The organism is Streptomyces sp. NPDC052109, assembly GCF_040680195.1.
Classification (GTDB): Bacteria; Actinomycetota; Actinomycetes; order Streptomycetales; family Streptomycetaceae; genus Streptomyces.
On record NZ_JBFAWF010000036.1, the window covers coordinates 1 to 56,070 of the forward strand.

The following is a 56,070-nucleotide window of genomic DNA, read 5'->3' on the forward strand; positions in this document are numbered from 1 at the left end:
GTCCACTGCTGGGCGTTCGTGCCGTTGCAGTCGTAGAGCTGGACGGGCGTGCCGTCGGCGGAGTTGGCCCCGGCGACGTCGAGGCACTTGCCGGCAAGTCCGGTGATCGCGCCGGTGTCCGCCTGGGCGGGGGAGGCGGTGAGCAGTCCGGCGGAGAGCGCCAGTACGGACAGGGAGACTGCCGCGGGGAGAGGTCTGGCCATTGCGGGGGCGGCCTTTCGGGTGGGGGGTCGGCCAACACCGGTGAACACAGTGGGTGTTGGCTCATTGCAGGCTTTGTTTAAGGCGTGAAAATAAAGGTCCGGACCAGTGGAGTCAAGAGGCACGGCAGCAACTCGCGACGCATGCGCGGGCATCCGGTCATGATGGCCGGATGACCGACTACGACGACGAGGCCCGGGAGTACGACGCGTCCCGAGGCGGGGAACCGCGGGCCCGGGCGGCGGCGAAGGCCCTGCAGGAGCTGCTGCCACAGGCTCCCGGGACCGTGCTGGACCTGGCGCGCGGGACCGGCGTCGTGGCCAGGAGGCTGCGGCGGCCCGGGCGGACGGTGCTCGGCGTAGACCGCTCGGACGGCATGCTGGAGCTCGCGGCCCGGCGCGTGCCGCGCGGTGTGATCCGCGGGGATGCGACCCGGCTGCCCCTGAAGCCGGGCAGCGTGGACGCGATGGTGATCGTCTGGCTGCTCCGTCTGCTGCCCGATCCGACCGCCGTGCTCGCAGAGGCGGCCCGGGTGCTCAGGCCCGGCGCGGTCCTCGTCACCACCGTCGACAAGGACGACGCCTACTTCGTGCCGGACAGTGACATGGCCCGTATCACGGCCCACCTGCGGGAGCGGTACCGGTCCCGGGCTGCGGACGGCCGGACCCGGGTGCGCGACCGGGCGGACGCACACGGGCCGCGGCCGGCCGGCGAGACGGTGTTCCCCGGCGCCGGCCAGGGCCGCAGCCCGCGCCGCCGGCGCGAGGTCGTCGACTCGGGCCGGATACCGTGGTGCGCGCACGCCGAACCGGCACAGGTGGCGGAGCTGTGCCGCCGCCTCGCCGCCCCGCCGGAGCAGGACAGGGCCCGCCCGGACCCCCTCTACCGGCTCCTCGCGCTGGAGAAGACGCCGTGACGCTCAGGCCGACGGCACCTCGGCCGGCCGGACGCCCACCGCTTGCGGTGCCTCGGCGGCCCGCTCCGCGAACTGGGTGCGGTACAGCTCCGCGTACCGCCCCTCCGCAGCCAGGAGCGACGCGTGCGTGCCGCGTTCCACGATCCGGCCGGACTCCACGACCAGAATCTGGTCGGCGGCCCTGACCGTGGAGAGACGGTGGGCGATGACCACGGCCGTGCGCCCCTCCAGGGCCTCGGTGAGGGCTTCCTGGACGGCTGCTTCGGAGGTGTTGTCCAGGTGGGCGGTGGCCTCGTCCAGGATGACCACGCGCTGCCGGGCGAGCAGCAGCCGGGCGATGGTCATCCGCTGGCGTTCGCCCCCGGAGAGCCGGTAGCCGCGCTCACCGACGACCGTGTCCAGGCCGTCGGGCAGGGACCGCACGACCTCGGCGAGCCGGGCCCGGCCGAGGGCGTCCCAGAGGTCGTCGTCCGTGGCCCCGGGGCGGGCCAGCAGCAGGTTGGCCCGGACGGTGTCGTGGAAGAGGTGGCCGTCCTGGGTGACCATGCCGAGGGTGCCGCGCAGGGAGGCGGCCGTCAGGTCGCGCACGTCGACCCCGCCGATGCGGACGGCGCCCGCGTCGACGTCGTACAGGCGCGGCAGCAGCTGGGCGATGGTGGACTTGCCGGCGCCGGAGGAACCGACGAGGGCGACGGTCTCGCCGGGTGCGGCGCGGAAGGAGATGCCGTGCAGCACCTCGGAACCGCCGCGGGTGTCGAGCGCGGCGACCTCCTCCAGGGAGGCGAGGGAGACCTGGTCCGCGGACGGGTACGAGAAGCGGACGTCGTCGAACTCGACGGCGACCGGTCCTTCGGGGACCTCCCGGGCGTCCGGCTTCTCCTCGATGAGCGGCTCGAGATCCAGCACCTCGAAGACCCGCTCGAAGCTGACGAGGGCGCTCATCACCTCGACCCGGGCGCCGGCGAGCGCGGTGAGCGGGGCGTACAGGCGGGTCAGCAGCAGGGCGAGGGAGACGACCGCGCCGGCCTGCAGGGTGCCGTGCAGGGCGAACCAGCCGCCGAGGCCGTAGACGAGGGCCAGCGCGAGGGCGGAGACCAGGGTGAGGGAGGTGATGAAGACCGACTGGGCCGTGGCGGTACGGACGCCGATGTCCCGGACCCGGGCGGCACGGGCCGCGAACTCCGCCGACTCCTCCTCGGGGCGGCCGAACAGCTTCACGAGGGTGGCGCCGGGCGCCGAGAACCGCTCGGTCATCCGGGTGCCCATGGCCGCGTTCAGCGCCGCCGCCTCCCGCTGCATCCGGGCCATCCGGGTGCCCATGCGGCGGGCCGGCAGCACGAACACCGGCAGCAGCGCCAGCGCGAGCACGGTGATCTGCCAGGACAGGGTGAGCATCACCGCGAGGGTGAGCAGCAGCGTGACCAGGTTGCTGACCACACCGGACAGGGTGTTGGCGAACGCCCGCTGGGCACCGATCACGTCGTTGTTGAGACGGCTGACCAGCGCTCCCGTACGAGTCCGTGTGAAGAACGCGACGGGCATGCGCTGCACATGATCGAACACAGCCGTTCTGAGGTCGAGGATGAGTCCCTCCCCGAGCGTCGCCGACAGGCGCCGGCCGAGGATGCCGAGCCCCGCCTCCGCGAGCGCGACCAACGCGATGAGCAGGGAGAGCCGGACCACCGTGCCGGAGTCGTGCCCCGCCACGATCGCGTCGACGACGCGGCCGGCGAGCACGGGGGTGGCCACGGCGAGCAGTGCCGTCCCCACCCCGAGCAGTACGAAACGGACGATGCCCGCGCGGTGCGGGCGGGCGAAGGCGGCGATACGGCGCAGCGTGGCGCGGGCGAACGGGCGGCGCTCGGCCTGTGCGTTCATGACGCTGTGCAACTGCGTCCAGGCTGTGGTCTCCATGCTCATGGGGAGAAACGTAGAACCTCAAGCTTCGTTGAGGTCAAGGTCCGTCTCTTTTCACCCCCACCGGCGTCCCCCTCCCCCGAAGGCCCGCAGACCCCGATGACCACAGCCTGTAAACCGCCGTCCCCGTATCCGCCATCCGCCGTTGGGGCGGCACGGAAAACCTCTGCGGGTGTGACTGCCGTCCCGCTTCCCCCGCCGCCCCGGGGACGACTACCCCGTCGCGTCCCCGGCCGCCAGGTGCTGTGCCTGGTGCCGCTCGTGCTCGTCGCAGTGGTCGCCGTACGCAACCGCTCCCTGCTGGCCGAGGGCTTCGGGCAGTTGCGCACCGCCTCCTGGCCGTGGCTGCTCGCGGCCGTCGGCGCGACCTGTCTGACCTGGGTGGCCGCCGCGGTCACCCGGCAGGGCGCGGTGGTGCAGCCGTTGCCGAAGGGCCGGCTGCTTGCCACCCAGTTCGCGGCCGCCTCGGCCAACCACCTGTTGCCCACCGGCCTCGGCGCGGGCGCGGTGAACCTGCGCTTCATGACCGTGTGCGGGGTGCCCCTGGCCCGCTCCTCCGCCGCGCTCGCCCTGTATCTGCTGGCCGAGTCCGTGGGCCGGGTCGGTCTGCTGACGGCACTGCTGTTCGCGTTCCCCGACGCGCTGCGGCTCGGCCCCCTGCTGCCGGACGGCTCCGCGCTCCCGCTGCTGCTGGGGGCGGCCGGCCTGCTGGCGGTGGCGGCGGCGGTCACGGCGCTGGTACGACCGCTGCGCAGGCGCGTGTACGGGTTCGTGCGGGACGCCCTGGGCGAGGCGCGGTCGGTGCACACCCGGCCGGCCCGTGCCCTGGCCCTGTGGGGCGGCTCGCTGGCCTTCCCCGCGCTGCAGGCGGCCGGGCTCGCCGCCGTCGGCCAGGCGCTGCGGCTTCCGGTGCCGCCCGCGCACATGGCGCTCGCCTACCTCGCGGCGACGGTCGCGGTGGCGCTGGTGCCCACACCGGGCGGCCTGGGTTCGGTCGAGGCCGCGCTGATCGTTGCCCTGGTCGCGGTGGGCGGCCCGGCCGCGGTGGCCACGGCCGTGGTCCTGGCCTACCGGATCATCACCGTGTGGGTGCCGCTGCTGCCGGGGGCGCTGACGCTGGGGGCGCTGGTACGGCTCAAGGTCATCTGAGGCACAGTGGCCTTCCGCACCAGAAGAAGGAGGGTCTCCCATGCCGGTTCGCGTGGAGCGCGAGGGGTACGTCACCACGGTCGTCCTGTCCCGGCCGGAGGCCCGCAACGCGGTGGACGGGCCGACCGCCGCGGAACTCGCCGCCGCCTTCCGTGAGTTCGAGGCGGACGACGGTGCCCGGGTGGCGGTGCTGTGGGGTGAGGGCGGCACGTTCTGCGCGGGGGCGGACCTCAAGGCGATCGGCACGGAACGCGGCAACCGGGTGGCCGAGGACGGTGACGGGCCGATGGGACCGACCCGGATGCGGCTGTCGAAGCCGGTGATCGCCGCCGTCGCCGGGCACGCGGTGGCCGGCGGTCTGGAGCTGGCCCTGTGGTGCGATCTGCGGGTGGCGGAGGAGGACGCCGTCTTCGGGGTGTTCTGCCGCCGCTGGGGTGTGCCGCTGATCGACGGCGGCACGGTACGACTACCCCGGCTGATCGGCACCAGCCGGGCCATGGACATGATCCTCACCGGCCGCCCGGTGCCGGCCCGCGAGGCCCACGCGATGGGGCTCGCCAACCGCGTGGTGCCCGCCGGCCGGGCTCGCGCCGAGGCCGAGGCGCTGGCCGCGGGCATCGCCCGCTTCCCGCAGGCCTGCCTGCGCAGCGACCGCGCGTCGGTTCTCGACCAGGAGGGGCTGGACGAGGAGACGGCACTGCGCGGCGAGCTCGGGCACGGTGTGGTCGTGCTGGCGCGGAGCGCGGAGGGCGCCGCCCGGTTCGCCTCCGGTGCCGGGCGGCACGGGTCGTTCACGGATCTGTGAGCCGCGCCGGCAGGCCCTGCTCCTCCGGCAGCCCGGCGTAGGCGCGCAGGGGGTTGCGCAGGGTGGGCAGGCCCCAGGCGCGCACGGTGGTCCAGAGGTTCACCCACTGCCCGGTCTCGGTGTCGAGTCCGGCGAGCACCCGCACCAGGCGCCGCCGCCGTTCGCCCGGCTCCCCGAACGCCCCGCACCCGGCCGGTACCGGTCCGCCGAACGCCGGCCGCAGCGCGGCCTCGGCGACCGGGAAGGACGCCGGGCCCGAGGTGGTCACGTTCGGCACGGTGGCACATGGCACGGACAGCCGGTCCACTCAGCCCACGCTCACCCGCACCTCGCCGCCCCGCGGATCGGGCCGTCCCGTCCAGCGCCCGGTGAGGGTCAGGGTGCGGTTCGGCAGCGCGGTCCCGAGCTGCGGCCGTTCGCGGTGCAGGAGCCGGCCGTCCTGGTGGACCCGGAGGACCGGCCGGGCGAGCGGGGCGCCGGTGCGCAGGACGTAACGGGCGGGTGGGCCGGCCGGGGTGAGACGGTTCGGGGCGATCCAGCGCAGCGGCGCCTCGACGACGAGCGGCACTCCGGGGTCCGGCCAGGGGGTGCCCGTCAGGAAGGCCAGGACGGCACCGGCCGCACTGGCTCCCTCGGCGGCCGCCGTGCGGGCGCGCTCGGCGGCGTGCAGGACGTTGCCGGCGGCGAAGACTCCCCGGCGCGTGGTGTGCAGGGCACCGTCGACGGAGGGGCCGCGCGTGCCGGGGTCCAGGGCGAGGGCGCCGCGGCGGGCGAGTTCGTGGTCGGGGACGAAGTCGCCGGTGAACACGACGGTGTCGCAGCCGAGGACGGCCGTGCGGCCGTCCCGGTGCCGGACGCGGACACCGGACAGGCGGCCATGGCCGAGGAGTTCGGTGACCGTGGTGTGCGTCAGCAGCGGAATGCGGTCGTACAGCCGGGCCGACCGCGCGCGGGACCGGCCGGTCTGGGCCCGCGGGTGTTCCGTGAGCAGGGCGACGACCTCGGCGCCGGCGGCGCGCACGGTGGCGGCCGCCGCGTACGAGACGTCCTCGGCGCCGACGACGACGGCCCGGGTGCCGATGTGCTGCCCGAACAGATGGACCGCCTGCTGGAGTTCGCCGGTGGTGTAGACGCCCGCGGGCCGGGTGCCGGGCACCAGCCGTGCGGTGCGCGGGCGTTCGCGGGCACCTGTGGCCAGCACGACGGCCCGTGCCTCGATGGTCTCGGGCCCGTCCCGGCCGACGGTGCACAGCACCGGACCGCCGCCGGGGCCGACGGCAACGGACACCGGCCCCCCACCGGAGCCGGCGGAGGCCGCGTTCCCCGCCCCGCCCGGGCCGGTCCCGGCAGCGCCCGCCCCCGCGGGCCGACCGTTTCCCGCAGCACCCGCCCACGCGGTCCCGCCGGTTCCCGCGGGCGCAGCCGGGAAAGCTCCGGCCCCGCCCCGCTCCGCGGAGCCCGGCCCCGCAGCGGACGCGCCTTCCGCCGGGTCCGCACCTCCCGGCCCCGCCCCGAAGACCCCGGTCACCGACGGATCCCGGTCCTCGCCCGCCACCGGCGGCGCGGCCTGCGCCCAGTCCAGGACCGTCACCCCGGTGCGGATCACCGCGCCCGCCCGCTCGGCGGCCCCGGTCAGCAGGCGGCCGTACTCCGTGCCGGTCAGCGGACGCGCCCATGTGCCGAATCCGCCGTGCGCGCAGTGCCGGGGGACGCCGCCCGCCTCGGCCTCCCGCTCCAGCACCTCCACGCGCCCCGCACCGGCGGCGGCCAGCCGGGCGGCGGCCGCGAGTCCGGCGGGGCCGGCACCGACGACGAGGACGTCGACACGGCGTACGTCTGTCAAGGCCGCCCCCTTCCGAACGGCTTCCGGCGAAGCGCCGGTTCCTCCGCGGACGGTTCCCGTCGCGCCCGCCCTCCGCCGGACGGGTCGCCGGCGGCCGGGTCCGGTGCCGCCGGGCCGGCCTTCGGAAGACCACGCTCGAACAGCTCCCGTACCGCCGCGCCGCAGGAGAACCCCTGGCACCGGCCCGCGCGAGCCCGGGTGCGGCGGCGCAGGCCCTCCAGGGTGCGGGGCGGGATCGTGGCGGCCAGGGCGTCGCGGATCTCTCCTCTGGAGACGCGTTCGCAGTGGCAGACGAGGGTGCCGTACTCGGGGTCCGCGGCGATGAGTTCGGCCCGCTGGTAGGGGCGTGGGAAGGCCTCGCCGAGGTTGGGCATGGTCACCGGCTCGGGCTCGCGCACCGGGCCGAGGTCGAGTCCGGCGCCGGCCAGCAGGCCCGTGACATGGGCGGCGATGGCCATCGAGGCGGTCAGGCCGGTGGAGCGGATGCCGCCGACGGTGACGTACGCCTGCTCGGGGTGGGCGGCGATGCGGTAGTCCTCCTGTCCGGTGGCCGCGCGCAGCCCGGCGTAGACGGCGGTGACCTCCTCGTCGAGCAGCGCGGGGAGGATACGGCGGCCCTTGTCCCTGAGGCCGGCGAGGCCCTCCGCGGTGGAGCCGGTGGCGCGCTTGTCGTCCAGGTTCTCGGCGGTGGGACCGAGCAGGACGTTGCCATAGACGGTGGGCGCGACCAGGACTCCCTTGCCGAGCGCGGTCGGGACGGGCAGGAGGATGTGCCGGACGAGCGGGCGGGCCGCTTTGTCGTGCACGATGAGCTGGCCGCGGCGCGGGGTGACGGTGAAGTCCTCGTGACCGAGCAGCCGGTCGACGGAGTCGGCGTGCAGTCCGGCCGCGTTGACCAGGTGGCGGGCGCGCAGGGGGCCGCGGGAGGTGCGCAGCAGATGGCCCTCGCCCCACCTCACCTGCTCCACCGCGGTGTTCAGGTGCAGGTCCACTCCGGAGCGGACCGCCTGGGTGGCGTAGGCCAGGGTCGTCGTCCAGGGGCAGATGATGCTCTCGCCCGGCACGTGCAGCGCGCCGAGCGCTCCGGGACCGAGGTGCGGTTCGCGGGCGTACAGCTCCTCGGGACCCACCAGGCCGGTCTCGTGGTAGCCGTTGCGCTCGGCCTTCTCGGCCAGCCGGGGCAGCGCGGCCAGCTGCTCCTCGTCCCAGGCGACCAGCAGGGCGCCGACGCGTTCGACGGGGATGCCGGACGCGGCCGCGTAGGCGCCGAGCAGGGCGTGGCCCTCGCGCACCAACCGGGCCTCCAGGGTCCCGGGGACGGCGTCGAAACCGGTGTGCAGGATCGCGGTGTTGGCCTTGGAGGTGCCCTGTCCCACGTCGTCCTGGGCCTCGGCCAGGGCGACGCTCAGACGCGGGTGGCGGGCGAGTTCGCGGGCGACGGCGCAGCCGACGACGCCGGCACCGACGATCACCACGTCGTACGTCCGGGTGGGCAGCGGGCCTTCCGCGGTGACGGTCATGAGTCGAGCAGGGCCTCGACGGCGGTACGGAAGCGGGCGCGGCGCTCGGCGGCCTGGTCGGCGGTGATGCGGGGCGTGAACACGGCGGCGGGCTTCCAGTCGGGCAGGGCCTGTTCGAGGCCCAGGGTACGGTCCGCGCCGAGTCGGGCGAGGGCGGCCGCGCCGAGTGCGGTCGCGTCGGGCAGCGCGGAGACCTCGACCGGGCGTTGCAGCAAATCGGCCTGTGTCTGCAGGAGCAGGGCGGAGCGGGTCAGGCCGCCGTCGACGCGGAGCGTGTCCAGCGGGGAGCCGAGGTCGGCGGCGGCCGCGTCGGCGAGTTCGGCGACCTGGGCGGCGATGCCCTCGCACAGGGCCCGCACGAGGTGGCCTGCGGTGGTGTCGAGGCCGAGTCCGGTGAGCGAGCCGCGCAGGTCGCCGCGCCACCAGGGGGCGGCGAGTCCTGCGAGGGCGGGGACGAAGGTGACGCCGCCGCTGTCGGGGACGGCCCCACCGACGCGGTCGAGGTCGGCGGCGCGGGAGATGACCCCGAGGTCGGTGAGCCAGCGGACGGCGGAGGCGGCGGTGTAGACCTGGCCGTCCAGGCAGTAGGCGGTGGCCGCGCCGAACCGCCAGGCCACGCAGGCGACCAGGCCGCGGTCGCCGCGCCGCGGACGGTCGCCGGTGTGCGCGAGCAGGAACGCTCCCGTGCCGTAGGTGCACTTGGCGGCGCCGGGCGCCGTGACGCGCTGGGCGAGCAGGGCGGCCTGCTGGTCGACGATCAGTCCGGTGAGCGGGATCTCGCGGCCGAACGCCGTGGTCGTGCCCACAAGTTGGGCGTTGTCGGCCGTCTCCGGGAGCCGTTCGTCCGCCAGGCCGTACAGCTCCAGCGCCCTCGGCGACCACTGCGCGCGGTCCAGGTCGAGGAGCTGGGTGCGGCCGGCGGTGGCGGCGTCGGTGGCGAAGGCGCCGGTGAGGCGGTGGACCAGCCAGGCGTCGGAGGTGGTGACGACGCCGTCGCGGGTGAGGTGGCGGCGGATCCAGGCCATCTTGGGCGCGGCGAAGTACGGGTCGAGGGGCAGTCCGGTCAGCTGCCGCAACTCCTCGGCGTGCCCGGCGAGTTCGGCGCACACGGTCTCGGCGCGCCGGTCCTGCCACACCAGGGCGTCGGTGAGCGGGCGGCCGGTTGCGGGGTCCCAGGCGAGGACGGTCTCGCCCTGGTTGGCCAGGCCCAGCGCCACGACGTCCTCGCCGGCCTCGGCGAGCGCCTGCCGACCGGCGCCGACGACGGAGTCGTACAGCTCGGCGGGGTCCACCTCGACCAGGCCGCCGGGCCGGTACCGGGGGCGGACCTCCGCGAAGCCGGTGCCCAGGACGCCGCGCTCCGGGCAGACCACGAGGGCCTTGGTGCCGGACGTGCCCTGGTCGACGGCGAGCACCGCAGCCGTCATCGCGCCGTCCCCCGCTCCGCACCGAAGATCACCGCGTCAGCCTGCCGCCGTGGCGTACCCGGCGTCAAGCTTCCGCGGATATCCAACTTGCCTGAATAAACGGTTGAGTTGGCAACAATGGCACGCCGCAATCCGCACCTCTATAGTGACCGCCGACCAGCGCGCCACACCTCGATCGCCGCCCACAGGAGGGCTGTTGCCACGCCACCCCGCCAGCTCGCCCGCGTGCCAGTGGCCCGGGGCCGACGGCTGATGGCCGGAGAAGGACCCCGTCCCTCCTACGACCCCGCCGGCCCGGACAACTCCCTGCGGGCCGCGCTCCAGGATCTGCGCACCGGCCGCTGGATGGCCATGCGCGCGCTGCTCGCGGACACCGCGCCCGGGTGGCAGTGGACCCAGCGCACCCAGGTCCTCGCGGCGGCGGCCGCCGGCACCGACGTGGTGCGCGCCTGGCTCGTGGAGGAGCCGGGCAGCGTGCACGCCGCGGTGATGCACGCGCGGGTCGGCGTGGAGCGGGCGCTGCGGGCCCAGCGGGAGAAGCACCTGCGCACCCACGAGTTGTGGATCGAGGCCTGGGACGCCGCCCAGTCCGCCACCCGGATCGCGCCACGCGACCCGGTGCCCTGGGTGTGTCTGCTGGCACTGGCCCAGCTCGACCCGGAGCAGCGCTGGGAGGAGCACCGGGCGCCCGCGCCCGAGCCGATGCTCCCACCGGGTCCGTGGGGGCTCCTGGCCGAGGCCGGCCGCCGCGACCCGCACAACCGTGAGGCCCACCACCGGATGCTCCAGTTCCTGTACGTGCGCGGCGGTTCGGGCCGGCTCGCGGAGGCGGCCGGCTATGCGCAGTGGGCCGCCGGGCGGGCCCCGGCCGGTTCCGCGCTGCATGTGCTGCCGCTGTACGTGCGGGTCGAGCGCTACCGGCGTGACAGCGGGCACGACGCGGCGCTCGACCTGCACTGGGTGGCGGAGGACGCGGCCCGCGAGGCGCGGCGCGCCCTGCGCTCCTGGTTCGAGCACACCCAGGGTGCCGAGCGATCGCTGCTGGACCTCAACCACCTGGCCCACGCCCTGTGGGGTTCACTGCAGTTCCCCGACGCCTCGCGGGTGTTCGACGCCATCGGCCCGTACTTCACGCCCCCGCCCTGGATGTACCGCACGTCCGACCGCGCCCGCGCCGTGGAGGTCTTCAGCCAGGCCCGGGACCGCTGCCGGGCGGCCGCGGACGGCCCCTGAACGCGCCCTGTCCCTCAGCCCCTCGACCCGGAGGTTTCCCCCGCATGTCCCCCACCCCCGATCCCTCGCCCGCCGCGGGCCTGCCCCAGCAGGACGAGGAGCGGCGTCTGCGCGAACTCGGCTACCGGCCGGTGCTGGCCCGCCGCATGGGCGGCTTCGGCAACTTCGCGATCAGCTTCTCGGTGATCTCCATCCTGTCCGGCTGCATGACCCTGTACGGCTTCGGCCTGAACACCGGCGGCCCCGCCGTGATGCTGTGGGGCTGGGCGGGCGTCGGCCTGTTCGTGCTGTGCGTGGGCCTCGCGCTCGCCGAGGTCACCAGCGCCTATCCGACCTCCGGCGCGCTGTACTACATGGCGGACCGGCTCGGCGGCCGGCGCTGGGGCTGGTACACCGGCTGGCTGAATCTGCTCGGTCTGCTCGGCGCGATCGCCGGCATCGACTACGGCGCCGCGCTGTTCACCGGTGCGTTCGCGAACCTCCAGTGGGGCTTCGAACCGACGCCCGGCAGGACCATGCTGATCTTCTGCGCCATCCTGCTGCTGCACGCGGTGCTGAACCTGTTCGGCGTCCGCCTGGTGAGCCTGCTCAACTCGGTCAGCGTGTGGTGGCATCTGGCGGGTGTCGCGGTCATCGTCGGCGCGCTCGCGATCGTCCCCGACCACCACCAGTCGGCGTCCTTCGTGTTCACCAAGTTCGTCAACGAGACGGGCTGGCACAACCCCGTCTACGTGGCGGCGATCGGCCTGCTGCTCGCGCAGTACACCTTCTCCGGCTACGACGCCTCCGCGCACCTGTCGGAGGAGACCTCGCAGGCCTCGGTGTCCGCGGCGCGCGGCATCGTGCGGTCCATCTGGGTCTCCTGGATCGCCGGCTTCGTGCTGCTGGCCGGCCTGACCTTCGCCATCCAGGACTACGACGCCACACGCACCACCGCCACCGGTGTGCCGCCCGCGCAGATCCTGCTCGACGGCCTCGGCACCGGCGGCGCCAGCGCGCTGCTCCTGGTGGTGATCATCGCGCAGCTGTTCTGCGGCAACGCCGAGGTCGCCGCGGCCAGCCGGATGGTGTTCGCGTTCAGCCGCGACGGCGCGCTGCCCGGCTCGCACCTGTGGCGCACGGTGAGCAGCCGCACCCAGACCCCGGTCGCCGCCGTGTGGCTGGCCGTCGTCGTCGCCGGTGTCCTCGCCCTGCCGTCGCTGTACTCGGCGACCGCGTACAACGCCGTGACCGCCATCAACGTCATCGGCATCACCCCCGCCTACGCGATCCCCGTGCTGCTGCGGCTGCGCGCGGGGGACCGCTTCCGGCCGGGGCCATGGCATCTGGGCCGCTGGAGCAGGCCGATCGGCTGGATCGCGGTGGTCTGGGTGGCCTGTGTGACCGTGCTGTTCTGCCTGCCCCAGGCCTCGCCGGTCACCGTGGACACCATGAACTACGCGTCGGTGGCGCTCGCCGTCGTCCTGGTCCTCGCGAGCGTCTGGTGGTACGTCGCCCGCCGCTCGTACGGCACCCCGACCGCCGCCGCGTACGGCAGCGACCGCGACCAGGCCGAACTCGCGGAGGGCATCGTCTGAACGACCTGCCCGAGGCGCCGGTCCGGGTGCGAACAGGCGTTCCGGATACGGCAGGATGAACGATCGCGCCGTCACCGGAGTTCCTCCGGCCGGCGCGATCGCCATTCCGCACATCGAGCAGGTGACAACGTGACGACACTCCACGACTCCGCAGCAGGCGCGCGCTTGGGAGGTGACCGGTGAACCGCGCGATGACCCTCGACGACCTCGTCCTCGCCGGCATCTCCCTCGCGGCGGGCCTGCTGCTCGCCTTCCTGTCCCGCACGCTGCTGCGCTGGCTCGCGAAGCACGCCAAGCGGACCCGCTGGAGCGGGGACGACGTCATCGTGGACGCGCTGCGCTCGGTCGTGCCGTGGGCGGCGATAGCGGGCGGCGCGGCGGCGGCCGCCGCGGTGCTGCCGCTCACGCGGACCGTGCAGCACCACACCGACCAGATCCTCGAGGTGTGGCTGATCTTCGTGGTGACGCTGTCCGCGGCCCGGGTGATCGCCGGTCTGGTACGTACGGTCACCCAGTCCCGCTCGGGCGTGGCGGGCTCGGCGACCATCTTCGTCAACATCACCCGGGTGCTGGTCCTGGCGATCGGCTTCCTGGTCGTCCTGCAGACGCTCGGCATCTCCATCGCGCCGCTGCTGACCGCCCTGGGCGTCGGCGGTCTGGCGGTCGCCCTCGCCCTGCAGGACACGCTCGCCAACCTCTTCGCGGGCATCCACATCCTGGCCTCGAAGACCGTCCAGCCGGGCGACTACATCCGTCTCGGCAGCGGCGAGGAGGGGTACGTCGTCGACATCAACTGGCGCCAGACGACGGTCCGCCAGCTCTCCAACAACCTGGTGGTCATCCCCAACAGCCAGCTCGCCAAGGCCAACATGACCAACTACACCCACCCCGAGCAGCGGTTGACGGTCCTGGTGCAGGTCGGGGTGGGCTACGACGCCGACCTGGAGCACGTGGAGCGGGTGACGGCGGAGGTCGTCGCGCAGACCATGCGGGAGGTCGAGGGCGCCGTCCCGGACCACGAGCCCGCCGTCCGCTTCCACACCTTCGGCGACTCCCGCATCGGCTTCACGGTGATCCTCGGCGTCGGCGAGTTCAGCGACCAGTACCGCATCAAGCACGAGTTCATCAAGCGCCTCCACCGCCGCTACCGCGAGGAGGGCATCCGCATCCCGGCCCCGGCCCGCACGGTGGCGCTCCAGCAGGGGGCGGTGGTGATTCCGCAGCAGCGCAGCGGGGAGGACGTCGTCCCGGGGGGCGCCGGGTAGCCCGTATGCTCGAAGCGGCATGACCTCCTCGCCCGACCCCCGTTCCCTGGACCAGCGGCTGGCCGCGATCGCCCGCCAGCCGTTCCGGGCGAAGTTCCGTCTGCGCGGGCGGGACCGGGCGACCGCCGAGCTGAAGGGGCCGGCGACGATCCGGTGGCACGCCTACGACCTGATCGCCCGGCGACTCGTGCCGGCGGAGCCCCACAAGGACGGCAGGCAGACGCCGTACCGCGGCCATCCGGTCTTCGTCGCCCAGCATGCGACCGCCACCTGCTGCCGGGGCTGCCTGGAGCGCTGGCACGGTATCCCCAAGGGGCGGGAGCTGACCCGTGCCGAGCACGTCTACGTGGTGGAGGCGGTCTGCCGCTGGATCGAGCGGGAGATGACGGGTGGGGCCGCTCCCGGCCCCACCCGCAACCGCTGATCAGAGCGTCGCGGAGTTCTCGTGCCAGTGGCCGCCGCGCCGGCTGTGCGGGGCCACGAGGGAGGAGGTGACCGGGGTCACCGTCCAGTCGGGGTGGCCCGGCATGCGCGGGGTCTTGGTGCCGTACAGCCAGTCGCGCAGGAAGCCCGACCGGTCCTGGCCGGAGACCTCCGAGGCGACCGCGATGTAGTCCTCGGTGGTCGCCGAGCAGCCGCGGAAGCGGTCCAGGAAGGCGCGCTCGACGGCGTGGAAGACGTCCTCGCCGACCAGCTGCCGGAAGGCGTAGAGAACGAGGACGCCGCCGAGGTAGCGCTGGCTGTCGAAGAGGTTCGTGGCGTTGGGCGCGGCCACCGGCCCGGAGTCGTGACGCCACTGGTCGCCGCGGGCGTAGGTGTCCTGCATCCGGGCCTCCATCGTGGTGAGGCCGAGGGAGTCGGCCCAGCCGCGCTCGTAGCGGTAGAGCAGCCCGTAGAAGTCCGCGTGGCCCTCGTTCAGCCACAGGTCCGCCCAGGTGGCGGGGCTGACCAGGTTGCCGAACCAGGAGTGCACCAGCTCGTGCATCATGTGCGAGCCGATCGCCCGCTCCGGCTGGAGCAGGAAGTTCGGCTTGTACAGGGTGAGGGTCTGGGTCTCCAGACCGGTGAAGTCGAAGGCGTTCGGGTCGTCGGAGTTGCACGGCAGCAGGCCGTACGTCTCGAACGGGAAGGATCCGAGCCGCTGCTCCAGCCAGGTCACCAGGCCCGGCGTCAGGGCGAGGGCCGGTTCCAGGGCCGCGGCGCGGGCCGACGGAACCACGTCGCGCAGCGGCAGCCCGTGCGGGCCCTGCCGGTCCTTGATCACGTAGTCGCCGACGGCGATCTGGACGAGTTCGGTGGCCATCGGGGAGACCGAGCGGTACGAGTACGCCGTGCTGCCGCCGCTCAGCGTCTCGACGCCGGTGAGCAGGCCGTTCGCCACCGCGCGCAGCCCGCTGGGGACCGTGACGCGGAAGGTGAAGCCGGCCTTGTCCGAGGGGTGGTCGTTGCACGGGAAGACGGTGTGCGCGGAGTTCGGCTGCGGACAGATCGCGAAGCCGTCCGGGGTGGGCACCCAAGCCGTGTGCGAGAGGGCGGCGCGCGGGTCGGCCGCGTAGTCGACCCGGACGGTCACCACCGCGTCGGCCGCGAGCGGCCGGGCGGGGGTGATCCGCAGTTTCTCCTGCGCCTGCTCCCACACGGCCGTCGCGCCATCCACGGACACGGTCCGTATGTCCAGGCCGAGGGCGTCGAGCGAGAACCTGCTCAGCGCCAGGTTCGTGCGGATCGTCAGGGTGGCGGTGCCCTCCACCCGCTTGGTCGTGGGGTCGTAGGCGAGGTCGAGGTGGTACGACGACACGCGGTAGCCGTCGTTGCCGAGCGCCGGGAAGACCGGGTCGCCGAGGGTCTCCGGGCCCGGCTCCCCCGTCCGCTGGCCGGCGCCGGCCGCGCGGGCCGGGGAGCCGACGGCGAGCGCCGTGGCCGTACCGATGAGGGCGGCCGCCGGGGCCGTCACTCTGCTGCGATATCTCATGGTCCGCCTTCGGTCAGGCGGCCGGGTGGTCGGTCCGGCCGCCGGTCGGTGACGATCACCCGTGGTCTGCGGGTGATCTCTTGTCATGACCACCAAAGGCGGGTACCGGTTGCGCCGACGCGCGGCTTTTCCGGCCGGGACCCCTGTCGAGCGGACCCCGATCACGAGATATCTTGATGTCGAGCAATGTTGCAGACGTGGAGCGGAGCACCCGGTGACTGACTCGACCATCATCTACACCTACACAGACGAGGCCCCGGCCCTGGCGACGCATTCGTTCCTGCCGGTGATCCAGGCGTACGCCTCGCAGGCCGGTGTGCCCGTGACCACCCGGGACATCTCGCTGGCCGGGCGCATCATCGCCGTCTTCCCGGAGTACCTGAACGAGGACCAGCGCATCCCCGACGCGCTGTCCGAGCTGGGCGAGCTGGCCAAGACCCCCGCCGCCAACATCATCAAGCTGCCGAACATCTCGGCGTCCATCCCGCAGCTGAAGGCCGCGGTCGCCGAGCTCCAGGGCAAGGGCTACGCGCTGCCGGACTACCCGGACGACCCGAAGACCGACGAGGAGCGCGAGATCCGCGCCCGCTACGACAAGGTCAAGGGCTCCGCCGTCAACCCGGTGCTGCGTGAGGGCAACTCCGACCGCCGTGCCCCGGCCTCGGTGAAGAACTACGCCAAGACCCACCCGCACCGCATGGGCGCCTGGACCCCCGAGTCCAAGACCCAGGTGGCCACCATGGGCGAGAACGACTTCCGCTCCACCGAGAAGTCCGTCGTCATCGCCGAGGACGGCGCGCTGCGGATCGAGCTGGTCGGCGAGGACGGCACCACCACCGTCCTGAAGGAGTCCGTACCGGTCCGCAAGGACGAGGTCGTGGACGCCTCCGTCATGCACGTCGCCGAGCTGGAGCAGTTCCTCGCCGCGCAGGTCGCCCGCGCCAAGCAGGAGGGCGTTCTGTTCTCCGTACACCTGAAGGCGACGATGATGAAGGTCTCCGACCCGATCATCTTCGGTCACGTGGTCCGCGCCTTCTTCCCGAAGACCTTCGCGAAGTACGGCCAGACCCTCAAGGCGGCCGGCCTCACCCCGAACGACGGCCTCGGCGGCATCCTGAAGGGCCTGGAGAACCTGCCCGAGGGCGCCGAGATCAAGGCCTCCTTCGACGCCGAGATCGCCGAGGGCCCGGCCCTCGCCATGGTCGACTCCGACAAGGGCATCACCAACCTGCACGTCCCGTCGGACGTCATCGTGGACGCCTCCATGCCGGCCATGATCCGCACCTCCGGTCACATGTGGGGCCCCGACGGCCAGGAGCACGACACCCTCGCCGTCATCCCGGACTCCTCATACGCCGGTGTCTACCAGGCGGTCATCGAGGACTGCCGGGCCAACGGCGCCTACGACCCGTCGACCATGGGCTCCGTCCCGAACGTCGGCCTGATGGCGCAGAAGGCCGAGGAGTACGGCTCCCACGACAAGACCTTCGAGGTCCCGGCCGCCGGCACGGTCCGCCTGGTCGACGGGGCCGGCAACGTCCTGATCGAGCAGCCGGTCGCGCAGGGCGACATCTTCCGCGCCTGCCAGACCAAGGACGACCCGATCCGCGACTGGGTCAAGCTGGCCGTCACCCGCGCCCGCGCCACCGGCGACCCGGCCGTCTTCTGGCTGGACGAGAACCGCGCCCATGACGCCAACCTGATCGCCAAGGTCGGGCAGTACCTGCCGGAGCACGACACCGAGGGCCTGGACATCAAGATCCTGTCCCCGGTCGAGGCCGCCAAGCTGTCGGTGGAGCGGATCCGCCGCGGCGAGAACACCATCTCGGTGACCGGCAACGTGCTGCGCGACTACCTGACCGACCTCTTCCCGATCCTGGAGCTGGGCACCAGCGCCAAGATGCTGTCGGTCGTCCCGCTGATGGCGGGCGGCGGCCTGTTCGAGACGGGCGCCGGCGGCTCCGCGCCGAAGCACGTCCAGCAGCTGGTCAAGGAGGACTACCTGCGCTGGGACTCCCTCGGTGAGTTCTTCGCGCTCGTCCCCTCCTTCGAGCAGTACGCGACGGCCACCGGCAACGCCCGTGCCAAGGTCCTCGCCGACACCCTCGACCGCGCCACGGCGACCTTCCTCAACGAGGACAAGTCCCCGACCCGGCGCGTCGGCGGCATCGACAACCGCGGCAGCCACTTCTACCTGTCCCTGTACTGGGCGCAGGAGCTGGCCGGGCAGACCGACGACGCCGACCTGGCCAAGGCCTTCGCGCCGCTCGCCGAGACCCTCGCCGCGAACGAGCAGAAGATCGTGGACGAGCTGATCGCGGTCCAGGGCAAGCCGGCCGACATCGGCGGCTACTACCAGGTCGACAAGGCCAAGGCGGACGCCGTCATGCGCCCGTCGGCCACCTGGAACGAGGCGCTGGCGTCCCTGAGCTGACGCCCGCGGCGCCCGAGCCGTTTCCCCTGACCGTGCCCCGGCCGGAGTCTCCGGCCGGGGCACGTTCTCGTCCAGCGGCCCTCCCTGATCCCGCATCACGCCACCGACGACGCCCCTGGAGCAGCCCATGACCCGGTCCGGTCCCCCGTACGAACTCCTCCCCGGCGCGCCCGACTCGCCCGTGCTGCTGCATGTGCCGCACTCGGCGCGGGCGATCCCGGAGGACGTGCGCCGCGGGATCGTGCTCGACGACCGGGCGCTGGAGCGGGAGCTGGACCACATCACGGACGCGCACACCGCCGAGCTGGCCGAGCGGGCCGCCGGCCTGGCCGCCGTCCCGCCGTGGCGGTTCGTGAACCGGCTGTCGCGGCTGGTCGTGGATCCCGAGCGGTTCCCGGACGAGCGGGAGGAGATGACGGCCGTCGGCATGGGCGCCGTGTACACGCGGACCACGCACCGGGGCGAGCTGCGACCCGCGGACACCGACGCCGAGCCGCTGCTGGCGCGCTACTTCCGGCCGTACGCGCGGGCCATGACCGAGGCGGTCACCGGGCGGCTGGCCGCGACCGGGCGGGCCGTGCTGATCGACGTGCACTCGTATCCGACCGAACCGCTCCCCTACGAACTGCACGGCGACGGGCCGCGTCCGCCGGTGTGCCTGGGCACGGACCCCCTCCACACCCCGCCGGAGCTGACCGAGACGGCCCGGAAGGCGTTCGCGGTCTGCGGGGAGACCGGCCTGGACAGCCCGTTCGCCGGGACCTACGTACCGCTGGAGTTCTACGGGACCCTCGCCCGCGTCACCGCCCTGATGGTGGAGATCCGGCGGGACACCTACATGGCCGAGCCGGGCGGACCGGCCGGGCCCGGGCTGGACCGCCTGGCCGCGGCGCTGGCCGCGCTCGTCGACGCCCTGTGAACCCTCCGGCTGGAGCATTCCGGCAGGACAGCGGGCGGGGTCCGTACCAGGGTGGAGGGCATGACCGAGGAGAGCACGCTCACCGGCCAGGCCCCGCCGCCCGTACGGGACTGGCCCACGCCCGACCTGGACGGGACGGAGTTCGACCCGGTCCTCGCCGGCCTGATGCGCGAGGGTCCGCTGACCCGGATCCGGCTGCCGTTCGGCGAGGGCTGGGCGTGGCTGGCGACCCGCTACGACGACGTGAAGCTGATCACCAATGACCCGCGGTTCAGCCGCAGCGAGGTGACGCACCGTCAAGTGACACGCATGGCACCGAACTTCGCGCCACGGCCGGGTTCGCTCGCCTGGGCCGACCAGCCCGACCACAACCGGCTGCGCAAGCCGGTCGCCGGCGCCTTCACGGTGAGCGCCATGAAGCGGCTGCGCCCCCGCGCGCAGGCGATCCTGGACGAGCTGGTGGAGGGCGTCGTACGGGACGGGCCGCCGGCCGATCTGATCGAGCGGGTGCTGGAGCCGTTCCCGATCAGCGTCGTCAGCGAGGTGATGGGCGTGCCCGCCGCCGACCGCGAGCGGGTGCACGCCTGGACCCGGGAGATCATCTCGACCAACGGCGTCGAGGCCGCCGGCCGGGCCAAGGAGGGCCTGTACGGGTGGATCACCGCGACCATCCGGTCCCGTGCCGACAGCCCGGGCGAGGACGTGTACTCGATGCTCGGCGGGGCCGTGGCACGCGGGGACATCAGCGAGGAGGAGGCCGTCGGGCTGGCCGGCCCGCTGCAGATCGGCGGCGAGGCCGTCACCCACAACTGCGGGCAGATGCTCTACCTGGTGCTGACCCGGCCCGAGCTGACGGAGCGGATGCGCGCGCGTCCCGAGGCCCGCGGTCCGGTCCTGGACGAGCTGTTCCGGTACATCCCCCACCGCGCCTCGGTCGGGCTCGCCCGGATCGCGCGGGAAGACGTGGACATCGCCGGCCACCGTATCGCGGCGGGCGAGCCGGTCTACGTCTCCTACCTCGCCGCCAACCGCGACCCGGCCGTCTTCCCCGACCCGGACCGCATCGACCCCGACCGCGATCCGAATCCGCACGTGGCGTTCGGCAACGGTCCGCACTTCTGCACCGGCACGCTGCTGGCCCGGCTGCAGACCGAGCTGCTGGTGGACACCCTGCTGGACCGGTTGCCCGGGCTGCGGCTCGCGGTGCCGGCCGAGGAGGTGCGATGGCGGCACCGGACGATGATCCGCGGTCCGCGGACGCTGCCCGTGACCTGGTCCGCCTGACTTCGTGAGCAGCGGGCTCAGGCCCGCAGCCACTCCGTGACGATCACCTCCGCGCCGGTCCGCAGCCTGAGGGCGAACGGGCCGGCCGGTGGTGCGTCGCTGGTGAAGCGGCCGAGGGTGTCGACCGTGACGGGGCGGGCGGTCTGCGGGCCGCCGAGCACCTCGATGCGCGCGGACCGCGGCGGCAGCACCTGGCCGATCAGCCCGTCGTCGGTGACCTCGACGTCGACGGTGACCTCGCCCGCGCGGAACGTCAGCATCCGCGGCGCGTCCGTGCCGCCTCTGACCGGCAGCGCGTCCACGAGCGAGTCGAAGGTCAGCTCGGCGATCCGCGCGTCCAGGTCGTGCAGGGCGTAGGCCTCCAGGGCGAGTTGGCGCAGGGCCTCCGGTACCGGGTCGAGGACCGCCGCGGCCTGGCGCAGCTCCTCCTCCAGCAGGGCGTCCGCCCACTCCTCCTCGGCGGCGCCCCCGCGCGTGCTCTGGTTCTCTTCCTCGTTCACGCCGCACCCCGTGCGTCCATCCGGGCCCGCAGCCGGCGCAGACAGCGCTGGCGCAGGGGACCGATACTGCCGACCGCGATACCGAGGGCGGCCGAGATCTCCCCGTAGCTGGGCGGCGGGGAGGCCACCAGCACGCGCAGCAACTGCCGGCAGCGCTCCCCCAGTCCGTCCAGCTCCTGCCACAGTCGGCGGACCCGCTCGGCCCGGTCCGCCGCCTCCTCCGAAGCGATCAGCGACTCCTCCGGGGTCCGCTCCTCGCTGGCCCGGTCCAGCACCCGCGGGTCGTCGGTCAGCGTCAGCCGGGCCAGGCTCTTGAGCACCTTCAGGCATTCGTGGCGGGCCGTACTGGCCAGCCACGAGGCGGTCTTGTCGGGTTCGCGGATGCGGCCCAGGTGCTGGGCGAAGCGGAACCACACGGTCTGGTAGACCTCGTGCCCGTCGGCGTCGGAGAGCCGGTGTGCGCGCACCACCGACCACACCAGCGGACTCATCCCTTCCACCAGCGCCTTCCAGGCCGCGGCGTCCCCGTCGACGGCGGACCGGACGAGCGCGCCGACCTCTGTTCGGTCCACGGCTCCACCCCTCGTGTACGGCTCGTCATCGTACGCCGTGGAGCGGAGGGTTCCGGCACTCATGCCGGCACGGCCGGGGCGACGGCCGGGACCGGGCGCCAGGTGGGTGGCCGCAGCGCCGGGACGTGCGCCCCGCGCACGTCGGCGGTGTCGGTGGTGACCGCGAGCAACCCGGTGCGGGCGGCGCGCGGGTCACGCTCCCCGTGCGCCGTCATGTGCGCGGCGACGAGACCGGCGGCGACCGGGGTGGCGAAGGAGGTCCCGCTCCACTGCGCGAGGCCGTCGAACATCACCTGGTCCGGCTTGGCCCCGGTGCTCTCCCGACCCTCGCTCAGCACACCGGTGTGACGCGGGTACTGGCAGGTGCACGGGTAGTCGAAGCCGAACCGGCAGGCGTCGTAGGTCGAGTGCTGGTAGACGTAGGGCACGGGCGTGTCGAAGCCGGTGAGGGCGCTGGTCAGGCGCTCGCCCGGGGCGTAGACCCGCACCCAGGGGCCGTGGTTGCTGAAGCAGGCCTCGCCGTCGCCGTCCGCGCGCAGCGCGCCGACCGACAGCACGCTGTCCGCGTACTCGGGCAGCGCGGCGCAGGCGGCGGGCCAGAACGGCGTGTCGGAGGCGTTGTTGCCGGCGGCGGCCACCAGCAGGGTGCGCTGCTCGCGCAGTTCGCGCAGGAAGGCGTCCAGGCCGAGCAGGCCGGCGCCGTCCTCGGTGGTGGTGCCGGCGGAGAGGCTGATGATGTCGGGCCAGCCGCCTTCGTCCACCGCCTCGAAGAGCCGGGCGCCGAACTCGGACTCCAGGATCGCCCCGGCGTCGTTCAGGGTGCCCCGGACGGTCACTTCGGTGTCGGGTGCGACGGCCGCGAGGATCCCGGCGATGAAGGTGCCGTGACCGACGTACTGGCGGAGCACCCCGTCGCCGTCGGTCTCGGCCGCCTGGACGTCACCGGTGGTGTGGGCGAGCAGCGGGTAGCGGACGTAATCGTGCACGAGCCCGGTGTCGATCACCAGGACGCGCACGGCGCTGTCCGCGTCGTAACCGCCCGCGGCAACGGCCGGGTTGGCCGTGCCGCCGCGCGGGACGGGCACCGGCTCGTCGCCGGGGCAGGCGTTGACCGCGATGTGCACCACGTGGTTACGGCCCACCAGCCGGCGGCCCCGGCGGTCCTCCGCCTCCCGCAGGGCGCGCAGCGCGTGCGGGACGGTGTCGTCGCCGGCGCCCGGATCGCCCGTGCGGATGCGGGTGACGCCCGTGCGGTTGGTCTCCGGGCTCTCCCGGCGGACGTGGTCGGGGACCAGGCCCTCGGTCGCGGTGAAGTGGGCCCGCACGGTGTCCTCGACGAGACGGGCCTCCTCGCCGTCCCGCGCGAGGACGACGCCCTTCTCGTAGAGGAAGTGGGCGTCGTCCTCGCGCGGCCCCATGGCCAGGGCCACGCCTGGCATGGAGCGCTGGATGTGCTCGAACTGCTCGTGGAACCGCTGTGGTGCCATGACCTGTCCTCCCCCTGCAGACGGTGTTCGACAGTGAGAGCCGCGGGGCCACCGTCTGATACAGCAGGCCACTACCATGCGAGACGTGACAGCGGGAAGAGAGTCGGTTCTCGAGCTGCTGCCCCTGGTCTTCGCCGACCCGGGCGAGGCCCGGGCACGCGCGGAACAGGTGCTGCGGGCCGGTCCGCCGCCGCTGCACGCCAGCGTCGCCCACCAGGTGCTCGGCATCTGGCAGCGGGACTTCGGCGATCTGCGCATCGCGCTCAGGCATCTGCGCCGGGCCCGGGACCTGGCCGCGCGCGCCGAGTCGGCCGACCGTGAGGCGGATGTGCTCGCGACGCTGGGGGTCGCACTGGTGCACGCGGGGCGCACGCGACAGGGGCTCACCTCCTTCGAGCGGGGGGTGGCGCGCGGCAGCGCGCACACCCGGGCCCGGGTGCTGTACCGGCGGGCGTACGTGTGGTGGGTGCTGGGGCGGCACCGGGAGGCGCTGGAGGACGTGCGGCGGGCGCTGCCGGTGCTGCGGCAGCTCGGCGACGACATCTGGACCGCGCGGGCGCTGACCCTGCGGGCCACCGTCCATCTGGCGCTCGGCGCGGTGGACCGGGCGGTCGCGGACTTCACGGCGGCGGAACGGCTGTGGGAGACCACCGGCCAGGAGCACGACAAGGCCGACGCGGTGGAGAGCCGGGGCCTCGCCGCGTTCCGGTCCGGGGACATCCCGGCGGCACTGCGGCTGCTGGACGAGGCCGAGGAGCGGTACGCGAAACTCGGCACGCCCACCTACATGCTGTCCATTCGGCGCTGCGAGGTGCTGATGGCGGCCGGCCTCGCCCCGGAGGCGCTCGCCGAGGCGGACGCGACGATCGCGCTGCTGGACCGGATCGGCGGACAGTCCACCCGCAAGGCCGAGCTGCTGCTGGCCGCCGCGCGGGCCGCCCGCTCGGCCGGGGACCCGCACACCGCCGTGGCCCGCGCCGCCGTCGCCGTACGGCTGTTCGCGGCGCAGCGCCGCATGTGGTGGGAGACGCACGCCCGGCTGGTGCTGATCGAGGCGCGGGTGGCGGGCGGGCGCCGCTCCGGGCGGCTGGTCGCGGACGCGGCGGCGGTCGCCGGAAAGCTGGCCTCCTTCGGCTCGCCCGCCGCCCCGGAGGCGTCGCTGCTCGCGGGCCGGATCGCCCTCGCGCTGGGCTGGACGGCCGACGCGGAACGGCACCTGTCGGTGGCCGCGCGCAGCCGGTACGGCGGACCGCCTCCGGCCCGGGTCACGGGCTGGGCGGCGCAGGCGCTCCGGGCGCGGGCGGCCGGGTCCCGGCGGGGTGTGCTGGAGGCCTGCCGGCGCGGACTGGACGTGCTGGACGACCACCGGATGACGCTCGGCGCCTCGGAGCTGCGGGCGCACGCGACCGCGCAGGGCGCGGAACTGGCCGCGCTGGCCCAGGAGGTGAGCCTCGCCCAGGGCACCCCGCGGCGGCTGCTGGAGTGGAGCGAGCGCTGGCGGGCGACCGTACTGTCCGCGCCGCCCACCCGGCCGCCCGCCGACCCGGCGCTGCTCAGCGGACTGACCGCCTACCGGGAGATCGCCGCCCGCGCGGAGGAGGCCCGCATGGAGGGCCGCCCGGTGCCCGCGCTGGAGCGCGAACAGCGGCGCCTGGAGCGGGAGATCCGCTCCCGCACGCACCACATCCGCGGCGCCGCTCCGCACGAGGGCGACCGCTTCGACGCGGCCCGGCTGCTGGACCGGCTCGGCGCGGCGCACCTGGTCGAACTGGCCGTCGTCGACGGTCGGGTGCACGTCCTGCTGTGCGGGCAGGGGAGGGTACGGCGGTTCGCCGGCGGTCCGCTGGCCGAGGCGGTGACCGAGGCCGAACACGTCCAGGCCGGGCTGCGCCGCCTCGCGCACCCCGGCGCCGAGGCCCGGCTGCCGCTGGTGGAGGCCGCCGGCCTGCGCCTGCAGGAGCTGCTGCTGGGCGGGGCCGCGGCGCAGCTGAGCTCCGGGCCGGTGGTGATCGTGCCGCCCGGCGCGCTGCACCGGGTGCCGTGGGCGCTGCTGCCCGCACTGCGCGACCGGGTGCTCAGCGTGTCACCGTCGGCGGGCAGCTGGCTGCGCGCCCGGGAGACCGAGCCGCCGCCGGGCGGCCGGCAGGTGCTGGTGCGCGGGCCCGGTCTCGCCACCGGCGGCGCGGAAGTGCCGGAGCTGGCCGGCCGGTACGGAACGGCGACGGTGCTGGAGGGCGACCGCGCCCGGGTGCCCCGGGTCCTGGAGCACCTCGACGGCGCGGCGCTCGCGCACCTCGCGGCCCACGGCACGTTCCGCGCCGACAGCCCGCTGTTCTCGGCCCTTCGGATGGCCGACGGCCCGCTGATCGTGCACGACTTCGAACGGCTCACCCGTAGTCCGTACCGGATCATCCTCTCCAGCTGCGACACCGCCCGCCTCGCCTCCGTCGGCGCCGACGAACTCCTCGGGCTGGTCACCGCGTTGCTGCCGCTCGGCACGGCCGGGGTGGTGGCGAGCAGCGCACCGGTCAACGACGCGGCGGTGGTGCCGCTGATGCTGGCGCTCCACAAGGGCCTCGACACCGGTCTCTCCCTGGCCGAGGCCCTCCGCGACGCCCGCACGACCCTGCCGGGCGACGCGGTCCACCAGGCGACGGGATGGGCGTTCGCCGCGTTCGGGGCGGCGTGAGCGCGCCGCCAGGCGGATGCGCACAGGGACGGCAACGCCCCCCGGTCACCGGTGCCCAGGCGGCTGTACGCGCCGTACAGATGGTTGCCCACCGTCCGCACGGACAGGGTCAGCCGCTCGGCGATCTCCCGGTTGCTGAGCCCCGCCGCCGCGAGCGACACGATCTGCCGCTCGTGGTGCTTCACGACGCCGCCCGCTCGGGCGCGGCGGTGGAGCCCGGGTCGGTGTCGGCGTCCGGGTGGGCGAGGCCGAGGTGGTCGCGCAGGGTCGTGCCCTCGTAGTCGGCGCGGAACACGCCCCGTTCCTGGAGCAGCGGCACGACCTTGTCGGCGAAGGGGTCGAGGCCGCCGGGGGTGATGTGCGGGACGATGATGAAGCCGTCGGAGGCGTCGGCCTGCACGAAGTCGTTGACGGTCCGGGCGACCGTGGCCGGGGAGCCGACGAAGGTCTGCCGGTTGCCGGTGTTGATGACCAGATCGCGGATGGACCACTTGTTGGCCTCGGCCAGCTGCCGCCACTCGCGGGCGATGGCGAGCGGGTCCCGGTACATCCGCACCTGGGCGCGGCCCCGGGAGATGTGCTCCTCGCTCACCACCGGGTCGACGTCGGGCAGCGGGCCCTCCGGGTCGTACGCCGACAGGTCCCGGTTCCAGACGAACTCCAGGTGCTTGATGGCGGTCGCCCCGCTGACCTGCTGCCGGCGCACCTCGCGGGCGAGTTCGGCGGCCTCCTGGTCGGTGTCGCCGAGGACGAAGGTCGCGGCGGGCAGGACGAGCAACTGGTCGGGGCGGCGGCCGTACGTGGCGAGGCGGGATTTGACGTCCGCGTAGAAGGCCTGGCCCTCCTTCAGCGTGGCGTACCGGCTGAAGATCGCGTCGGCGCTGGAGGCCGCGAACTCGCGGCCCTCGTCGGAGTCGCCGGCCTGGAAGATCACCGGGCGGCCCTGCGGGGAGCGCGGGACGTTGAACCGGCCGTGGATGTCGAAGTGCTGCCCCTGGTGGACGAAGGCGCCGGCCTTGGCGTCCCGCAGGAAGGTGCCGGTGGCCTGGTCGGCGAGGATCTCGTCGCCGCGCCAGGAGTCGAACAGTTCGTGCGCGGTGGCGAGGAACTCCTTGGCGCGGGAGTAGCGCTCCTCCTGCGGCAGGAAGCCGCCGCGGCGGAAGTTCTCGCCGGTGAAGGCGTCCCAGGAGGTGACGACGTTCCACGCGGAGCGGCCGCCGGAGAGGTGGTCGAGGCTCGCGAACTGGCGGGCCACCTCGTACGGCTCGTTGAACGTGGAGTTGATGGTGCCGGTCAGGCCGAGCCGGTCGGTGACGGCGGCCAGCGCGGCCAGCACGGTGAAGGTGTCGGGACGGCCGACGACGTCCATGTCGTAGATCCTTCCGCCCTGCTCGCGCAGCCTGAGCCCCTCGGCGAGGAACAGGAAGTCGAACTTGGCGCGTTCGGCGGTCCGCGCGAAGTGCGCGAAGGAGCTGAACTCGATGTGACTGCCGGCGGCCGGGTCGCTCCACACGGTGGTGTTGTTGACGCCCGGGAAGTGGGCGGCCAGGTGGATCTGCTTCAGCGGCTTGCTCATGGGGTGCGGTCGTCCTCTCCGGCTGCTCAGGCGATGGCTGCCGCGTAGCGGTTGGCGGGGCGGGCGAGGCCGAGCAGGCCGCGCAGGGTGGCGGCCTCGTAGGCGTCCCGGAAGCGGCCCCGGCGCTGCAGTTCGGGCACCAGGTCGCGGCTGATGCGGGGCAGGTCGTGCCCGGCGACCGCGGGCCGCAGCCGGAACCCGGTCAGCCCGCCGGCCGCCAACTCCTCCAGCAGGTCGGCGAGTTGCGCGGCCGTGCCGGTGAAGATCCGGGCGTCGCCGGTGTACGGCTCCCCCGCGAGCGTGTCCAGCCGCTCCCGCCGGGCCTCGGCCTCGCCCTGGCTGTCGTCGAGGAACACGAGGAGGTCGCCGAAGACGTGCAGGGGTTCGGCCGCGCGGCCCGCCGCCTGCTGCGCGGCGCGGACCTCGGCGACGATCGCGCGGGCCTGGTCCACGTCCTGCGCGGTGACGAAACCGATGTCGGCCTGGCGGGCGACGAGCCGGTACGGCTCCGTCCGGTGGGCGAGGGCGGTGACCACCGGCTGGCCCTGGGGCGGGCGGGGGGTGATCGAGGGGCCCTTGACGCTGAAGTGGCGGCCCGCGAAGCCGATGTAGTGCAGCTTGTCCCGGTCGATGAAGCGGCCCGTCGCCGCGTCCCGGATCTCGGCGTCGTCCTCCCAGCTGTCCCAGAGCCGGCGCACCACTTCCACGTAGTCGGCGGCCTCGTCGAGCAGTTCGGTGATCAGGTCCTGTGCGGCCGGGCTGTCGTAGGCGTCGATCCGGGCGAGGGTACGGCGGCCGAAGTGGGCGGCCTCGTCCGGCCGGGCGCTGTTCTGCACGCGCAGGCCCGCGCGGCCGGTGCTGACGTAGTCGAGCGTGGCGATCGCCTTGGAGATGTGGAACGGCTCCGTGTGCGTGGCCACCACGGTCGGCACCAGGCCTATGTGCCGGGTGAGTGGTGCGACGCGGGAGGCGACGAGGACCGCGTCGAGCCGGCCGCGCACCTGGTCGGTGCGCTCGTCGGGGCCGAGGAGGTGCGAGGACTGCGGGCCGAGGCCGTCCTCGAGGGTGACGAAGTCGACGAGGCCGCGTTCCGCCTCGGCGACCAGCTCGGCCCAGTAGGCGGCGGTGAACAGCTCCCGGGGGCGCGCGACCGGCTCGCGCCAGGACGCGGGGTGCCAGCCGGTGCCGTCCAGGGCGACGGCAAGGTGCAGGAGGGAAGGGGGAGTTGAGGACACGTCGGTGCCTTCCTGATGTCCGTACGAGAACACCGGCTCGCGGGGGCAGGCGTCGGCCAGGGCGAGCGCGGCAGGACAAGACCCGGGCCTCGCGGCCGGGGTGAAACGTCAGTGGCGACAGAGCGCGGCGGACACGCGCTGGAGATCTATGTGCGGCCGGGAGTGCAGACGGAGCGAGCGGTACGGCTGCGGGACGCACACCGGGAGTCTGCGGGACACGGCCGTCACCTCCGTCCGTCGGGCGCGGCGGGTCGGGTGAGCGAACGCCTCGCCCATCTCGTCATGACTCCCAACGCGCCGCCGTCCGCGGTTGTTCCCGCGTTGCGGATCCGCTCGACGGTGGCCTCGCCGCGCACCCGCACGATGCGGGAGCGGCGACGCAGGGTGCACCCGATCGCCCCGTACAACCGGATCGCCGGGGCGTTGTCCGCGGCGCCGGCCCGCGGCCACGGTGGGCGTCCAGCCCGGCGCCCGCAGCCCCACCCCGGCCGTCACGATGAGCCGCCCCTCGTGCCGGAGGTCGAGGTAGGCATCCACCTCGGCGGTCCGCTCCCGGAACGGGCCGGGGCGGGTCCGGGCCACGAGGTCGGGGATCTCCGGGACGTCGGGGGGCCGAGCCGTACCGCCTCCGGCGCGGGCTCGGCGCCCAGCGCGGTGCCCACCGACTGCAGGCCGTCCCCGTCGACCCCCGGCCATCGGGCACGCGGCCAACGGGCTTGATCCGTACGGTGGCCGGGCGGCGCCTCGGCGAGGGGGCGGCGCCTGGGGGCTCACTCATGGCGGGCTCCGGCGGCGTCGGACACCCCGGATCGCGGCGCGCGGGCACGGGCCGCCAAGAGGTGTACGTCGGGGAGGCGAGGGGCTGGAAAGGGTCGTCAGACCCGGCAGCGGGCAGAGCCCGGCGCGGTACACAGTGCGCTGTTGACGCGGAGCAGATCGACGGCACGGTCGGCGACGAGGAACCCGGCGTACGACCGTACGCGGCCCTGGGGGCGGCTCGCGGCCGTCCGGGCAGCTGCGTCCATGGCGTGACCTGGCACTGTTCCGGCCCCGTGGGGCCTTCGCACGAGGTTCGCCCGCTCTCACCTGCGGGAAGCGGCTTCGGCGTCCGCGGCGATGCCCGCCCAGTCCAGGATCTGGACGGCGGCTCCGGCGGCCTCCAGGCCGCGGCAACGACCGTGGTGGCGGCGGGAGATGCCGTCGAGATCGAGGTGACGGCCGAACGCGGGACGGGCGGCCAGGCGGCGGGCGTAGGCCCACAGGGCGCGGTGGCCGGCGATGCGGTGCACGGCGGAGGCGTCGAGGTGGCAGCGGTGCACGGTGTCCAACTGCACCAGGGCGACCCACAGTTCGACGTCGGCGGCGGTGAGCCGGTCGTCGGCCAGGAAGTCCCCTGCGGCGAGCCGGTTCTCCAGCCGGCCCAGGGTGTCGAGGAGGGTGTCGAGGGCGGCGGCCCGCTCGGCCGGCCCGGTGCCGGCCCGCCCGGCGCGCTGCGCGGCCTCCTCGATGCCCTCGTCGCACATCCGCTCGACGGCCTCGATCACGGACTCCAGGCCGCACGGGTACAGAGCGGCGCGGTCCTCGTGCGGGAAGAAGCGGTCGAGGTCGCGCAGGATGTCGCGGGCCCGGGTGCTGACGACACGGCCGGACCAGTCGTCGCTCAGCACCGGCGCGAGGGCGGGGCCGGTGTAGCGGTGGGCGCTCGCCTCGTACAGCGGGCGCAGCGCGGAGTGGCCGCCGCCGGGACAGTCCGGGACGGCGGGCAGGTAGGTGACGGGACAGCCGGCGTCCAGCCCGAGCAGGCCGTGCCCGACGGCGAGACGCAGCCCGTCGGGGCAGGCGGTCGACAGATGGAGCCGGTAGCGGTGCGGCACGGCGTAGTGACCGCTGCGTGCGTCGCGGCCGATCCGGCCGCGGAAGTCGGGGGTGGGGCGGTGGGCGGACGGGACGGCGGCGAGCGGAGTCATGGACATGCGTCTCCCCGGAGGTGGGCGAACAGATGTGCGCGCCGGCGGGCGGCGTCGGGGTGGGCGCGCGGGGCCCCGGCTCAGGGGCGAAGGCCGATGGCGCTGCAGACGCGCTGCAGGTCGATGTGCCGGCGGGAGGTGAGCAGGGGGGCGCACCACGACGTGCGGCCTGCTCGGCCGGCGTCCGTCTTGAGGCGCGTCATGATTCCCTACCTGTTCACTAGGGTTCCCACCTGGAGTGTCGATCCGCCTTTCCGCGGCGTCAAGAGGGCGTCCACGTCCGGAGCTGCGGGGGGCACGGCCGACCTCGAGGGCGCCGGGCTGTTCGATGTGCGGCTCTGGTGCGCTTCGCCGAAGACCCAGGTGCAGGGCCCTCCTCAAGCCGAGCGCTATGTGACATAGTACTGCCGTGGCAAAGCGACTGACCTGCGATGTCGTGGTCGTCGGAGCCGGCATGGTCGGCGCGGCCTGCGCGCTGTACGCCGCGCGGGCCGGCCTCGACGTGCGGGTGGTGGACCGTGGCCCGGTGGCCGGCGGCACCACCGGCGCGGGCGAGGGCAACCTGCTGGTCTCCGACAAGGAACCGGGCCCGGAACTCGATCTGGCCCTGCTGTCGGCCCGGTTGTGGGCACGGCTGGGCGACGAGCTGGGTACTGCCGTGGAGTACGAGCCCAAGGGCGGCCTGGTGGTGGCCTCCACACCCGGGACCCTCGGCGCCCTGCACGCGTTCGCCGAGGGCCAGCGGGCCGCCGGGGTCGTGGCCGAAGCGGTCACCGCGGACCAACTCGCGGCACATGAGCCGCACCTGGCCCCCGGTATGGCGGGCGGGGTGCACTATCCGCAGGACGCCCAGGTCATGCCCGCACTCGCCGCCGCCCATCTGCTGCGCGCCTCCGGCGCCCGCCTGCACACGGGGTGGACCGTGACCGGGGTGCTCCGCACGGCCCGTGGCGCGCTGGCCGGTGTCCGCACCGACCGGGGCGAGCTGCACGCGCCGGCGGTGGTCAACGCGGCCGGCACCTGGGGCGGCGACCTCGCCGCGCTCGCGGGCGTCCGGCTGCCGGTACTCCCGCGGCGCGGCTTCGTCCTGGTCACCGAGCCGCTGCCGCCGATGGTCCGGCACAAGGTGTACGCCGCGGACTATGTGGCCGACGTCGCGAGCGACTCCGCCGACCTGCGCACCTCGCCGGTGGTGGAGGGCACGGCCGCCGGTCCGGTACTGATCGGCGCGAGCCGGGAACGGGTGGGCTTCGACCGCTCCTTGTCGCTTGCGGCCGTACGGGCGCTCGCGGCCGGTGCCGTCGGACTGTTCCCGTTCCTGGAGCGGGTGCGCGCGCTGCGGACCTACGCGGGCTTCCGGCCGTATCTGCCCGACCACCTTCCGGCGATCGGCCCGGACCCCCGCGCCCCGGGGCTGTTCCACGCCTGCGGGCACGAGGGCGCCGGCATCGGACTGGCCGTCGGCACCGGGCGGTTGATCGCGCAGGCGCTCACCGGGAAGACACCGGACCTGGATCTCACGCCGTTCCGTCCGGAGCGGTTCGAGGGATGCGACACCGACGGAGGCGACACGCCGTGAATCCCCTGGAGTTGGCCCGGGCCCGGCCGGGCGAGGCCTTCACCGTCACCTTCGACGGCCGGCCCCTCGCGGCGCTGCCCGGGCAGACGGTCGCGGCGGCGCTGTGGGCGGCGGGCGTGACGGCCTGGCGCAGCACCCGGGGGGCGGGCCGCCCGCGCGGGGTGTTCTGCGGGATCGGGGTGTGCTTCGACTGCCTGGTGACCGTCAACGGCCAGGCGAACCAGCGGGCTTGTCTGGTGGCGGTGTGCCCGGGCGACGAGATCCGCACACAGGAGGGGACGGGACGGGACGATGAGTGAGCGAGCGCATCTCGCCGTCGTCGGGGCGGGACCGGCGGGGCTCGCCGGGGCTCTGGCGGCGGCCGCCCGGGGCGTCCGGGTCACCCTCGTCGACGCGGCCGCGCAGGCGGGCGGCCAGTTCTACCGGCAGCCCGCCCGGGCCCTCGGCGCCCGTCGCCCCGAGGCCCTGCACCACCAGTGGCGCACCTGGGAGCGGCTGCGGGACGGCCTCGCCCGGCACGTCGCCGCCGGACACGTCACCCACCTGACGGAGCATCACGTCTGGTGTGTGCAGCGGAGGCCGGGCTCGTTCACGGTGCACGCCCTGTGCGGTCCGGCGCAGGAGGAGGGAGTCACCGTCCGCGCCGACGCCGTGCTGCTCGCCACCGGCGGCTACGAGCGCGTGCTGCCCTTCCCGGGCTGGACCCTTCCCGGTGTCGTCACGGCGGGCGGAGCGCAGGCCATGCTCAAGGGCGACCTGGTGCTGCCCGGCCGCACGGTCGTGGTCGCCGGCACCGGGCCGCTGCTGCTGCCGGTGGCCACCGGGCTCGCCGCGGCGGGAGCACGGGTGGCCGCGCTGGTCGAGTCGGCCGACCCCCGGACCCTGCCGCGTCGCGCGCCGGCTCTCGCCGCCGCTCCCGCCAAGCTCGTCGAAGGTGCCTGGTACGCGGGGCAGTTGCGGCGCCTGAAGGTGCCCGTGCTGGCCCGGTACACCGTGCTGGAGGCGCACGGCACCGACCGGCTGCGGACGGTCACCGTCGCCGCGCTGGAGGGGGACGGCCGGATCCGGCCCGGCAGCGCACGCCGTATCCCGTGCGACACCCTCGCCGTCGGCCACGGCATGCTGGCGCACACCGATCTCGCCGAGACCCTGGGCTGCACCCCGACCGGCGCGGCCGTACGGGTCGACGCCGAGCAGCGCACCGACGTGCCAGGGGTCTGGGCCGCCGGGGAGACCACCGGCATCGGCGGCGCGGCCCTCGCGCTCGCCGAGGGCCACATCGCGGGCCGGTCGATCGCCGCCCGCCTGTCCGGCGGGGTCCCCGACCCGCAGACCTGGGCGCCGGCCGCCCGGGTCAGGAGCCGGCAGCGGGCGTTCTTCGCCGCCCTCGAGGCGGTGTACGCGCCACCCGCCGGCTGGGCCGACCGGATCACGGACGACACCGTGGTGTGCCGGTGCGAGGAGGTCACAGCGGGCCGGGTCCGTACGGCTGCCGGCCCGCTCGGCGCCGGTGATCTGCGCACGGTGAAGCTGCTCACCCGGGCCGGGATGGGCTGGTGCCAGGGACGGATGTGCGCGCCCGCGGTGGCCGGACTGACCGGATGCCCGCTCACGGCGGACCGCCGGCCCTTCGCCCGGCCGGTACCGCTCGGCGTCCTGGCCGGGCTGCCGGACGACTGACCGTCCGGCCCGGTTCCGAGAGTTCACGGCCGATGCGGCCAGGACCCTGTCCGCAGGCCGCCCGCATCAGTACCATGTCACACGTCATTGGATTGGGGACCACGCATGACCCAGCCGACCCACACCCGGAGCCGTCCCTGGCGCGGCCTCCTCGTCGCCACCGCCCTTCCACTGCGTGACGACCTCTCCGTCGACTACGACCGCTACGCCGAGCACTGCGCCTGGCTGGTCGGACACGGCTGTGACGGCGTCGTCCCGAACGGCTCGCTCGGGGAGTACCAGGTACTCACTCCCGAGGAACGCACCCGCGTGGTGGAGACTGCCGTGGCGGCGATCGGCGGCGAACGGGTGATGCCGGGCGTCGCCGCGTACGGCTCGGCCGAGGCGCGGCACTGGGCCGAGCGGGCGGGCGAGGCCGGCTGCGCGTCGGTGATGCTCCTGCCGCCCAACGCCTACCGCGCCGACGAGCGCTCGGTCCTCGCCCACTACGCCGAGGTCGCCCGGGCGGGCCTGCCGGTGGTGGCGTACAACAACCCGATCGACACCAAGGTCGACCTGGTGCCCGAACTCCTCGCCCGGCTGCACGGCGAGGGCCACATCCACGGCGTCAAGGAGTTCTCCGGCGATGTCCGCCGTGCCTACCGCATCGCCGAACTCGCCCCGGAACTGGATCTGTTGATCGGCGCCGACGACGTCCTGCTGGAGCTGGCGGTGGCAGGCGCCAAGGGCTGGGTGGCCGGCTACCCCAACGCCCTCCCCCGGGCCTCGGTGCGGCTGTACCGCGCCGCGCTGGCCGGCGACCTCACCACCGCGCTCCCCTTGTACCGGCAGCTGCACCCGCTACTGCGCTGGGACTCGCGCGTGGAGTTCGTGCAGGCGATCAAACTGTCCATGGGCGTCGTCGGCCGGCCCGGCGGCCCGGTGCGTCCGCCGCGCGTCCCGCTGCTCCCCGAGCAGGAGGCCCAGGTGCGGGGCGCCACCGAGAAGGCCGTTGCCGCGGGTCTCGCCTGAGTGCGCACAAGGGAGTCGGATCATGCGCAGCACACTCGTCCTGCACGCCGTCGACTCGCACACCGAGGGCATGCCGACCCGGGTGATCACCGGCGGCATCGGCACCGTACCGGGTGCGACGATGAACGAGCGGCGGCTGTACTTCCGCGAACACCGCGACCCCGTCAAACGGTTGCTGATGAACGAGCCGCGCGGCCACTCCGCGATGAGCGGCGCGATCCTCCAGCCGCCGACCCGGCCCGACTGCGACTGGGGCGTGATCTACATCGAGGTCTCCGGCTACCTGCCGATGTGCGGGCACGGCACCATCGGGGTCGCGACCGTGCTGGTGGAGACGGGCATGGTGGACGTCGTCGAGCCGGTGACCACGATCCGGCTCGACACCCCGGCGGGGCCGGTGGTCGCCGAGGTGGCGGTGGAGAACGGCGCCGCGCGGAACGTGACCCTGAGGAACGTGCCGTCGTTCGCCGTCGCCCTGGACCGCAAGATCACCCTGCCCGACGGCCGTACGGTCACCTACGACCTCGCCTACGGCGGGAACTTCTACGCGATCCTCCCGCTCGACGCCTTCGGGCTGCCCTTCGACCGGGCCCGCAAGGACGACATCATGGCCGCCGGGCTGTCCTTGATGGAGGCGATCAACGCCGAGGCGGAGCCGGTGCACCCCGAGGATCCCTCCATCCGCGGCTGCCACCACGTCCACCTCTACGCGCCCGGCGCCACCGCACGCCGTTCGCGGCACGCGATGGTCATCCATCCGGGCTGGTTCGACCGCTCCCCGTGCGGCACGGGCACGAGCGCACGCATGGCGCAGCTGCACGCGCGCGGCGAACTGCCCTTGCACACCGAGTTCGTGAACGAGTCCTTCATCGGGACCCGCTTCACCGGACGGCTGCTGGGCACGACGGAGGTCGCGGGCCGCCCGGCGGTACTGCCCAGCTTCACCGGGCGCGCCTGGATCACCGGCACCGCGCAGTACCTCCTCGACCCCACCGACCCCTTCCCGGAAGGTTTCGTCCTCTAGAGCGTCCCTTAGACTCACCCCGGTGATGCGTGACATGGCACAGAACACGCGGGGCACGGAGATGCCCGCGCTCCCCCGGCTGGGCGGCCGGCGCAGCAGCTACCGCGAGCGGGTCGCCGACGCGCTGCGCGCCGCGCTGATCGCGGGCGAGCTGCGGCCGGGGGAGGTCTACTCCGCGCCCTCCCTCGCCGCACGCTTCGGCGTCTCGGCCACCCCGGTGCGGGAGGCGATGCTGGACCTGGCCAAGGAAGGCCTGGTCGACACCGTGCCGAACAAGGGCTTCCGGGTCACCGCCGTCTCCGACGAACAGCTGGACGAGTACACGCACATCCGCGCCCTCATCGAGATCCCGACGGTGGTCGAACTGGCCCGCACCGCCGACCGCGTCTCGCTGGAGGCGCTGCGCCCGGCGGCCCGGGAGATCGTCACCGCGGCGGTGGCGGGCGACCTGATCGCCTACGTCGAGGCCGACACGCGCTTCCACCTCGGCCTGCTGGCCCTGGCGGGCAACGCCCACCTGGTCGCGGTGGTGGCCGACCTGCGCGGCCGATCCCGGCTCTACGGCCTGACGGCCCTGGTGGAGGCCGGCCGGCTGCTCGCCTCGGCCGAGGAGCACCTGGAGCTCCTCGACGCCCTGCTGGAGCGGGACGAGGCGGCCGTCCACGCGATCATGACCCGGCATCTGGGGCATGTGCGGAGCCTGTGGGCGGCAGGCGCAGGGGAACGCGAGGCCTAGGTGTAGGAGGTCAGCACGTTGGTGACACCGCTTTGGAGTCGTGACGCTGGTGGCTGGCCGTCAGCGGTGCCGTGAGGCCGGTGGTGGTTGTAGTGGATGTTCCACACGCCGAGGGCGGTTGCTCGTTCGTCTTCGGAGTCCCATTCGCGGGCGTAAAGGAACTCCTCTGCCAAGATCCGGTTGTAGCGCTCCACCTTGCCGTTGTGCCGCGGCGTGTAGGGCGTGATGCGCTGGTGGCGTGACCCGAGTAGTGCTCGGGCAAATGCGTCGGCGCGGTAGCACGCTCCGTTGTCTGTGACGATCCGCTCGATGTGGGTAATGCCGTGGGCGGCGAACCATGCGCGGGCACGGTGCATGAACGCGATCGCGGTGACGGCCTTCTCATCGGGCAACGCTTCGGTGTATGCGAGCCGACTGCACCCGTCGACTGCGGAGTGGAGATACACGTAGCCACCGCGTTTGCTCTTCTTCTTCAGCCGGTCGGCGTACTTGGCCCGCTCGCTCGCACGGCCGTGGACACGCCAACCTCCGCCGTCGGGGATCCGGCCGACCTTCTTCACATCGACGTGGACCATGTGGCCTGGCCCCCTGGCGCTGATCCTGCGGGGCTCCCGGTTCTGTTCGCCGTTCGGGTCGATGAACTTGCGATGGTTGAGCCCGAGCCTCGCCAGGTGCCGGGTCACTGTGCGGCGGCCGACAGTGATGCCCTGAGCTTGGAGTTCGAACGCGATCCGCGACGCTGACCACTTCTGGCTGCGCCGGAGGTCTGCGGTTCGGGCCACGACCCTGGCGTCTGTCGCGGCGGGTTGGCGGTGTGGTGTCGAAGAACGGTCGAGCAGGCCGATTTCCCCGTAGCGGCGGTAGCGGTTGACCCACTTCGATGCACAGGCGCGGGAGATCCCCATCTCGGCGGCGACGTGCGCTATTGGACGAGTCCGGCAGCGCTCGACAAGTCGGCGTCGACCTTCGACGGTCAGTGGAGCATTGGCGTGCCTCATGGGCAGTTTCCCGTGGCGGCTACGAAGTTGGCGGGGAAGCGACTCGGCGGTCATCACACCGGTTAGAGGCTGACTGATGTGTGTGGTCACGGCTGCTGGCCGAACTCGGTGCTGTGGTCGATGGCCCACTGCGCGAAGGGGCGGGCCGGCACGCCGGTCAGGCGCTCGACATCATCGGTGACAAGGCGTGATTCCGGTCGCCGCGTCGACGCCGTGATGAGGGCATCGACCAGCCGCTCGGGACGGCCGTCCGCGAGCATTCGTGCGCGCGCGATATCCGCGGGGGCCGGCTCGAAGCGCAAGTTTCGTCCGAGTGCGGCACCGAGGATTCCGACCTGGTCGGCCCTGCTGAGCGGCTCGGGCCCGGTCAGCAGGTAGGGGGTGCGATCCGAATCGTCCTGGCGTCGAAGAAGCACCTCCGCGGCCGCGGCCGCGACATCACCCTCGTCCACGACTGCTGTGCGCGCTATGTCCGGACCTCTGACCACGTCGCCTGCGCGCAGCTGTGCGGCCCAGCCCCGAGTGTTGGACGCCAGCGTGTCGCTGCGCAGCACGGTGGGATGCAGGCCGGCATCACGGAGCCGGCGTTCCATGTCCGCGTGTACCTGCACAATCGGGTCGCTTTGGCGAGAAGAGGCGTCATCGATCGCAGTCGAGGAGAGGTAGACGACGCGCGGCGCTGCTGCGGCGAGTTCTGCGATCAGAGGCTCGGCGGGGGCGGAGTCAAGCAGCGGCCATATGAGGAAGACGGTGTCGATGTCGTCGAGCGCCGCACGGACGGAGTCGGCGTCGGTCAGGTCACCGCGCACCGACTCGATGCCGGGTCGCGGGCCAACACGACGACGGTCGAGGCACCGCACAGCTGCCGCGCGCGCTTGCAGCCGGGCGAGGAGCTCACGGCCGAGGTTGCCCGTCGCTCCGGTGACCAGGACCGATCGGGAACAAGCAGGAGTAGGCGGGGTGGGAGAACTGTCAGGCATGCTGGAGACGCTAAAAGTTCAGGTCGACATCAAGGCAAGGGCGAATGGCGATAACGATCGGCGAGGCGGCCGCGCAGCTTGGAGTCGAGGCCCATGTCCTACGGCACTGGGAGCACGTCGGAGCACTCACGGTGCGCCGGGACGCGAACGGCTACCGCCTCTACGACCACGACGTCCTGGAGCAGGCACGAACCGTGCTGAAACTGCGACAAGTCGGGCTCTCGTTGCCGGAGGTCACCGCCGCGATGTCCCCGAAGAAGTCCGCAGCGCAGGAGGTCGTGCGCGCGAAGATCGCTGCGCTCGAAAGTGAGGTCCGCAGCAGACAGCAAGCGATCACCTTCCTCCGGCACACCGTCGAGTGTCGCCATCGGTACCTCGAGGAGTGCGCGGACTGCGCGACATTCGTCCGCGACCCTTGATCATCCGATGTGAGGAATTCGCGGTCGACGACCGTAGCCCTTGATCAGTAGCAAGTGACCGCTGACATCAACGTCTTGGCCCGCAACAACTAGACCCTCATGCCCCACCGTGATGCCCCGCTGACGCCGACCGGCGGGCTGCGTCCGGCCCGGTGTGTCGTGGCCTACGGCCGGCCACTGTGCCGGGCCGCGGAACGCTTGCCGGTCAGCGAGGCCGACGCCGTGGGGAGTCGCAGGGTCCGCGGGGCACGTCCGGGTGGCAGAACGGCAGGAAGGGGACCTCCTCGCCCGGCGAGGGGGGGTGGCAGGGCCTGCCGAGGCCGGCGAGCGTCCTCGTGCCGTCGGATCACGGCCCCCGTGGCTCGCTCCCGCGGAGCGAGGGCACCGCACATTTCGCGGTGTCAAGGCCGTACCAGTGCACTTTTTTCACGAACGATCGGCCCGGACTGCACAAGAGGCGGCGATTTTGCGGCGGACGGGGGCTTCCCGGACCATGGCCGTGTCCCGGCGATCCTGGGACATCTGTTCGATGAGAGGCGCACCACCCATGCACGTCACCGGAACCGCCCCCCAGCCGGCTCCGGCCCCCTCCGAGGACCTCACTGGTCCCGCCGGAGCCCTTCCCCGCACCACCGGCGCCACCGACGCCGACGACACCACCAGCAAGCACGCCCGCCGCTTCGGCCTGCCGGTCGCGACCGCGCTGGTCATGGGCAACATCATCGGCGGTGGCATCTTCCTTCTCCCCGCCTCCATCGCCCCCTACGGCACGGTCAGCCTGGTCGCCTTCGCCGTACTGACCGTCGGCGCCATCGCGCTGGCCCTGGTCTTCGGCCGGCTGGCCGCGCGCGACCCCCGTACCGGCGGCCCGTACGTGTACGCCCGCGAGGCCTTCGGCGACTTCGCCGGCTTCCTCGCCGCGTGGGCGTACTGGATCACCACGTGGGTGTCGAACGCGGCGCTCGCCGTCGCCGCCGTCGGCTATCTGGACGTGCTGATCCCGGTCGACGACCACAAGTGGACCGCGTGTCTGGCCGCTCTCGCGCTGCAGTGGCTGCCGGCCCTGGCCAACTTCGCCGGCACCCGTTACGTGGGCGCCGTCCAGGTGGTCTCGACGGTGCTGAAGTTCGTGCCGTTGCTGCTCGTCGCGGTCGGCGGCCTGTTCTTCTTCGACCCGTCCCGGCTCGGACCGTTCAACTCCAGCGGGCACGGCGCGATCGGTGCCGTCTCCGCCTCCGCCGCCCTGCTCCTCTTCTCCTACCTCGGGGTGGAGTCCGCCGCGGTGAGCGCCGGCGAGGTCAGGAACGCCCGCCGCAACGTGGGGCGCGCCACCGTCATCGGCACCGCGGGCGCCGCTCTGGTCTATCTGCTGGGCACGCTCTCCGTCTTCGGTACGGTCGCGCACAACCGGCTGGTGAGCTCCACGGCCCCCTTCTCCGACGCGGTGAACGCGATGTTCGGCGGCAGCTGGGGCGGTACGGCGGTGGCGCTGGCGGCGCTGGTGTCGATGACCGGATGCCTCAACGGCTGGACCCTGCTGAGCGCCCAGACTCCGTACGCAGCGGCCAAGGACGGTCTGTTCCCGGCCGCCTTCGCACGCCGCCGCCGGGGCGTGCCGACGGTCGGCGTCGGCGTCACGGTCGTCCTGTCCTCCCTCCTGACCGCGTACAACTACCTGTCGGGCTCGGCGAAGGTCTTCGACGTCCTGGTCCTGGTCACCACGTTCACCGCGACCGTGCCGTACCTCCTCGCGGCGGCGGCGCAGCTCTTCCATCTGGTCTCCGGCCGCGGCGAGCAGGTGGACCGGGCCCGGCTGGCGCGGGACTCGGTGATCACCGCGGTCGCGGCCGCCTTCTCCGTCTGGCTCATGGCCGGCGCCGGGTACGCGGCGGTGTACCAGGGCGTGCTGTTCCTGTTCGTCGGGATCCTGGTCTACGCGGTGCTGGCCGCGCGCCGACAGCGCCGCGCGGCCTAGGCAGGACACGGCCTCAGCGCTGCCAGCTCACCGGCGAGTGGTACGGGGCGTTGCGCTCGGGGCGGTTCCAGTGCGGGACGACCGGGGTGGCCGCCCGGTCCGCTCCGGCCGCGCCGGCACGCGAGAGCAGGACGGCGACGAGGGCGGCGAGTTCGTCCTCGGCGAGCCGGCCGCGCTCGACGCGCACGAGGGGCTGTTCCGCGACGACGGTGGTCCCGACGACGGTGGTCATGGGGTGCTCCTTCCGCCCCGGGGACGGGGCTGTCTGATCACTGGGGCGGGTTGCCGTGCTTGCGGGCCGGCAGGGCGGCGTGCTTGGTGCGCAGCATGCGCAGGGAGCGGATCAGCACGCCGCGGGTGTCCGCGGGGTCGATGACGTCGTCGACCAGGCCCCGCTCGGCCGCGTAGTAGGGGTGCATCAGCTCGGCCCTGTACTCCTTGACCATCTTCTGGCGCATCGCCTCGGGGTCCTCCGCCTCCGCGATCTGCCGGCGGAAGATCACGCCCGCGGCCCCCTCGGCGCCCATCACCGCGATCTCGTTGGCCGGCCACGCGTACGACAGGTCGGCGCCGACCGAGCGGGAGTCCATGACGATGTAGGCGCCGCCGTACGCCTTGCGCAGGATGACCTGGACGCGCGGCACGGTGGCGTTGCAGTACGCGTACAGCAGTTTGGCGCCGTGCCGGATGATCCCGCCGTGCTCCTGGTCCACGCCCGGCAGGAACCCGGGGACGTCCAGGAGGGTGACCAGGGGGATGTTGAAGGCGTCGCACATCTGCACGAAGCGGGCCGCCTTTTCCGAGGCGCTGATGTCCAGCACCCCGGCCAGGGACCGCGGCTGGTTGGCGACGAGCCCGACGACCTGGCCGTCCAGCCGGGCCAGCGCCACGATCACATTGGTCGCCCAGCGCTCGTGGACCTCCAGGTACTCGCCCTCGTCCACGATCGCCTCGACGACGGCCCGCATGTCGTAGGCGCGGTTGCCGTCCGCCGGGACCAGGTCGAGCAGCTCCGCGCAGCGCCGGTCGGCGGGGTCCCCGGTGGCCTGGGCGGGCGCGGTCTCCCGGTTGTTCTGCGGCAGCAGGGACAGCAGATAGCGGACCTCCTCCAGACAGGTCTGCTCGTCGTCGTAGGCGAAGTGGCACACCCCCGACACCTCGGCGTGCACGTCCGCCCCGCCCAGGCCGTCGTGGGAGACCTGTTCCCCGGTCACGGCCCGGACGACGTCGGGGCCGGTGATGAACATCTGCGAGGTCTCCCGGACCATGAACACGAAGTCCGTCAGCGCCGGCGAGTAGGCGGCGCCGCCCGCGCAGGGGCCCAGCATCACGGAGATCTGCGGGATCACCCCGGAGGCCTTGGTGTTGCGGGTGAAGATGCCGCCGTAGCCGGCCAGGGCGGTCACGCCCTCCTGGATGCGGGCGCCGGCGCCGTCGTTGAGGGAGACCAGCGGGGCACCGGCGGTGATGGCCATGTCCATGATCTTGTGGATCTTCTCGGCGTGCGCCTCGCCCAGCGCCCCGCCGAAGATGCGGAAGTCGTGCGCGTAGACGAAGACGGTCCGCCCGTCCACGGTCCCCCAGCCGGTGACCACCCCGTCGGTGTGCGGCCGGCGCTGCTCCAGCCCGAATCCGCTCGCCCGGTGCCGCCGCAGCGGCTCCACCTCGTGGAACGAGTCCTCGTCCAGCAGCAGCGCGATCCGCTCGCGCGCCGTCAGCTTCCCCTTGGCGTGCTGGGTCCGCGTCGCCTTCTCGCTCGGGCCGGCCTGGACCCGGCCGCGGAGCTGACGGAGTTGTTCGACACGCTCGGTCAGCATCTGGCTCCTCGTCGGTCGGGGCGGGGCGCGGCGAGCCGGCGGCGGCCGGCGTCCGCCGCCCCGCCGTGGACGTGTGCTCACCCGTCCGTCTCTATCCCGGCCGCCTTGAGGGCGGCTCGAATGCCGCTCCGGTCCCGCCCCCCGCACACCGTGTTCCGCCCCGCATAGCCAGACTTGAGGGCCCCTCTAGGGCAGGCGGCAAGCATCTGAGGCCGGAACGGAAAGCTGCGCCATCGGAAATTGCGGCCTCAAAGGGATGCAGATGAGCATTGTAAAAAGTAGTCCGTCCGGTAATGGCGAGGACAAGCGCACCGCGGCCATCACCAGCCTGCGTGAGATATCGCTCGCCGCCGCCGCTCCGGCGGCGCTGCGCGCCGCCATCCTCGTCGGTGTCGCCGACGAGATCGGCGACGGGCCCGTCGCGGTCGAGCAGTTGGCGAAGACCCTGAAGGTGGACGCCGGGGTCCTCGGGCGGCTGCTCCTCACGCTGGAGCAGTACGGCGTCTTCGCCCGCACGCAGGACGGATACGCGCACACGCCCACCTCACGGCTGCTGCGCGAGGACGACCCGCAGAGCCTGAAGTACTGGGTGCTCTGGGTCACCGAGCCGTGGGCCTGGGAATTGTGGCCGCACCTCGAAGAGGCCGTGCGGAACACCGGCAAGGACCTCTTCGAAGAGAAATACGGCGCCGAATTCTTCGCGTACCTCCACAAGGAGTGGCCGGCGTCGACCGAGATCTTCAACAAATCCCAGACCGAGCTGAGCCGGCTCACCTCCGCGGCGCTCGCGGATGCACTGGATCTCAGCGGTTTCCGCACCCTCGCGGATGTCGGCGGCGGCCGCGGCTACACGCTGTCGACGCTGCTGGAGAAGAACCCGCACCTGCAGGGAACCCTGGTCGACCTGCCCGCGGCGGTCGCCCACCCGGACCCCCGGCTCCGCCCCGACGGCGCGCTGGCGCCCCGTGCCCGCGTCATGGAGGGCGACTGCCTCAAGAAGATCCCGGTGGAGGCGGACGTCTACCTCTTCAAGAGCATCCTCGAATGGGACGACGACCGGACCGTCACCGCGCTGCGCAACGCCGTCGCGGCGGGCCGGCCCGACAGCCGGATCCTCATCGCGACGAACCTGGTCGACGACAGCCCGGAGATCCGCTACGCGACCGGCATCGACCTGCTGTTCCTGCTGAACACCAACGGCAAGCGGCACACCAGGAGCGGCATCACCGGGCTGGTCGAGCGGGCCGGTCTCCGGGTCGACGGCGTCAGCGAGGTCAAGCCTCTCCTGCACGTGGTCGAGGCTTCCATCCCCCAGTGACCGAGGAGGCCGACGTGAGCACCCCGACGATGGCGCCGCCCCGCGGTGGCGCCGAGCACGCCGCCAACACGGCCCTGGCGGAGATCCTCTTCTCGCCCGAGGGCAGGACCGACCCGTACACGCGCTACCACCGCCTGCGGGAGGCCGTGCCCGTGCACCGCAGCCCCCTCGGGATCTGGGTGCTCAGCCGCTACGACGACGTCTTCGAGGCGTTGCGCGACAAGCGGGTCGGCAAGGACGTGTACACCTTCCTGTCCGGCCGGTTCAACGGCGAGTGGGAGCAGCACGCGGCGCTGCGCAAGCTGGCCACCAGCATGCTGTGGGCCGATCCGCCCGAGCACACCAGGCTGCGCCGGATCATCAACCAGGCCTTCACCGCCAAGCGGGTGATGGCGCACCAGGAGTTCATCGCCCGGAAGGTCGACGAACTCCTGGAGCCCTTCGCCGAGGCCGGTGGCGGCGACATCTGCAACGACTTCTGCTACCTGCTTCCCATCAGCGTCGTCGCCGGGCTCGTCGGCGTCCCGCAGGAGGAGGCGCCGCTGCTGCGGGAGCCGATCCGCAACTTCCAGCGGACCTTCGAACTGGGCATGACCGCCCTGGAACTGCGGGTGGCCGACGAGGGCGCGGCGTTCCTCGACGACTACTTCGGTGCGCTCGTGCGGCACAAGCGACGCCGGCCGGGCGACGACCTGCTCTCGGCGCTCATCGCCGCCGAGGACGAGGATCCGCTGGACGACATGGAGCTCGCCGGGATCTGCCACATGCTGATCGCGGCCGGTTCCGAGACCGCCACGCACTTCCTGAACAACGGCATCCGGCTGTTCATCGACCACCCCGACCAGGCGGACCTGGTGCGTGCCGACCCCGGCCTGCTGAAGGGCGCGATCGAAGAGGTGCTGCGCTTCGATCCGCCCGTCCACATGCTCCCCCGGACGGTCAGTGAGCCGCTGGAGATCCGCGGCGTGGAGGTCCCGGAGGGCTCGCGGATGATGATGCTGATCGCCGCGGCCAACCGGGACCCGGCGCGCTTCACGAACCCCGACGTGTTCGACGTGACCCGCGACGAGGGCATGTCGATCTCCTTCGGCGCCGGCATCCACGGCTGCCCCGGCTGGCGGCTCGCCCGCCTGCAGGCCGAGGCGGTCTTCACCACGCTGCTCCGGCGGTTCCCGTACCTGGAGATCGCCGAACCGCCGCGCCCGCAGCCACGGGTGACCCTGCCCGGGCTCGAGGCCCTGCGCATCCGGATGGGCTCCACCCCCGGGGAGGGACGGTGACCACCGACACCGAGGTCCGCTTCCTGTCCAAGGCGTACCTGGACGAGCTGGAGAAGCTGACGCCGGGAGACCAGCAGGCGCTCCCGCACGTGAACGTCCGGCTGCAGTTCCACGCGACCGGCACCCCGCAGGGCGCGGTGGACTACTACGTACTGATCGACAAGGGCGTCGTCACGGGGGCCGGCCGCGGCCGGCTCGCGGACAGCGACCTCGCCATCACGGCCGCCTACCGGGACCTCGCCGACTTCCAGTCGGGGGATCTGCACGCCGCCACGGCCTTCGTCACCGGGCAGTTCGCGGTCACCGGGGACAAGGCGAAGCTGCTGGAGCTGATGGTGGTGCTGCAGTCGGGGCGCTACCACGCGTTCACCGCGGACCTGTGGTCCCGGACCACGCGATGACGCACGAGCCACCGAAGCCAAGAGGAGGACGACCAATGCGGAGTCAGTACGACGTCATCGTCGTGGGCGGAGGCCCCAGCGGTGCCGCGGCCTCGGGACTGCTGTCCATGTGGGGGCGCCGGGTGCTCCTGCTGGAGAAGGAGAAGTTCCCCCGCTACCACATCGGGGAGTCGCTCATTCCCGGAGTCATGCCGGTCATCAGGGAACTCGGCGCGGCCAAGGCCCTGGAGGAGCTGGGCGCCCAGCGCAAGAACGGTGTGACGCTGATCTGGGGGCCGAGCCCCGACCCCTGGACCATCCGCTTCGACGAGATCGCGACGAACGCCCCGGTCGACAAGTCCGCCCCGCGCCCCTACGCCTACGAGGTCAAGCGGGCGGAGTTCGACAACATGCTGCTGACCCACTCCCGGCGGCTCGGCACCACGGTCATCGAGGAGGCGTACGTCCGCGAGGCGATCTTCGAGGGCGACCGGTGCACCGGCGTGCGGTACAGCCCGGCCCACTCCGACGAGGTGGTCGAGGTGCACGCCCCGCTGGTCGTCGACGCCTCCGGCCAGGCCAAGTTCATGGGCAGGCGCTTCGACAGCGTCGACTGGCACCCGGACCTGAAGAACCTGGCCGTCTGGACGTACTACCAGGGCGGCAGCCGCCTCGCCGGGGAGGACGCCGGCAACATCGTGGTCGAGGCCTGCCCGCCGGGCTGGCTGTGGATGATTCCGTTCAGCGACAACACCTGCAGCGTCGGGTACGTCGCCCCCAGCGAGAAGTTCGCCACCTCCGATCTGTCGCCCGCGGACATGCTGTACCGGCAGATCGGCGAGACCGAGCAGATCCGGCGTCTGCTCTCCGGCGCCGTCGAGGTGGCCCAGGTGCGCACGGCCAAGGACTGGTCGTACACCTGCGAGCGGATGAGCGGCCCAGGCTTCCTGCAGGTCGGCGACGCCGCCGCGTTCATCGACCCGCTGTTCTCCACCGGGGTGATGCTGGCCCTCAAGGGCGGCTCGCTGGCGGCGCACGCCGCGCACCGGATCCTCGACAAGCCGGAGTCCGAGCCCGAGCTGCTGAAGCGCTACGAGAAGGAGTACCACGCGGTACTCGACGTGGTGATCGACTTCGTGCGGTTCTTCTACGACCAGAACAAGGAGGTCGAGGAGTACTTCGAGAAAGCGCGCGACCTGATCGACCCCGAGGAGCAGCGCAAGGCCCGGGAGGACTTCATCGTCCTCGTCTCCGGCCTGGCCAAGGCGGTCGAGGGCTGGCAGCTGCAGTAGGCGCGGACCGAGTGCCCCGCCGTTCACGAGAGGTTGGCTGAGGTCGACGATGAACCAGACTGTGCCGGTCAGTGACATCGATCCCTTCTCGCTCGACGTCCTGACCGATCCGTATCCGGCGTACGACCGGCTGCGCGAGGCCGGGCCGGTGGTGTGGCTGGAGCGCCACGGTGTGTGGGCGTCGGCGCGCTTCAGCGCGGTGCGCGCCGCCGTGCTCGACCACGAGACGTTCAGTTCCGCCGCGGGCGTCGGGCTCGCGGACCTGCGCCGGCAGCCCGGCCCCTCGCACGCGGACGCCGGGATGGCCGGCGCCGACAAGGGGACGGGCTGGCGCACCCCCAGTCTGCTGCTGGAACAGGACCAGCCCGACCACACCAGGGCCCGGCGCGTGGTCGGTTCGGTGCTCTCCCCCGGCGCGATACGGGCGAAGACGGAGTCCTGGACCGCGCGGGCCGAGTCCATGGTGGAACAGCTGGTCGACACCGGCGAGTTCGACGGCATCGGCCGGCTCGCACAGGAGCTGCCGTTGCGGCTGTTCGCCGACGCGGTCGGACTGCCCAGGGAGGGGCGCGCGGAGAACCTGCTGCCCTTCGCGGACTTCGCGTTCAACGCGTTCGGGCCGCCCAACGAGCTGTTCCACAAGTCCGTACCGGGCGGTGACGCGACCCTGCCCTGGGTGGTGCGGCACTGCTACCCCGACCGGCTCAGCCCGGACGGATGGGGCGCGCAGATCCACCGTCTCGCCGAGCGCGAGGGGTACAGCCTCGACGAAGGGGCCGTGCTCGTAAGGTCGTTGCTGGCCGCGGGCATCGACACCACGGTGCGCGGGCTGGGTTCGTTGCTGTGGCTGCTCGCCACGCACCCGGAGCAGTACGCCGCGCTGCGCGCCCGACCGGATCTGATCCGGCCCGCGTTCGACGAGGCCGTACGCCTGGAGTCGCCGACCCGGATGTTCTTCCGGGTCGTCGCGAAGGACACGGTGCTGGACGGGGTGGAACTGCCCGCCGGGGAGAAGATCCTGCTGCTGTTCGGCGCCGCCAACCGGGATCCGCGCCGCTGGGACCGCCCCGACCAGTTCGACATCACCCGCAAGTCGGGGGGGCATCTCGGGTTCGGGGCCGGCATTCACGCCTGCGTCGGGCGGATCGTCGCCTATCTGGAGGCGGACGTCATGCTCCGGGCGCTCACCCGGCACGCCGCGGTGATCCGGACGAGCAGCCCGCCGCGCTGGCATCTGAACAACACGATCCGGGGGCTGGCGGAACTCCCGCTCGCGCTCAGCTCCAGCGCGTGAGGCCCCGTCCGCATCGCACCGAATCTCCCAGCCGAAAGAAGGAGAAGATGGCCGTTTCTGACCCCTGGTGGTCGGAGCACGACGGTTACGCCGCCCGGATCATGTCGCTCCTGGCCGCGGACCCCGACCGCACCGCCGTGCACTGGCGCGGCCGGGCGATCGGGGCCGGCGAACTGGCCGGCTCGGTCACCGGGACGGCACAGGCCCTTCGGGACGCGAAGACCGGCCCGGGCAGCGTGCTGGGCGTCCTGGTGGCGCCGAACAGCCCCGACATGCTGTCGGCGCGGTACGCGGCCCACCTGGTCGGCGCCGCCGTCTGCTACCTGCGCTCCACCAACGCCGGTTCGACCGTCCCGGTGCTCTCCACGGACGAGCAGCTGCGGATCCTGCTCGACACCGGCGCCGCCGCCCTGCTCACCGACCCCGAGAACGAGGACCGGGCGAGGATCCTCGCCGAGCGGTCACGCGGCCGCGTGACGGTGATCCGGACCGCGGACCTGCCCGTCCCGGGCGACCCCGGGCCCGCCGCCCGCTGGTCCCCCGAGGCGGCCGCCGTCATCGGCCTGACCAGTGGCAGCACCGGACGGCCCAAGGGGATCCTGCTGTCCGCACGCGCCTGGACGAGCCGCGTCGAGGCGGCGTCGGCCTCCGCCACGGCGGACGAACAGGTCAGGATCCTGGTCACGACCCCGCTCAGCCACACCGTCGGCCCGATGGCCGACGCGGTCCTCGCCTCCGGGGGCTGCGTGGTCCTGCACGAGGAGATGCGCGCCGAGGAGGCGCTGCGGGCGGTCGCGGAACACCGCATCACCCGCATGTACCTGGCCACTCCGCAGGTGTACGAGTTGGTCGACCAGTACCGCGTCACCAAGGCCGACCTGTCCTCGCTCCGCCAGCTGATCTACGGCGGCTGTCCCGCCTCGCCCACCCGGATCGCCGAGGCGGCCGAGGCGTTCGGGCCGGTGCTGGTCCAGGGGTACGGGGCCAGCGAGAGCGGCCGGATCACCTTCCTCGGCCCGCGCGACCACCTGGACCCCGAGCTGACGGGCACCGTGGGCCGGCCGTTCCCGGGGGTCCGGATCAGGATCTGCGTCCCCGGCACCGACGAGGAGGTGGCCGTGGGCGAGACCGGCGAGGTGTGCGTGAACTCGCCGCACCTGATGGACGGTTACTGGGGAGACCCGGCGCGCACGTCCCAGGCGCTGCGCGGCGGCTGGTACCGCACCGGAGACCTCGGCCACCTGGACGAGCAGGGGCGGCTGCATCTGCTCGACCGGATCGCCGACGTCATCAAGACCGAGGGCATCAAGGTGTACCCGGCCGTCGTCGAACGGGAGATCCTCCGGATGCCCCAGGTGGCCCAGGCGGCGGTCTACGGCATCAGGGACGGCTCCCGGATCGAGCACATCCACGCGGCGATCGTGCTCCGCGAGGGCGCCCGCGTCACGCCCGCCGAAGTCCGCGATCAGGTCAGGACGGCCCTGTCCGCCCTGCACGCACCCGAAGAAGTCCTGCTGCTCGACGCGATGCCGCTCAGTGCGTCCGGCAAGCCGGACAAGGCACGGCTGCGCCGGGAGACCGGCGCGCTGGTCGGCACCGCGTCTGGAAGGTGACCCACGAACATGAACGCACACCTCGAGCACTTCACCCGTGAGATGGCCGGATTCGCCGACCGCAGGAGGGAGTTCCTGGAGATAGGCCGGCGGGCCGGGCTGTTCCCGAGCGCCATCGCCCGGCTGGGCGGCGGCGCCGGCGAGCGGGAGATCAGCGTCTGGTGCAGCAACGACTACCTCGGCATGGGGCAGCACCCCGTCGTGCTGGAGGCGGTCAAGGACGCGGTGGACGCCTTCGGCGCCGGTTCGGGCGGTTCCCGCAACATCGGCGGGACGAACCACTACCACGTGCTGCTGGAGCGGGAACTCGCGGCGCTGCACGGCAAGGAGGCCGCGGTCGTCTTCCCGTCCGGCTACACCGCCAACGACGGTGCGCTGTCGGTGCTGGCCGGCCGGGCGCCGGGCACCCTCGTCTTCTCCGACGAGCTCAACCACGCCTCGATCATCGACGGTCTACGGCACAGCCGCGCGGAGAAGAAGATCTTCCGGCACAACGACACCGGCCACCTGGCGGAGCTGCTCGCCGCCGCGGACCCGGACCGGCCGAAGCTGATCGTCCTCGAGTCGGTGTACTCGATGTCCGGTGACGTGGCCCCGCTCGCCGAGGTGGCCGCACTGGCCGCCCGGTACCGGGCCACCACCTATGTCGACGAGGTCCACGCGGTCGGCATGTACGGGCCGCAGGGCGCGGGCATCGCGGCGCGGGAGGGCCTGGACGGCGAGTTCACCGTCGTCATGGGCACGATGGCGAAGGGGTTCGGCACCGCGGGCGGGTACATCGCCGGCCCGGCCGTCCTGGTCGACGCGGTGCGCGGCTTCTCCCGTTCGTTCATCTTCACCACGTCGCTGCCGCCGTCGACCGCGGCCGGTGCGCTGGCCGCCGTCCAGCACCTGCGCTCCTCGGAGTACGAGCGGGCCCGGCTCGCCGAGAACGCTGAGCTGTTGCACCGGCTGCTCACCGAGCGCGGCATCCCGTTCATCTCGGCGGACTCGCACATCGTGGCCGTCTTCGTCGGGGACGACCAGCGGTGCCGCAGGGCCTCCGCGCTGCTGATGGAGCGGCACGGGATCTACGTCCAGCCGATCAACGCGCCGAGCGTGCGGGAGGGCGAGGAGATCCTGCGGGTCGCGCCGTCGGCCACCCACACGACGCAGGACATCGAGAAGTTCGCCGGCGCGCTGGACGGCATCTGGCAGGAACTCGGGCTGCCCACCGCCGTTCCCGGGAAGCCGTGATCTCCCTGGCGGCCGTGCTCGCCGAGTCGGCGGCACGTCGTCCCGGCCATCCCGCGCTCGTCTGTGGTCCGGATGTGCTGACGTACAGTCAACTATGGCTGGAAGCACGGCGGTTCGCGGCCGTGCTGGCCGAGGACGGGATCGGGTGCGGTGACACGGTGGCGCTGCTGCTGCCCAACTCACCGCACTTCCCCATGGCGTACTACGGCGCGCTGGCGCTGGGCGCCACCGTGGTGCCGGTGCACACGCTGCTGAAGGCGGACGAGATCGAGTACGTGCTGCGGGACTCCGGGGCCCGGCTCCTGGTCTGCGACGACACGCTGCCGGGCGACGGCGTCGAGGCGGCCGCACGCGCGGGTGTCCCGCTGCTGGCGGTGCAGCGCCTCGGCGCCCGCGCCCGGCGGGCGGTGCCGGTCGCGCACTGGCAACCGCGGGCGCCCGACGACATCGCCGTGGTGCTCTACACCTCGGGCACCACGGGCCGGCCGAAGGGGGCGATGCTGACCCATCTGGGGCTGGTCCTGAACGTCACGGTCAGCATGGTCTCCCCGTTCGCCTTCGGACCGGACGACGTGCTGCTCGGGGCTCTGCCGTTGTCGCACACGTTCGGCCAGATCTGCGGCATGGGCGTGTGCTTCCGGGCCGGCGCGACCCTGGTGCTGATGCCCGCGTTCGACGCGGCCCGGGCCGTCGGCCTGATGGCGGAGCACCGATGCACGGTGTTCATGGGCGTACCGACGATGTACCTCGCCCTGCTGGAGACCGGCGGTCCGGCCGGCGCCGGCCTGCAGCGGGCCTACTCGGGCGGTTCCGCGCTCCCGGTCAGGGTCCTCGAGGACTTCGAGCGGGAGTTCGGCTGCCCGATCTACGAGGGGTACGGCATGACCGAGACCTCACCGGTGATCGCGTACAACCAGCCGGGGCTGCCCCGCCGGCCGGGGACGGTGGGTTTCCCGGTGTGGGGCGTGCAGGCGGAGATCGCGCGGGCGGACCTGGACGAGCGCGTCGAGCTCCTGCCGGCGGGCGAGGTCGGCGAGGTCGTCGTCCGCGGACACAATGTGATGGCGGGTTACCTCGGGCGCCCGGAGGCGACCGCCGCGTCCGTGGTGGACGGCTGGTTCCGCTCCGGCGACCTCGGCGTCAAGGACGAGGACGGCTACCTCACCATCGTCGACCGCAAGAAGGACATGGTGTTGCGCGGCGGGTACAACGTCTATCCGCGTGAGGTCGAGGAAGTGCTGCTGCGTCACCCGGCGGTGGCCCAGGCGGCGGTGATCGGCGTGCCCGACCCGCGGTACGGGGAGGAGGTGTGCGCGGTGGTCCGTACGGTCCCCGGGACGGCGGCCGGGCCGGCCCTCGGCGCGGAGATCTCCGCCTGGGCCAAGCAACGGCTGGCCGCGTACAAGTATCCGCGCCGGGTCGAGTTCCTCGAGGCGTTCCCGGTCGGCGCGAGCGGAAAGGTCCTCAAGCGCGAACTGGTCGCGCTCTTCGGCCCGGACGCGGTGCGCGGCGGTGCCGGAATCGACTGATCCTTGAGCCGCCTCTGCCAGAGTTGCGGCCGTTCCCGAGCGGGAACCGTGTGACGTGGGGAGGGACGTGCAGTGAGCGAACAGGTGAGCAGACGAACGGCTCTCAAGGCCGTCGGCATGGGCGTGGCGGCGCTCGCGGTGGGTGCCGGTCCGGGCGCGGGCGTCGCGACCGCGGCGCGCGGCCGCCTCACCGCCGACGACCTGCGCACCGCGCTCGGCGGGAAGGTGCTGTTCCCGGGCGATCCGGACTACGACGCCGAACGCGCCGGATTCAACACCCTGTTCCAGCAGAGCCCGAACGCCATCGTGCTCGCGCAGACGCCGCAGGACGTGGCGACGGCGGTGCGCATCGGCGGCGGCATCGGCTGGCCGATCGCGGTACAGGCGACCGGACACGGCATCTGTGTCGCCGCCGACGGCGCCCTGCTGATCAACATGCGCGAGATGAACGGGGTCAGCATCGACACGGCCGCGCGGACCGCGCGGATATCCGGCGGTGCGCGGTGGAGCGACGTACTCGCCGTCGCCGCCCCGGCGGGCCTGCTCCCGCCGGTCGGTTCCACCTCGGACGTCGGGGCCACCGGCTATGTGACGGGCGGCGGGGTGCCGGTCGTCGGGCGGACCTACGGGTTCGCCTCCGACCGGGTGCGCGGCATCGAGCTGGTCACGCCGGACGGGCGGCTGCGGTGCCTCACCCCGCAGCGGGAGTCCGACCTGTTCTGGGCGGTGCGCGGCGGGGGCAGCAACTTCGGCGCTGTCACGTCCTTCGAGATCGATCTGCTGCCGGCCGCGACGGTCTACGGCGGCGGCCTGGTGTTCCCCGCGGCGGCGTCCGCTCAGGCGTACCGGGCGTACGTCGAGTGGACGAAGACCGCCTCGGACCGGATCACCTCGGTGGCCTCGTTCATCCGCACGCCCACCAGCCAGGTGCTGCGGATCGAGGTCGTCTACGTCGGCTCGGCGACCGACGGCGCCGCGGAGATCGCCCCGCTGCGCGCCCTCAACCCGGTCTCGGACTCGGTCACCGACGTCCCGATCGCCCAGATGGACACCATCTTCAACGTCCCGACCAAGCCGACCGCGAACCTCGTGGAGAGCGGTCTCATCGGCACTCTGGACGCCGCCGGTGTCGAGGTGGTGCTGGGCGCGGTGGGCTTCGGCACCACCCTTCCGTCGGGCGTGGCGGAGATCCGGCACATGGGCGGCGCGTTCTCGCGGCCTCCGGCGGCGCCGAGCGCGATCGGGAACCGGGACGCGCAGTACCTGGTGTTCCTGAGCAACACGGTGCCCCAGCCGGAGGCGGCCGGCTCGATCGAGCAGGCGCAGCAGACGATCCTGACCAACCTGGCCCCGGTGCTCACCGGCCGCACGGTCCCGACCTTCCTCGGCACGGTGGACACCTCCGTCGAGGCGGTGCGCAGCGCGTACACCGACGGCGACTGGAACCGGCTGCTGAGCCTCAAGCACGCCTACGACCCGGCGAACCGGTTCCGCATCAACCACAACATCCGCTGACCCGCCGCCCGCCGGACTCAGCCGGCGGGCTTCGCCCTGGCGTCGCCCCTGATCCCGTCGAGCGCCAGCTCGAGGTGGCGGCGCCAGCCTGCGCTGCCCGCGGGGCGGAAGTACATGGTGGACATCACGCCGCGCGTGAGCAGCGGGAAGTCGGCGTAGGTGAGGTCGCCGCGGACGGCCCCCGCGGCCACGGCTCGGTCGATGATGCGGGTGACGATCTCACCGAACTCGGCCTTCTGCTGCTCCAGGCCCTCCCACTGGATGTCGCCCGCGCCCATGAGCGCCAGCTGGAAGCTGGCGTCGCCGTCGGCTGCCTCGAGGTAACTGCGCAGGACCGTCTCGAAGGCCTCACCGGGGTCGGACACCTGCTCGGCGGCGCGGGCCAGGTCGGCCATCCCCTCGTAGCGCTCGCGGACCATCGCCGTGAGCAGCGCCTGCTTGCTCGGGAAGTGGCGGTAGAGGGTGCCCATGCCCAGACCGCAGTGGGCGGCGATCTCCTCCATCTGGGCCTCGCGACCGCGTTGGGCGAAGAGCTCCCGCGCGGAGGCCATGATCCGCGCACGGTTGCGACGGGCGTCCGCGCGCAGCGGTCGTTCGGTTTCAGACATCGCTCGGCAATCGCGTCGGGGTCGATTGACAACCGGAACCTTAATTCACTATCGTCGAGCCCACAAGACGGAAGTGGAGTTCCGCTTCCTGTTATTGTTCGGCCCGCCTGGAGGTCCTCATGCTCGTCATCACCGCCCCCACCGGCCAGATCGGCCGTCAGGTCCTGGAGAAAGCACTCGAGGGCGACCGGCCCATCCGTGTGATCGCCCGCGATCCCGGCAAGCTCCCGCCGCATGTGCGCGAGCGTGTGGAGGTCGTGCAGGGCACGCATTCCGACCCCGCCGTGGTGACCGAGGCGTTCGCCGGGGCCGACACCGTGTTCTGGCTCGTGCCGCCGAACGTGCGGGCCGAGAGCGTCGACGGCTACATCCTGGACTTCACCCGGCCGGCCTGTGACGCGATCAAGACCCAGGGCGTCAAGCGCGTCGTCGGCATCTCGACCCTGGGCCGCGGCGTGGCCAAGAACGCCGGCCAGGTGTCGGCGGCGCTGGCCATGGACGAGCTGATCGAGAGCACCGGCGTCGCCTACCGCGCCCTGCGGATGCCCGGCTTCATGGAGAACATGCTGCTGCAGGCGGGAGCCATCAAGCACCGGGGCATGTTCTTCATGACCATCTCCCCCGACCACAAGCTCCCGACCTGCGCCACGCGCGACATCGCCACCGTCGCGGCCCGGCTGCTGCTCGACGACTCCTGGACCGGCCAGGCCGGGGTCCCGGTGCTCGGCCCGGAGGACCTGTCGCCCAACGACATGGCGCGGATCATGTCCGAGGTGCTGGACCGGCCGATCCGCTTCCAGCAGGTCCCCAGCGAGGGGTACCTGGCCTCGCTGACGCAGAACGGGATCAGCCCCGCCTGGGCCCAGGGCCTGGTCGACATGGCGACCGAGGTCGAGCAGCGCGACATCTACCGCGTCGAGCCTCGCACCCCGGAGGCCACCACCCCCACCACGTTCCGCCAGTGGTGCGAGGAGGTGCTCAAGCCGGCCGTCCTGTCCTGAACCACGCGCCACGAAAGCCGTGGGGGCGTTCCACCGGGCCGAACCGGTGGAACGCCCCCACGGCGTTTTCGTGCCGGGACGGCCGTAGCGGGTCAGTCGTAGCTGACGTGGCGCGAGCGGGTCAGAAAGACCCCGTCGGTCTCCACGAGAACGTCGTGCATGACACAGCTGACGAAGACGGGCTCCTGCCGCGGACGGACCTTGACGACCAGGCAGTAGGCGGTCGAGTGCAGGGCGCCGTCCTCCGCCGGGCGCAGATCGATCATGTTGACGTGGTGCCGCCGCTGCATCGGGTCG

Annotated in this window: 51 protein-coding genes and 3 pseudogenes (1 of these 54 only partly in view); 30 read left to right on the forward strand and 24 right to left on the reverse strand. The window is 73.0% G+C overall.

Annotated features, from left to right (window positions below; genetic code table 11):
- Positions 1–203: ricin-type beta-trefoil lectin domain protein (locus tag AB0L59_RS39715; RefSeq protein ID WP_365592363.1), on the reverse strand; the 203-nt coding region annotated here is incomplete at its 3' end.
- 170 nt (positions 204–373) lie between these two features.
- Between AB0L59_RS39715 and AB0L59_RS39720 the strand changes: the two genes are divergently transcribed.
- Complete coding sequence (locus AB0L59_RS39720; RefSeq protein WP_365592366.1) at positions 374–1,117, forward strand: methyltransferase domain-containing protein; 744 nt, start codon at positions 374–376, stop codon at positions 1,115–1,117.
- 3 nt (positions 1,118–1,120) lie between these two features.
- Here AB0L59_RS39720 and AB0L59_RS39725 read toward each other — a convergent pair whose 3' ends face one another.
- Complete coding sequence (locus AB0L59_RS39725) at positions 1,121–3,031, reverse strand: ABC transporter ATP-binding protein (protein ID WP_365592513.1); 1,911 nt, start codon at positions 3,029–3,031, stop codon at positions 1,121–1,123.
- A gap of 177 nt (positions 3,032–3,208) precedes the next feature.
- Here AB0L59_RS39725 and AB0L59_RS39730 point away from each other — a divergent pair, with 177 nt between their 5' ends.
- Both AB0L59_RS39730 and AB0L59_RS39735 read left to right on the forward strand, forming a co-directional pair.
- Positions 3,209–4,183, forward strand: a complete 975-nt coding sequence (locus AB0L59_RS39730; RefSeq protein ID WP_365592368.1) for a lysylphosphatidylglycerol synthase transmembrane domain-containing protein — start codon at positions 3,209–3,211, stop codon at positions 4,181–4,183.
- Between the two features lie 40 nt (positions 4,184–4,223).
- Complete coding sequence (locus AB0L59_RS39735) at positions 4,224–4,988, forward strand: crotonase/enoyl-CoA hydratase family protein (protein WP_365592371.1); 765 nt, start codon at positions 4,224–4,226, stop codon at positions 4,986–4,988.
- Here AB0L59_RS39735 and AB0L59_RS39740 read toward each other — a convergent pair.
- From AB0L59_RS39740 to AB0L59_RS39755, 4 genes are read right to left on the reverse strand one after another with little or no spacing between them, the layout of a single operon-like run.
- Positions 4,975–5,256: a hypothetical protein gene (locus AB0L59_RS39740; RefSeq protein WP_365592373.1), complete on the reverse strand. Its 282-nt coding sequence runs from the start codon at positions 5,254–5,256 to the stop codon at positions 4,975–4,977. The two genes, AB0L59_RS39735 and AB0L59_RS39740, sit on opposite strands and share 14 nt — an antisense overlap.
- A 39-nt stretch (positions 5,257–5,295) precedes the next feature.
- The gene (locus tag AB0L59_RS39745; protein WP_365592376.1) at positions 5,296–6,831 is read right to left on the reverse strand and encodes an FAD-dependent oxidoreductase; all 1,536 of its coding nucleotides are present in this window, start codon (positions 6,829–6,831) and stop codon (positions 5,296–5,298) included.
- Positions 6,828–8,351, reverse strand: coding sequence for an FAD-dependent oxidoreductase (locus AB0L59_RS39750; protein WP_365592379.1), 1,524 nt, complete (start codon positions 8,349–8,351; stop codon positions 6,828–6,830). The genes AB0L59_RS39745 and AB0L59_RS39750 overlap by 4 nt, the downstream gene beginning before the upstream one ends.
- Positions 8,348–9,778 carry an FGGY family carbohydrate kinase gene (locus AB0L59_RS39755; RefSeq protein WP_365592381.1) on the reverse strand — a complete coding sequence of 477 codons (1,431 nt, stop codon included), beginning with the start codon at positions 9,776–9,778 and terminating at the stop codon, positions 8,348–8,350. The genes AB0L59_RS39750 and AB0L59_RS39755 overlap by 4 nt, the downstream gene beginning before the upstream one ends.
- A gap of 252 nt (positions 9,779–10,030) precedes the next feature.
- Here AB0L59_RS39755 and AB0L59_RS39760 point away from each other — a divergent pair, with 252 nt between their 5' ends.
- From AB0L59_RS39760 to AB0L59_RS39775, 4 genes are all read left to right on the forward strand, one after another.
- A complete protein-coding gene (locus AB0L59_RS39760) occupies positions 10,031–11,011 on the forward strand; it encodes a hypothetical protein (RefSeq protein WP_365592383.1) in 981 nt (326 codons plus the stop codon).
- A 44-nt stretch (positions 11,012–11,055) separates the two neighbouring features.
- On the forward strand, positions 11,056–12,588 hold the full coding sequence (locus tag AB0L59_RS39765; RefSeq protein ID WP_365592386.1) for an amino acid permease: 1,533 nt from the start codon (positions 11,056–11,058) through the stop codon (positions 12,586–12,588).
- Between the two features lie 179 nt (positions 12,589–12,767).
- On the forward strand, positions 12,768–13,853 hold the full coding sequence (locus AB0L59_RS39770; protein WP_365592389.1) for a mechanosensitive ion channel family protein: 1,086 nt from the start codon (positions 12,768–12,770) through the stop codon (positions 13,851–13,853).
- Between the two features lie 19 nt (positions 13,854–13,872).
- The gene (locus tag AB0L59_RS39775; protein WP_365592390.1) at positions 13,873–14,277 is read left to right on the forward strand and encodes a DUF4186 domain-containing protein; all 405 of its coding nucleotides are present in this window, start codon (positions 13,873–13,875) and stop codon (positions 14,275–14,277) included.
- Here AB0L59_RS39775 and AB0L59_RS39780 read toward each other — a convergent pair whose 3' ends face one another.
- The gene (locus tag AB0L59_RS39780; protein WP_365592392.1) at positions 14,278–15,825 is read right to left on the reverse strand and encodes a M1 family metallopeptidase; all 1,548 of its coding nucleotides are present in this window, start codon (positions 15,823–15,825) and stop codon (positions 14,278–14,280) included.
- 214 nt (positions 15,826–16,039) lie between these two features.
- On the opposite strand from AB0L59_RS39780, the gene AB0L59_RS39785 reads away from it, so the two are divergent.
- From AB0L59_RS39785 to AB0L59_RS39795, 3 genes are all read left to right on the forward strand, one after another.
- Positions 16,040–18,259, forward strand: a complete 2,220-nt coding sequence (locus AB0L59_RS39785) for an NADP-dependent isocitrate dehydrogenase (RefSeq protein WP_365592395.1) — start codon at positions 16,040–16,042, stop codon at positions 18,257–18,259.
- Positions 18,260–18,386: 127 nt separating this feature from the next.
- Positions 18,387–19,178 (forward strand): N-formylglutamate amidohydrolase, encoded by a 792-nt coding sequence (locus AB0L59_RS39790; protein ID WP_365592398.1) that lies wholly within the window; start codon positions 18,387–18,389, stop codon positions 19,176–19,178.
- 60 nt (positions 19,179–19,238) lie between these two features.
- Positions 19,239–20,462 (forward strand): cytochrome P450, encoded by a 1,224-nt coding sequence (locus AB0L59_RS39795; protein WP_365592401.1) that lies wholly within the window; start codon positions 19,239–19,241, stop codon positions 20,460–20,462.
- Positions 20,463–20,479: 17 nt separating this feature from the next.
- Here AB0L59_RS39795 and AB0L59_RS39800 read toward each other — a convergent pair whose 3' ends face one another.
- From AB0L59_RS39800 to AB0L59_RS39810, 3 genes are read right to left on the reverse strand one after another with little or no spacing between them, the layout of a single operon-like run.
- The gene (locus AB0L59_RS39800; protein WP_365592403.1) at positions 20,480–20,962 is read right to left on the reverse strand and encodes a hypothetical protein; all 483 of its coding nucleotides are present in this window, start codon (positions 20,960–20,962) and stop codon (positions 20,480–20,482) included.
- Complete coding sequence (locus AB0L59_RS39805; RefSeq protein WP_365592405.1) at positions 20,959–21,597, reverse strand: sigma-70 family RNA polymerase sigma factor; 639 nt, start codon at positions 21,595–21,597, stop codon at positions 20,959–20,961. The genes AB0L59_RS39800 and AB0L59_RS39805 overlap by 4 nt, the downstream gene beginning before the upstream one ends.
- Entirely contained in the window at positions 21,594–23,021 is a 1,428-nt protein-coding gene (locus AB0L59_RS39810; protein ID WP_365592407.1) for a S8/S53 family peptidase, read from the reverse strand. Before AB0L59_RS39810 ends, AB0L59_RS39805 begins: the two co-directional genes overlap by 4 nt.
- Positions 23,022–23,097: 76 nt before the next feature.
- Between AB0L59_RS39810 and AB0L59_RS39815 the strand changes: the two genes are divergently transcribed.
- The gene (locus tag AB0L59_RS39815) at positions 23,098–25,710 is read left to right on the forward strand and encodes a CHAT domain-containing protein (protein ID WP_365592409.1); all 2,613 of its coding nucleotides are present in this window, start codon (positions 23,098–23,100) and stop codon (positions 25,708–25,710) included.
- Between the two features lie 23 nt (positions 25,711–25,733).
- Here the strand turns inward: AB0L59_RS39815 and AB0L59_RS39820 are convergent.
- From AB0L59_RS39820 to AB0L59_RS39855, 8 genes and pseudogenes are all read right to left on the reverse strand, one after another.
- Positions 25,734–25,883: pseudogene (locus AB0L59_RS39820) on the reverse strand (helix-turn-helix transcriptional regulator); the annotation flags it as partial.
- 8 nt (positions 25,884–25,891) lie between these two features.
- Positions 25,892–27,286, reverse strand: a complete 1,395-nt coding sequence (locus AB0L59_RS39825; protein ID WP_365592411.1) for an NtaA/DmoA family FMN-dependent monooxygenase — start codon at positions 27,284–27,286, stop codon at positions 25,892–25,894.
- 26 nt (positions 27,287–27,312) lie between these two features.
- The gene (locus AB0L59_RS39830) at positions 27,313–28,521 is read right to left on the reverse strand and encodes an LLM class flavin-dependent oxidoreductase (protein ID WP_365592414.1); all 1,209 of its coding nucleotides are present in this window, start codon (positions 28,519–28,521) and stop codon (positions 27,313–27,315) included.
- A gap of 108 nt (positions 28,522–28,629) precedes the next feature.
- Positions 28,630–28,797, reverse strand: coding sequence for a putative leader peptide (locus AB0L59_RS39835; protein WP_365592417.1), 168 nt, complete (start codon positions 28,795–28,797; stop codon positions 28,630–28,632).
- Positions 28,746–29,248, reverse strand: a pseudogene (locus AB0L59_RS39840) (GNAT family N-acetyltransferase); the annotation flags it as partial. The gene AB0L59_RS39835 and the pseudogene AB0L59_RS39840, both read right to left, overlap by 52 nt.
- Positions 29,249–29,396: 148 nt before the next feature.
- Positions 29,397–29,546 (reverse strand): hypothetical protein, encoded by a 150-nt coding sequence (locus tag AB0L59_RS39845; protein WP_365592419.1) that lies wholly within the window; start codon positions 29,544–29,546, stop codon positions 29,397–29,399.
- A 57-nt stretch (positions 29,547–29,603) separates the two neighbouring features.
- The gene (locus tag AB0L59_RS39850) at positions 29,604–30,494 is read right to left on the reverse strand and encodes a glutathione S-transferase C-terminal domain-containing protein (RefSeq protein ID WP_365592422.1); all 891 of its coding nucleotides are present in this window, start codon (positions 30,492–30,494) and stop codon (positions 29,604–29,606) included.
- Positions 30,495–30,568: 74 nt separating this feature from the next.
- The gene (locus AB0L59_RS39855; protein WP_365592425.1) at positions 30,569–30,691 is read right to left on the reverse strand and encodes a putative leader peptide; all 123 of its coding nucleotides are present in this window, start codon (positions 30,689–30,691) and stop codon (positions 30,569–30,571) included.
- Between the two features lie 206 nt (positions 30,692–30,897).
- On the opposite strand from AB0L59_RS39855, the gene AB0L59_RS39860 reads away from it, so the two are divergent.
- The 6 genes from AB0L59_RS39860 (at position 30,898) to AB0L59_RS39885 (ending at position 36,518) form a co-directional block, all read left to right on the forward strand.
- Positions 30,898–32,067: an FAD-binding oxidoreductase gene (locus tag AB0L59_RS39860; protein ID WP_365592428.1), complete on the forward strand. Its 1,170-nt coding sequence runs from the start codon at positions 30,898–30,900 to the stop codon at positions 32,065–32,067.
- Positions 32,064–32,366: a (2Fe-2S)-binding protein gene (locus tag AB0L59_RS39865; protein ID WP_365592430.1), complete on the forward strand. Its 303-nt coding sequence runs from the start codon at positions 32,064–32,066 to the stop codon at positions 32,364–32,366. The genes AB0L59_RS39860 and AB0L59_RS39865 overlap by 4 nt, the downstream gene beginning before the upstream one ends.
- Positions 32,359–33,747 (forward strand): NAD(P)/FAD-dependent oxidoreductase, encoded by a 1,389-nt coding sequence (locus AB0L59_RS39870; protein ID WP_365592433.1) that lies wholly within the window; start codon positions 32,359–32,361, stop codon positions 33,745–33,747. The genes AB0L59_RS39865 and AB0L59_RS39870 overlap by 8 nt, the downstream gene beginning before the upstream one ends.
- Before the next feature lie 105 nt (positions 33,748–33,852).
- Entirely contained in the window at positions 33,853–34,758 is a 906-nt protein-coding gene (locus AB0L59_RS39875) for a dihydrodipicolinate synthase family protein (RefSeq protein WP_365592435.1), read from the forward strand.
- A 22-nt stretch (positions 34,759–34,780) separates the two neighbouring features.
- The gene (locus AB0L59_RS39880) at positions 34,781–35,782 is read left to right on the forward strand and encodes a proline racemase family protein (RefSeq protein ID WP_365592437.1); all 1,002 of its coding nucleotides are present in this window, start codon (positions 34,781–34,783) and stop codon (positions 35,780–35,782) included.
- 34 nt (positions 35,783–35,816) lie between these two features.
- Positions 35,817–36,518 carry a GntR family transcriptional regulator gene (locus AB0L59_RS39885; RefSeq protein ID WP_365592439.1) on the forward strand — a complete coding sequence of 234 codons (702 nt, stop codon included), beginning with the start codon at positions 35,817–35,819 and terminating at the stop codon, positions 36,516–36,518.
- Here AB0L59_RS39885 and AB0L59_RS39890 read toward each other — a convergent pair.
- Positions 36,515–37,516, reverse strand: coding sequence for an IS481 family transposase (locus AB0L59_RS39890; protein ID WP_365592442.1), 1,002 nt, complete (start codon positions 37,514–37,516; stop codon positions 36,515–36,517). The genes AB0L59_RS39885 and AB0L59_RS39890 overlap by 4 nt on opposite strands.
- A gap of 86 nt (positions 37,517–37,602) precedes the next feature.
- Positions 37,603–38,496, reverse strand: coding sequence for an NAD(P)H-binding protein (locus tag AB0L59_RS39895; RefSeq protein ID WP_365592445.1), 894 nt, complete (start codon positions 38,494–38,496; stop codon positions 37,603–37,605).
- A 44-nt stretch (positions 38,497–38,540) separates the two neighbouring features.
- Between AB0L59_RS39895 and AB0L59_RS39900 the strand changes: the two genes are divergently transcribed.
- The 3 genes and pseudogenes from AB0L59_RS39900 to AB0L59_RS39910 all read left to right on the forward strand — a co-directional run bounded on the left by AB0L59_RS39900 (position 38,541) and on the right by AB0L59_RS39910 (position 40,890).
- Entirely contained in the window at positions 38,541–38,915 is a 375-nt protein-coding gene (locus tag AB0L59_RS39900) for a MerR family transcriptional regulator (RefSeq protein WP_365592447.1), read from the forward strand.
- Between the two features lie 99 nt (positions 38,916–39,014).
- Positions 39,015–39,125: pseudogene (locus AB0L59_RS39905) on the forward strand (IS481 family transposase); the annotation flags it as partial.
- A 337-nt stretch (positions 39,126–39,462) separates the two neighbouring features.
- On the forward strand, positions 39,463–40,890 hold the full coding sequence (locus tag AB0L59_RS39910) for an amino acid permease (RefSeq protein ID WP_365592450.1): 1,428 nt from the start codon (positions 39,463–39,465) through the stop codon (positions 40,888–40,890).
- A 13-nt stretch (positions 40,891–40,903) separates the two neighbouring features.
- Here AB0L59_RS39910 and AB0L59_RS39915 read toward each other — a convergent pair whose 3' ends face one another.
- Both AB0L59_RS39915 and AB0L59_RS39920 read right to left on the reverse strand, forming a co-directional pair.
- Positions 40,904–41,122 carry an acyl-CoA carboxylase subunit epsilon gene (locus tag AB0L59_RS39915; RefSeq protein WP_365592452.1) on the reverse strand — a complete coding sequence of 73 codons (219 nt, stop codon included), beginning with the start codon at positions 41,120–41,122 and terminating at the stop codon, positions 40,904–40,906.
- A 37-nt stretch (positions 41,123–41,159) separates the two neighbouring features.
- A complete protein-coding gene (locus AB0L59_RS39920) occupies positions 41,160–42,707 on the reverse strand; it encodes an acyl-CoA carboxylase subunit beta (protein ID WP_365592454.1) in 1,548 nt (515 codons plus the stop codon).
- Positions 42,708–42,969: 262 nt separating this feature from the next.
- On the opposite strand from AB0L59_RS39920, the gene AB0L59_RS39925 reads away from it, so the two are divergent.
- From AB0L59_RS39925 to AB0L59_RS39965, 9 genes are all read left to right on the forward strand, one after another.
- Positions 42,970–44,025 (forward strand): methyltransferase, encoded by a 1,056-nt coding sequence (locus AB0L59_RS39925; RefSeq protein ID WP_365592457.1) that lies wholly within the window; start codon positions 42,970–42,972, stop codon positions 44,023–44,025.
- A 14-nt stretch (positions 44,026–44,039) separates the two neighbouring features.
- Positions 44,040–45,305, forward strand: coding sequence for a cytochrome P450 (locus AB0L59_RS39930; protein ID WP_365592460.1), 1,266 nt, complete (start codon positions 44,040–44,042; stop codon positions 45,303–45,305).
- The gene (locus tag AB0L59_RS39935; RefSeq protein WP_365592463.1) at positions 45,302–45,706 is read left to right on the forward strand and encodes an SCP2 sterol-binding domain-containing protein; all 405 of its coding nucleotides are present in this window, start codon (positions 45,302–45,304) and stop codon (positions 45,704–45,706) included. Before AB0L59_RS39930 ends, AB0L59_RS39935 begins: the two co-directional genes overlap by 4 nt.
- Before the next feature lie 35 nt (positions 45,707–45,741).
- A complete protein-coding gene (locus AB0L59_RS39940) occupies positions 45,742–46,977 on the forward strand; it encodes an NAD(P)/FAD-dependent oxidoreductase (RefSeq protein ID WP_365592466.1) in 1,236 nt (411 codons plus the stop codon).
- Positions 46,978–47,026: 49 nt separating this feature from the next.
- A complete protein-coding gene (locus AB0L59_RS39945) occupies positions 47,027–48,271 on the forward strand; it encodes a cytochrome P450 (RefSeq protein WP_365592468.1) in 1,245 nt (414 codons plus the stop codon).
- 47 nt (positions 48,272–48,318) lie between these two features.
- Entirely contained in the window at positions 48,319–49,884 is a 1,566-nt protein-coding gene (locus tag AB0L59_RS39950; protein ID WP_365592470.1) for an AMP-binding protein, read from the forward strand.
- Positions 49,885–49,893: 9 nt separating this feature from the next.
- Positions 49,894–51,120: a 5-aminolevulinate synthase gene (gene hemA / locus AB0L59_RS39955; RefSeq protein ID WP_365592473.1), complete on the forward strand. Its 1,227-nt coding sequence runs from the start codon at positions 49,894–49,896 to the stop codon at positions 51,118–51,120.
- Positions 51,117–52,649 (forward strand): long-chain fatty acid--CoA ligase, encoded by a 1,533-nt coding sequence (locus AB0L59_RS39960; RefSeq protein ID WP_365592475.1) that lies wholly within the window; start codon positions 51,117–51,119, stop codon positions 52,647–52,649. The genes hemA and AB0L59_RS39960 overlap by 4 nt, the downstream gene beginning before the upstream one ends.
- An 84-nt stretch (positions 52,650–52,733) precedes the next feature.
- Entirely contained in the window at positions 52,734–54,164 is a 1,431-nt protein-coding gene (locus AB0L59_RS39965; RefSeq protein ID WP_365592477.1) for an FAD-binding oxidoreductase, read from the forward strand.
- Between the two features lie 17 nt (positions 54,165–54,181).
- Here AB0L59_RS39965 and AB0L59_RS39970 read toward each other — a convergent pair whose 3' ends face one another.
- The gene (locus AB0L59_RS39970; protein ID WP_365592479.1) at positions 54,182–54,772 is read right to left on the reverse strand and encodes a helix-turn-helix domain-containing protein; all 591 of its coding nucleotides are present in this window, start codon (positions 54,770–54,772) and stop codon (positions 54,182–54,184) included.
- 119 nt (positions 54,773–54,891) lie between these two features.
- On the opposite strand from AB0L59_RS39970, the gene AB0L59_RS39975 reads away from it, so the two are divergent.
- Positions 54,892–55,773 carry an NAD(P)H-binding protein gene (locus tag AB0L59_RS39975; protein ID WP_365592482.1) on the forward strand — a complete coding sequence of 294 codons (882 nt, stop codon included), beginning with the start codon at positions 54,892–54,894 and terminating at the stop codon, positions 55,771–55,773.
- A 92-nt stretch (positions 55,774–55,865) separates the two neighbouring features.
- On the opposite strand, the gene AB0L59_RS39980 is transcribed toward AB0L59_RS39975, so the two are convergent.
- A protein-coding gene (locus tag AB0L59_RS39980; RefSeq protein ID WP_365592485.1) for a nuclear transport factor 2 family protein crosses the window boundary here: on the reverse strand, positions 55,866–56,070 show its final stretch. It continues 221 nt past the right edge of the window; only the last 205 of its 426 coding nucleotides appear in the window; its start codon lies beyond the right edge, outside the window; the stop codon is at positions 55,866–55,868.

Coding starts and splice junctions, on each gene's coding strand:
- AB0L59_RS39720 (WP_365592366.1), top strand. CDS start 374: ATGACCGACTACGACGACGAGGCCCGGGAGTACGACGCGTCCCGAGGC.
- AB0L59_RS39725 (WP_365592513.1), bottom strand. CDS start 3,031: ATGGAGACCACAGCCTGGACGCAGTTGCACAGCGTCATGAACGCACAG.
- AB0L59_RS39735 (WP_365592371.1), top strand. CDS start 4,224: ATGCCGGTTCGCGTGGAGCGCGAGGGGTACGTCACCACGGTCGTCCTG.
- AB0L59_RS39750 (WP_365592379.1), bottom strand. CDS start 8,351: ATGACCGTCACCGCGGAAGGCCCGCTGCCCACCCGGACGTACGACGTG.
- AB0L59_RS39755 (WP_365592381.1), bottom strand. CDS start 9,778: ATGACGGCTGCGGTGCTCGCCGTCGACCAGGGCACGTCCGGCACCAAG.
- AB0L59_RS39760 (WP_365592383.1), top strand. CDS start 10,031: ATGGCCGGAGAAGGACCCCGTCCCTCCTACGACCCCGCCGGCCCGGAC.
- AB0L59_RS39765 (WP_365592386.1), top strand. CDS start 11,056: ATGTCCCCCACCCCCGATCCCTCGCCCGCCGCGGGCCTGCCCCAGCAG.
- AB0L59_RS39775 (WP_365592390.1), top strand. CDS start 13,873: ATGACCTCCTCGCCCGACCCCCGTTCCCTGGACCAGCGGCTGGCCGCG.
- AB0L59_RS39780 (WP_365592392.1), bottom strand. CDS start 15,825: ATGAGATATCGCAGCAGAGTGACGGCCCCGGCGGCCGCCCTCATCGGT.
- AB0L59_RS39790 (WP_365592398.1), top strand. CDS start 18,387: ATGACCCGGTCCGGTCCCCCGTACGAACTCCTCCCCGGCGCGCCCGAC.
- AB0L59_RS39795 (WP_365592401.1), top strand. CDS start 19,239: ATGACCGAGGAGAGCACGCTCACCGGCCAGGCCCCGCCGCCCGTACGG.
- AB0L59_RS39805 (WP_365592405.1), bottom strand. CDS start 21,597: ATGAGTGCCGGAACCCTCCGCTCCACGGCGTACGATGACGAGCCGTAC.
- AB0L59_RS39810 (WP_365592407.1), bottom strand. CDS start 23,021: ATGGCACCACAGCGGTTCCACGAGCAGTTCGAGCACATCCAGCGCTCC.
- AB0L59_RS39815 (WP_365592409.1), top strand. CDS start 23,098: ATGCGAGACGTGACAGCGGGAAGAGAGTCGGTTCTCGAGCTGCTGCCC.
- AB0L59_RS39825 (WP_365592411.1), bottom strand. CDS start 27,286: ATGAGCAAGCCGCTGAAGCAGATCCACCTGGCCGCCCACTTCCCGGGC.
- AB0L59_RS39835 (WP_365592417.1), bottom strand. CDS start 28,797: ATGGGCGAGGCGTTCGCTCACCCGACCCGCCGCGCCCGACGGACGGAG.
- AB0L59_RS39845 (WP_365592419.1), bottom strand. CDS start 29,546: ATGGACGCAGCTGCCCGGACGGCCGCGAGCCGCCCCCAGGGCCGCGTA.
- AB0L59_RS39850 (WP_365592422.1), bottom strand. CDS start 30,494: ATGTCCATGACTCCGCTCGCCGCCGTCCCGTCCGCCCACCGCCCCACC.
- AB0L59_RS39855 (WP_365592425.1), bottom strand. CDS start 30,691: ATGACGCGCCTCAAGACGGACGCCGGCCGAGCAGGCCGCACGTCGTGG.
- AB0L59_RS39870 (WP_365592433.1), top strand. CDS start 32,359: ATGAGTGAGCGAGCGCATCTCGCCGTCGTCGGGGCGGGACCGGCGGGG.
- AB0L59_RS39875 (WP_365592435.1), top strand. CDS start 33,853: ATGACCCAGCCGACCCACACCCGGAGCCGTCCCTGGCGCGGCCTCCTC.
- AB0L59_RS39880 (WP_365592437.1), top strand. CDS start 34,781: ATGCGCAGCACACTCGTCCTGCACGCCGTCGACTCGCACACCGAGGGC.
- AB0L59_RS39885 (WP_365592439.1), top strand. CDS start 35,817: ATGGCACAGAACACGCGGGGCACGGAGATGCCCGCGCTCCCCCGGCTG.
- AB0L59_RS39890 (WP_365592442.1), bottom strand. CDS start 37,516: ATGAGGCACGCCAATGCTCCACTGACCGTCGAAGGTCGACGCCGACTT.
- AB0L59_RS39895 (WP_365592445.1), bottom strand. CDS start 38,496: ATGCCTGACAGTTCTCCCACCCCGCCTACTCCTGCTTGTTCCCGATCG.
- AB0L59_RS39900 (WP_365592447.1), top strand. CDS start 38,541: ATGGCGATAACGATCGGCGAGGCGGCCGCGCAGCTTGGAGTCGAGGCC.
- AB0L59_RS39910 (WP_365592450.1), top strand. CDS start 39,463: ATGCACGTCACCGGAACCGCCCCCCAGCCGGCTCCGGCCCCCTCCGAG.
- AB0L59_RS39915 (WP_365592452.1), bottom strand. CDS start 41,122: ATGACCACCGTCGTCGGGACCACCGTCGTCGCGGAACAGCCCCTCGTG.
- AB0L59_RS39920 (WP_365592454.1), bottom strand. CDS start 42,707: ATGCTGACCGAGCGTGTCGAACAACTCCGTCAGCTCCGCGGCCGGGTC.
- AB0L59_RS39925 (WP_365592457.1), top strand. CDS start 42,970: ATGAGCATTGTAAAAAGTAGTCCGTCCGGTAATGGCGAGGACAAGCGC.
- AB0L59_RS39940 (WP_365592466.1), top strand. CDS start 45,742: ATGCGGAGTCAGTACGACGTCATCGTCGTGGGCGGAGGCCCCAGCGGT.
- AB0L59_RS39945 (WP_365592468.1), top strand. CDS start 47,027: ATGAACCAGACTGTGCCGGTCAGTGACATCGATCCCTTCTCGCTCGAC.
- AB0L59_RS39950 (WP_365592470.1), top strand. CDS start 48,319: ATGGCCGTTTCTGACCCCTGGTGGTCGGAGCACGACGGTTACGCCGCC.
- hemA (WP_365592473.1), top strand. CDS start 49,894: ATGAACGCACACCTCGAGCACTTCACCCGTGAGATGGCCGGATTCGCC.
- AB0L59_RS39970 (WP_365592479.1), bottom strand. CDS start 54,772: ATGTCTGAAACCGAACGACCGCTGCGCGCGGACGCCCGTCGCAACCGT.
- AB0L59_RS39975 (WP_365592482.1), top strand. CDS start 54,892: ATGCTCGTCATCACCGCCCCCACCGGCCAGATCGGCCGTCAGGTCCTG.